55 protein-coding genes (1 of these 55 running past the window's edge) are annotated in these 56,516 nt (G+C 61.5%); 25 read left to right on the plus strand and 30 right to left on the minus strand.

Annotated elements, in window-relative coordinates:
• Positions 1–103, minus strand: a 103-nt coding sequence (locus tag ABSE61_RS05950) for a transposase (RefSeq protein WP_423870309.1), incomplete at its 3' end; no start/stop codon positions are given.
• Positions 104–939: 836 nt separating this feature from the next.
• Between ABSE61_RS05950 and ABSE61_RS05955 the strand changes: the two genes are divergently transcribed.
• The 5 genes from ABSE61_RS05955 to ABSE61_RS05975 all read left to right on the plus strand — a co-directional run bounded on the left by ABSE61_RS05955 (position 940) and on the right by ABSE61_RS05975 (position 4,140).
• A complete protein-coding gene (locus ABSE61_RS05955; RefSeq protein WP_423870162.1) occupies positions 940–1,206 on the plus strand; it encodes a hypothetical protein in 267 nt (88 codons plus the stop codon).
• A 472-nt stretch (positions 1,207–1,678) separates the two neighbouring features.
• On the plus strand, positions 1,679–2,623 hold the full coding sequence (locus ABSE61_RS05960) for a methyl-accepting chemotaxis protein (protein ID WP_423870163.1): 945 nt from the start codon (positions 1,679–1,681) through the stop codon (positions 2,621–2,623).
• 205 nt (positions 2,624–2,828) lie between these two features.
• Positions 2,829–3,251 carry an SH3 domain-containing protein gene (locus ABSE61_RS05965; protein ID WP_423870164.1) on the plus strand — a complete coding sequence of 141 codons (423 nt, stop codon included), beginning with the start codon at positions 2,829–2,831 and terminating at the stop codon, positions 3,249–3,251.
• A gap of 207 nt (positions 3,252–3,458) precedes the next feature.
• Positions 3,459–3,638: a hypothetical protein gene (locus ABSE61_RS05970; protein ID WP_423870165.1), complete on the plus strand. Its 180-nt coding sequence runs from the start codon at positions 3,459–3,461 to the stop codon at positions 3,636–3,638.
• 118 nt (positions 3,639–3,756) lie between these two features.
• The gene (locus ABSE61_RS05975) at positions 3,757–4,140 is read left to right on the plus strand and encodes a YidH family protein (protein WP_423870166.1); all 384 of its coding nucleotides are present in this window, start codon (positions 3,757–3,759) and stop codon (positions 4,138–4,140) included.
• A gap of 9 nt (positions 4,141–4,149) precedes the next feature.
• Here the strand turns inward: ABSE61_RS05975 and ABSE61_RS05980 are convergent, their stop codons facing one another.
• Complete coding sequence (locus ABSE61_RS05980; RefSeq protein ID WP_423870167.1) at positions 4,150–4,560, minus strand: flagellar basal body rod protein FlgC; 411 nt, start codon at positions 4,558–4,560, stop codon at positions 4,150–4,152.
• A 146-nt stretch (positions 4,561–4,706) separates the two neighbouring features.
• Here ABSE61_RS05980 and ABSE61_RS05985 point away from each other — a divergent pair, with 146 nt between their 5' ends.
• Together ABSE61_RS05985 and ABSE61_RS05990 are read left to right on the plus strand one after the other, a co-directional pair.
• Positions 4,707–5,321, plus strand: coding sequence for a TetR/AcrR family transcriptional regulator (locus ABSE61_RS05985; protein ID WP_423870168.1), 615 nt, complete (start codon positions 4,707–4,709; stop codon positions 5,319–5,321).
• Between the two features lie 72 nt (positions 5,322–5,393).
• Positions 5,394–6,254, plus strand: coding sequence for a DMT family transporter (locus ABSE61_RS05990; RefSeq protein WP_423870169.1), 861 nt, complete (start codon positions 5,394–5,396; stop codon positions 6,252–6,254).
• Between the two features lie 67 nt (positions 6,255–6,321).
• On the opposite strand, the gene ABSE61_RS05995 is transcribed toward ABSE61_RS05990, so the two are convergent.
• Entirely contained in the window at positions 6,322–6,690 is a 369-nt protein-coding gene (locus ABSE61_RS05995) for a cupin domain-containing protein (protein WP_423870170.1), read from the minus strand.
• A gap of 34 nt (positions 6,691–6,724) precedes the next feature.
• A complete protein-coding gene (locus ABSE61_RS06000) occupies positions 6,725–8,308 on the minus strand; it encodes a L,D-transpeptidase (RefSeq protein ID WP_423870171.1) in 1,584 nt (527 codons plus the stop codon).
• Positions 8,309–8,524: 216 nt separating this feature from the next.
• Here ABSE61_RS06000 and ABSE61_RS06005 point away from each other — a divergent pair, with 216 nt between their 5' ends.
• The 4 genes from ABSE61_RS06005 to ABSE61_RS06020 all read left to right on the plus strand — a co-directional run bounded on the left by ABSE61_RS06005 (position 8,525) and on the right by ABSE61_RS06020 (position 13,063).
• Complete coding sequence (locus ABSE61_RS06005; protein ID WP_423870172.1) at positions 8,525–9,496, plus strand: Dyp-type peroxidase; 972 nt, start codon at positions 8,525–8,527, stop codon at positions 9,494–9,496.
• 281 nt (positions 9,497–9,777) lie between these two features.
• A complete protein-coding gene (locus ABSE61_RS06010) occupies positions 9,778–11,148 on the plus strand; it encodes an ABC transporter substrate-binding protein (protein ID WP_423870173.1) in 1,371 nt (456 codons plus the stop codon).
• 191 nt (positions 11,149–11,339) lie between these two features.
• Entirely contained in the window at positions 11,340–12,215 is an 876-nt protein-coding gene (locus tag ABSE61_RS06015; protein WP_423870174.1) for a carbohydrate ABC transporter permease, read from the plus strand.
• Positions 12,212–13,063 carry a carbohydrate ABC transporter permease gene (locus tag ABSE61_RS06020; protein WP_423870175.1) on the plus strand — a complete coding sequence of 284 codons (852 nt, stop codon included), beginning with the start codon at positions 12,212–12,214 and terminating at the stop codon, positions 13,061–13,063. Before ABSE61_RS06015 ends, ABSE61_RS06020 begins: the two co-directional genes overlap by 4 nt.
• A 4-nt stretch (positions 13,064–13,067) precedes the next feature.
• On the opposite strand, the gene ABSE61_RS06025 is transcribed toward ABSE61_RS06020, so the two are convergent.
• From ABSE61_RS06025 to ABSE61_RS06045, 5 genes are all read right to left on the minus strand, one after another.
• Entirely contained in the window at positions 13,068–13,883 is an 816-nt protein-coding gene (locus ABSE61_RS06025; protein WP_423870176.1) for an ABC transporter permease, read from the minus strand.
• On the minus strand, positions 13,883–14,794 hold the full coding sequence (locus ABSE61_RS06030) for an ABC transporter permease (RefSeq protein ID WP_423870177.1): 912 nt from the start codon (positions 14,792–14,794) through the stop codon (positions 13,883–13,885). Before ABSE61_RS06030 ends, ABSE61_RS06025 begins: the two co-directional genes overlap by 1 nt.
• On the minus strand, positions 14,791–15,975 hold the full coding sequence (locus tag ABSE61_RS06035; protein ID WP_423870178.1) for an ABC transporter ATP-binding protein: 1,185 nt from the start codon (positions 15,973–15,975) through the stop codon (positions 14,791–14,793). Before ABSE61_RS06035 ends, ABSE61_RS06030 begins: the two co-directional genes overlap by 4 nt.
• A gap of 27 nt (positions 15,976–16,002) precedes the next feature.
• The gene (locus tag ABSE61_RS06040; protein ID WP_423870179.1) at positions 16,003–17,535 is read right to left on the minus strand and encodes a glycerol-3-phosphate dehydrogenase; all 1,533 of its coding nucleotides are present in this window, start codon (positions 17,533–17,535) and stop codon (positions 16,003–16,005) included.
• A 220-nt stretch (positions 17,536–17,755) separates the two neighbouring features.
• Complete coding sequence (locus ABSE61_RS06045; protein ID WP_423870180.1) at positions 17,756–20,440, minus strand: sensor domain-containing protein; 2,685 nt, start codon at positions 20,438–20,440, stop codon at positions 17,756–17,758.
• A 295-nt stretch (positions 20,441–20,735) separates the two neighbouring features.
• Here ABSE61_RS06045 and ABSE61_RS06050 point away from each other — a divergent pair, with 295 nt between their 5' ends.
• Positions 20,736–21,842, plus strand: coding sequence for an NAD(P)/FAD-dependent oxidoreductase (locus ABSE61_RS06050; RefSeq protein ID WP_423870181.1), 1,107 nt, complete (start codon positions 20,736–20,738; stop codon positions 21,840–21,842).
• A gap of 189 nt (positions 21,843–22,031) precedes the next feature.
• Here the strand turns inward: ABSE61_RS06050 and ABSE61_RS06055 are convergent, their stop codons facing one another.
• Positions 22,032–22,217, minus strand: a complete 186-nt coding sequence (locus tag ABSE61_RS06055; RefSeq protein ID WP_423870182.1) for a YdcH family protein — start codon at positions 22,215–22,217, stop codon at positions 22,032–22,034.
• A gap of 374 nt (positions 22,218–22,591) precedes the next feature.
• Here ABSE61_RS06055 and ABSE61_RS06060 point away from each other — a divergent pair, with 374 nt between their 5' ends.
• From ABSE61_RS06060 to ABSE61_RS06070, 3 genes are all read left to right on the plus strand, one after another.
• Positions 22,592–22,798: a YdcH family protein gene (locus ABSE61_RS06060; protein ID WP_072817426.1), complete on the plus strand. Its 207-nt coding sequence runs from the start codon at positions 22,592–22,594 to the stop codon at positions 22,796–22,798.
• A 102-nt stretch (positions 22,799–22,900) separates the two neighbouring features.
• Positions 22,901–23,113 carry a hypothetical protein gene (locus ABSE61_RS06065; RefSeq protein WP_423870183.1) on the plus strand — a complete coding sequence of 71 codons (213 nt, stop codon included), beginning with the start codon at positions 22,901–22,903 and terminating at the stop codon, positions 23,111–23,113.
• 26 nt (positions 23,114–23,139) lie between these two features.
• Complete coding sequence (locus ABSE61_RS06070) at positions 23,140–23,394, plus strand: hypothetical protein (RefSeq protein WP_423870184.1); 255 nt, start codon at positions 23,140–23,142, stop codon at positions 23,392–23,394.
• Between the two features lie 164 nt (positions 23,395–23,558).
• Here the strand turns inward: ABSE61_RS06070 and ABSE61_RS06075 are convergent, their stop codons facing one another.
• Positions 23,559–24,713 carry an epoxide hydrolase family protein gene (locus tag ABSE61_RS06075; RefSeq protein ID WP_423870185.1) on the minus strand — a complete coding sequence of 385 codons (1,155 nt, stop codon included), beginning with the start codon at positions 24,711–24,713 and terminating at the stop codon, positions 23,559–23,561.
• 55 nt (positions 24,714–24,768) lie between these two features.
• On the minus strand, positions 24,769–25,446 hold the full coding sequence (locus tag ABSE61_RS06080; RefSeq protein WP_423870186.1) for a GGDEF domain-containing protein: 678 nt from the start codon (positions 25,444–25,446) through the stop codon (positions 24,769–24,771).
• 376 nt (positions 25,447–25,822) lie between these two features.
• Between ABSE61_RS06080 and purE the strand changes: the two genes are divergently transcribed.
• The 4 genes from purE (at position 25,823) to ABSE61_RS06100 (ending at position 29,130) form a co-directional block, all read left to right on the plus strand.
• Positions 25,823–26,311 (plus strand): 5-(carboxyamino)imidazole ribonucleotide mutase, encoded by a 489-nt coding sequence (gene purE / locus ABSE61_RS06085; RefSeq protein WP_423870187.1) that lies wholly within the window; start codon positions 25,823–25,825, stop codon positions 26,309–26,311.
• Complete coding sequence (locus ABSE61_RS06090) at positions 26,308–27,423, plus strand: 5-(carboxyamino)imidazole ribonucleotide synthase (protein ID WP_423870188.1); 1,116 nt, start codon at positions 26,308–26,310, stop codon at positions 27,421–27,423. The genes purE and ABSE61_RS06090 overlap by 4 nt, the downstream gene beginning before the upstream one ends.
• A 175-nt stretch (positions 27,424–27,598) precedes the next feature.
• Positions 27,599–27,904 carry a 30S ribosomal protein S21 gene (gene rpsU, locus ABSE61_RS06095; RefSeq protein WP_423870189.1) on the plus strand — a complete coding sequence of 102 codons (306 nt, stop codon included), beginning with the start codon at positions 27,599–27,601 and terminating at the stop codon, positions 27,902–27,904.
• Positions 27,905–28,227: 323 nt separating this feature from the next.
• A complete protein-coding gene (locus ABSE61_RS06100) occupies positions 28,228–29,130 on the plus strand; it encodes a tetratricopeptide repeat protein (RefSeq protein ID WP_423870190.1) in 903 nt (300 codons plus the stop codon).
• Between the two features lie 140 nt (positions 29,131–29,270).
• Here ABSE61_RS06100 and ABSE61_RS06105 read toward each other — a convergent pair whose 3' ends face one another.
• The 9 genes from ABSE61_RS06105 to ABSE61_RS06145 form a co-directional block, all read right to left on the minus strand.
• On the minus strand, positions 29,271–30,215 hold the full coding sequence (locus tag ABSE61_RS06105; protein ID WP_423870191.1) for a hypothetical protein: 945 nt from the start codon (positions 30,213–30,215) through the stop codon (positions 29,271–29,273).
• 73 nt (positions 30,216–30,288) lie between these two features.
• The gene (locus tag ABSE61_RS06110) at positions 30,289–30,573 is read right to left on the minus strand and encodes a cupin domain-containing protein (RefSeq protein ID WP_423870192.1); all 285 of its coding nucleotides are present in this window, start codon (positions 30,571–30,573) and stop codon (positions 30,289–30,291) included.
• A gap of 18 nt (positions 30,574–30,591) precedes the next feature.
• Entirely contained in the window at positions 30,592–31,692 is a 1,101-nt protein-coding gene (locus ABSE61_RS06115) for a calcium:cation antiporter (RefSeq protein ID WP_423870193.1), read from the minus strand.
• Between the two features lie 27 nt (positions 31,693–31,719).
• Positions 31,720–32,526: an alpha/beta hydrolase gene (locus ABSE61_RS06120; RefSeq protein WP_423870194.1), complete on the minus strand. Its 807-nt coding sequence runs from the start codon at positions 32,524–32,526 to the stop codon at positions 31,720–31,722.
• A 19-nt stretch (positions 32,527–32,545) separates the two neighbouring features.
• On the minus strand, positions 32,546–33,943 hold the full coding sequence (locus ABSE61_RS06125) for an NAD(P)(+) transhydrogenase (Re/Si-specific) subunit beta (RefSeq protein ID WP_423870195.1): 1,398 nt from the start codon (positions 33,941–33,943) through the stop codon (positions 32,546–32,548).
• 43 nt (positions 33,944–33,986) lie between these two features.
• Positions 33,987–34,304: a proton-translocating transhydrogenase family protein gene (locus tag ABSE61_RS06130; protein ID WP_325170392.1), complete on the minus strand. Its 318-nt coding sequence runs from the start codon at positions 34,302–34,304 to the stop codon at positions 33,987–33,989.
• Between the two features lie 11 nt (positions 34,305–34,315).
• Positions 34,316–35,440 carry a Re/Si-specific NAD(P)(+) transhydrogenase subunit alpha gene (locus ABSE61_RS06135; protein ID WP_423870196.1) on the minus strand — a complete coding sequence of 375 codons (1,125 nt, stop codon included), beginning with the start codon at positions 35,438–35,440 and terminating at the stop codon, positions 34,316–34,318.
• Positions 35,441–35,585: 145 nt separating this feature from the next.
• Positions 35,586–35,738 (minus strand): aa3-type cytochrome c oxidase subunit IV, encoded by a 153-nt coding sequence (locus ABSE61_RS06140; protein WP_423870197.1) that lies wholly within the window; start codon positions 35,736–35,738, stop codon positions 35,586–35,588.
• Between the two features lie 147 nt (positions 35,739–35,885).
• Positions 35,886–37,745, minus strand: a complete 1,860-nt coding sequence (locus tag ABSE61_RS06145; RefSeq protein ID WP_423870198.1) for a M3 family oligoendopeptidase — start codon at positions 37,743–37,745, stop codon at positions 35,886–35,888.
• A gap of 116 nt (positions 37,746–37,861) precedes the next feature.
• Between ABSE61_RS06145 and ABSE61_RS06150 the strand changes: the two genes are divergently transcribed.
• The 3 genes from ABSE61_RS06150 (at position 37,862) to ABSE61_RS06160 (ending at position 43,812) form a co-directional block, all read left to right on the plus strand.
• Positions 37,862–39,364 (plus strand): sigma-54-dependent transcriptional regulator, encoded by a 1,503-nt coding sequence (locus ABSE61_RS06150; RefSeq protein ID WP_423870199.1) that lies wholly within the window; start codon positions 37,862–37,864, stop codon positions 39,362–39,364.
• A 367-nt stretch (positions 39,365–39,731) separates the two neighbouring features.
• Entirely contained in the window at positions 39,732–41,969 is a 2,238-nt protein-coding gene (locus ABSE61_RS06155; protein WP_423870200.1) for a L,D-transpeptidase family protein, read from the plus strand.
• 289 nt (positions 41,970–42,258) lie between these two features.
• Positions 42,259–43,812: a peptidoglycan L,D-endopeptidase MepK gene (locus ABSE61_RS06160; protein WP_423870201.1), complete on the plus strand. Its 1,554-nt coding sequence runs from the start codon at positions 42,259–42,261 to the stop codon at positions 43,810–43,812.
• Positions 43,813–43,842: 30 nt separating this feature from the next.
• Here the strand turns inward: ABSE61_RS06160 and ABSE61_RS06165 are convergent, their stop codons facing one another.
• Positions 43,843–44,118: a DUF2312 domain-containing protein gene (locus tag ABSE61_RS06165; protein WP_423870202.1), complete on the minus strand. Its 276-nt coding sequence runs from the start codon at positions 44,116–44,118 to the stop codon at positions 43,843–43,845.
• Positions 44,119–44,303: 185 nt separating this feature from the next.
• Positions 44,304–44,606, minus strand: coding sequence for a DUF1244 domain-containing protein (locus tag ABSE61_RS06170; RefSeq protein ID WP_423870203.1), 303 nt, complete (start codon positions 44,604–44,606; stop codon positions 44,304–44,306).
• Between the two features lie 225 nt (positions 44,607–44,831).
• Here ABSE61_RS06170 and ABSE61_RS06175 point away from each other — a divergent pair, with 225 nt between their 5' ends.
• Both ABSE61_RS06175 and pyk read left to right on the plus strand, forming a co-directional pair.
• On the plus strand, positions 44,832–45,437 hold the full coding sequence (locus ABSE61_RS06175) for a DUF1036 domain-containing protein (RefSeq protein ID WP_423870310.1): 606 nt from the start codon (positions 44,832–44,834) through the stop codon (positions 45,435–45,437).
• The gene (gene pyk / locus ABSE61_RS06180; RefSeq protein WP_423870204.1) at positions 45,434–46,870 is read left to right on the plus strand and encodes a pyruvate kinase; all 1,437 of its coding nucleotides are present in this window, start codon (positions 45,434–45,436) and stop codon (positions 46,868–46,870) included. The genes ABSE61_RS06175 and pyk overlap by 4 nt, the downstream gene beginning before the upstream one ends.
• A gap of 133 nt (positions 46,871–47,003) precedes the next feature.
• Here pyk and ABSE61_RS06185 read toward each other — a convergent pair whose 3' ends face one another.
• Positions 47,004–47,429, minus strand: a complete 426-nt coding sequence (locus ABSE61_RS06185; RefSeq protein WP_423870205.1) for an OsmC family protein — start codon at positions 47,427–47,429, stop codon at positions 47,004–47,006.
• 437 nt (positions 47,430–47,866) lie between these two features.
• Here ABSE61_RS06185 and ABSE61_RS06190 point away from each other — a divergent pair, with 437 nt between their 5' ends.
• Positions 47,867–49,174 carry a hypothetical protein gene (locus tag ABSE61_RS06190; protein WP_423870206.1) on the plus strand — a complete coding sequence of 436 codons (1,308 nt, stop codon included), beginning with the start codon at positions 47,867–47,869 and terminating at the stop codon, positions 49,172–49,174.
• 67 nt (positions 49,175–49,241) lie between these two features.
• Here the strand turns inward: ABSE61_RS06190 and ABSE61_RS06195 are convergent, their stop codons facing one another.
• The 6 genes from ABSE61_RS06195 to tilS all read right to left on the minus strand — a co-directional run.
• Positions 49,242–49,916, minus strand: a complete 675-nt coding sequence (locus ABSE61_RS06195) for a helix-turn-helix domain-containing protein (RefSeq protein ID WP_423870207.1) — start codon at positions 49,914–49,916, stop codon at positions 49,242–49,244.
• 139 nt (positions 49,917–50,055) lie between these two features.
• Entirely contained in the window at positions 50,056–51,312 is a 1,257-nt protein-coding gene (locus ABSE61_RS06200; RefSeq protein ID WP_423870208.1) for a glycosyltransferase family 87 protein, read from the minus strand.
• 258 nt (positions 51,313–51,570) lie between these two features.
• The gene (locus ABSE61_RS06205; RefSeq protein ID WP_423870209.1) at positions 51,571–53,052 is read right to left on the minus strand and encodes an NCS1 family nucleobase:cation symporter-1; all 1,482 of its coding nucleotides are present in this window, start codon (positions 53,050–53,052) and stop codon (positions 51,571–51,573) included.
• Between the two features lie 106 nt (positions 53,053–53,158).
• Positions 53,159–53,407 (minus strand): hypothetical protein, encoded by a 249-nt coding sequence (locus ABSE61_RS06210; RefSeq protein WP_423870210.1) that lies wholly within the window; start codon positions 53,405–53,407, stop codon positions 53,159–53,161.
• A 165-nt stretch (positions 53,408–53,572) separates the two neighbouring features.
• Positions 53,573–55,495 (minus strand): ATP-dependent zinc metalloprotease FtsH, encoded by a 1,923-nt coding sequence (gene ftsH / locus ABSE61_RS06215; RefSeq protein WP_423870211.1) that lies wholly within the window; start codon positions 55,493–55,495, stop codon positions 53,573–53,575.
• A gap of 237 nt (positions 55,496–55,732) precedes the next feature.
• A protein-coding gene (gene tilS, locus ABSE61_RS06220; protein WP_423870212.1) for a tRNA lysidine(34) synthetase TilS crosses the window boundary here: on the minus strand, positions 55,733–56,516 show its 3' portion. The gene runs 284 nt beyond the window's last position; only the last 784 of its 1,068 coding nucleotides appear in the window; its start codon lies off the right edge, out of view; it ends in the stop codon at positions 55,733–55,735.

Below are 56,516 nucleotides of genomic sequence, written 5' to 3' on the forward strand. Positions count from 1 at the left end.
CCGAGACCCCGTGCCTGCGCGCCAAATCAGCGGCCTTCGCGCCCGCCTCGTGCTCCCGCAACACGCCGATAATCTGCTCTTCCGTAAACCTGGCTCGCTTCATTGGTCCGTCCTTCAGAGGGGCCGGACTCTAACTTCATCTGGAGGAAATCGGCAGGGCCAGGTCACCCCGGCTCAATGCGTCAACAATATCCTGCCTTGGCACTCACCTTTAGATTGATCTTCTTCCGTCCCTCGCCCTTAGTCGTTTCGGGACTGGGGGAATTAAAAAATGCGTAAGTACGCTGTTTTGGCGTTCGCGATTATGCTTGCCAGCTGCGCGACAATTACCAAGGGGACGACTCAAACCATCGCAATCGATACCCCGGGAGTTCCTGGGGCAACTTGCACCATTCAAACTCAAAGCGGACCGCGTGGCTTAGTGACCCCCGGAACCGTCACGCTCGACAAGGGGTCCGCGCCATTGCCAATCCAGTGCACTAAGGATTGCTACGTTTTGGGATCGAGCATGATCCCCTCGAATACAGAAACGATGGCAGCAGGAAACGTTATCCTCGGAGGCGTCATCGGTCTCGGAGTCGATGCGGCAACCGGCGCCATGAATAAGTATCCGGATCTTGTCACGGTTGCGATGACACCCGATCCTCGTTGCGAACCGGAGCCACGGCGGCCGCGACGAGCAGCGCCGGCCCGAACGAATGCTCCCGCGGCCGTGGAGGATGAGAAGTAGGATTTGTTTGCGCGGCTTGGCGGGGCGCTCGCTAGGCTCCGACCATTGCCGACGGATTCTTGTGCGTTTGATGAAAAAGCTGGCATCGCGCGCAATAACCGTGACTCGACCGGGCGCTTCAAGCGGAGGTTGCGATCAGAGTTTCTTACGCAACTTTTTAATTTGTTTTCAGCACACTTCGCCTTGTCAATTCGAGTCGGGCCCCGGAAATGAATCGAATCACAATTTCTCGCGCCATTTTTGCGTTCGGCATGCTCACGCTCGCTGGTCTCATTGCGGTGATCGTTGCAAGCAACTATGCGCTTTCCCAACTCAAGGTCGGGGGACCGATATACGACAAGATCAAGCTAGGAAACGATCTTGTTGCGGACATTCTTCCTCCGCCGGAATACGTGATTGAAGCCTATCTCGAAGCGACCCTTGCGCTGCAAGATCGCTCATCGTTCTCCGCACACGGTGACCGGCGGTCCAGCTAAAAAAGGATTATGACGACCGCCACGACTTTTGGTCAAAGTCCGACCTCGACCCCTCGATCAAGACCAAGCTGGTGGAGAAATCGCACGGTGAGGTCAAACGATTCTGGGCCGCAATTGAACAGTCCTTTTTGCCTGCGCTGGCCAAGGCTGACACCGCCGCGGCAGCCAAATCATACGCGGAAATAACCGCGGCCTACTCGGCGCATCGCGCGGTGATCGACGAGATCGTCAAACAGACCAATGACGACAACGCTGCCGCCGAAGCAGACGCAACTGCCCGGGATAAATTCTTTACCCGGATTCTCTGGATCACTTCCGCGTTCGTCTTCTTCGTCGTCTGTGCTGGAATCGCTGGTGTCGCAAAGGGCGTCATTCAGCCGATCATCAAGATGACCGAGGTCATGAAGCGGCTCGCCGGCGGCGAATTGGCGAGCGAAATTCCTCGCTGGGTCGCAAGGACGAGGTCGGCGCCATGGCTGGCGCGGTGCAAGTCTTCAAGGAAAACGCCTTGCGTGTTCGGGCGATGGAAGCCGAACAAACCCTCTCCGCCGGGAAAGCCGAGGCGGACAGAAAAGCTGCGATGCTGGAGGTGGCCGAAGGTCTCGAGGAGGCCGTTGGAAATGTCGTTAGGATGGTCTCCTCTGCCTCCTCGGAAATCGAAACTGCAGCCGGCAGCCTGACCCGGACCGCTGAAACCACCCAGGAACTGTCCGCGACGGTCGCGGCTGCGTCCGCACAGTCTTCGTCGAACGTTCAGTCTGCCGCGGCGGCGTCAGAGGAAATGGCTTCCTCCGTCAACGAGATCGGCCGACAGGTTCAGCAATCTCAAACGATTGCTCACGCTGCCGTAGAGCAGGCGGAGCGAACCAATGCTCGAATATCCGAGCTGTCGCAGTCGGCGAACCGAATTGGCGAAGTCATCAAGATGATAACGGCGGTTGCCGAGCAGACAAATCTACTTGCCCTTAATGCCACGATTGAGGCCGCGCGAGCTGGCGAAGCGGGACGGAGTTTTGCCGTCGTGGCGTCCGAGGTCAAGGCGCTGTCAGCGCAAACCGCCAAGGCGACCGAAGAGATCGCCGCCCAGGTGGCGCAAATGCAGTCCGCAACCCAACACTCGGTCTCCGCCATAGCGGAGATAGGAAGCACCATCGCCCAGATTTCCGAAATTTCTGGTGCGATTGCCGCGGCTGTCGAAGAGCAGGGTGCGGCGACGCAGGAAATTGCCCGCAATGTGCAGCAGGCTGCGCGGGGAGCAACCCAGGTGACGGGCAGCATGACGGACGTCAATCGTGGCGCGGCCGACACGGGCAGCGCGGCCGAGCAGGTTCACGGCCTCGCCGTATCGCTTTCGGCGCAAAGCAACCACCTGAGCAGAGAAGTTGAAAGCTTCCTGTGCAAGATCAGGCCGGCCTGACAAACCCAGGCAACGTTTTGCTGAGAACCTTCAGCGCGGGTGGGTATCATCGCTGGCTTCCGTACGGGTAACCCCCTCTTTAGTGGCATTCAGCCTCATCGCATCGCCCTCAGCTCCGCCCCAACGCTTACAGAATTTTAACAAGACAAAGCCCGCTTCCCTCGGCATGTTTTGCAGGCATCATCACGAACAGGGGCATCGAGACATGACCTTTGTAAGAGCCGCGGCATCCGCCGCCATCATCACGCTGCTGTCTGCGGTCGGCGCGACCGCCAAGCCGGTCGCCACCACGGCCGAAACGAACCTGCGGAAATCGCCCGGCACCGACAGCGAGGTTGTCACGCTGATCCCGAAGGGCACGACCGTCGAGGTCGGCAAATGCACCAACGGCTGGTGCGAGGCCTCGGTGGACGGCAAGGACGGCTTCGTCATCGGCCGCAACGTCGGCATGGGCCCGCGGCCGGCGCCGCGCGGCGGACCCGGCCCGCAGGTGGTCGAAGAGGAAGAAGTCGTCGAGGGCCCGGTCTATGCCCGGCCGCCGGGCTATTACCGGCCCTATCCCTATTACGGGTATTACGGCTATTACCGGCCCTGGGGTTATGGCTGGGGATGGCGCGGCGGCTGGTAACAGCGCCACCTCATCACTCTTCCCGAGTTCCCCGGAACTCACCGCCATCCACAACAAGGCTGCCTCATCTGGCGGCCTTTTTTATTGCCCCTGATGAATCGCCTTTGATCCGACAAACTAACGGCTGTAACATCTCGGCAAAGATCGCGTTGCAAGCGACCGCTACAATCCGGGAAGCTAAAGCCCGGAAGTGAGTGGGAGGAACTGATGGACAACGCTCAACGGTGTCGGGCCATGGGGCTGCTCTGTCGCCAGCAGGCCTATCTGCATCCCGAAGAAAACTGGAAATGGCTCGCCCAGGCCGAACGCTGGGAACACCAGGCCGAGGCGTCGTTTACAAAGAAAAACGAACCACCGAGGCCAGAGCCGCAAGACGCCGCGGCCTGATTCCGGGCTCCGTTCAAAAGCGCGGGCTGAAAATCACTCTTCGAGTGTTGTTTTGTCTGACGAGATCGTCCTTCATCGGCGAGGATACGTCCCGTCTTCAACACTCAAAGAGGTTCCGATGATCGAGAAATATTCCGATCATGCGGCGAACGAACGGACCTTTCTGGCCTGGGTCAGGACCGGGATCGCCATCATTGCGTTTGGCTTCGTCGTCGAGAAGTTCAACCTGTTCGTCAGGACCATTGCCGAGGCCAACGCATCGGACGGTGCGAGCCGGCTACGGCTGGAACGTTTCTCAGGCTCGTTCAGCCACTATGACGGCTTCGCGCTGATCCTCATCGGGATGGCGATCATTGTGCTGTCGTTCGTGCGCTTCGTCAGGACCAGCCGAATGATCGACGACCAGCAAACTCACTCCGCCGGCGGCATCAAGGTCGAGTTTGCGCTCGCTATGGTGCTGGGGCTCGTTGTGCTGTCAATGACGGCTTATTTTGCGCTATGAGGCGCGGTCTCACACCGAGATGTCGAGCAGCGCCTTGTTGTTTTGATCGTCCGCCCTCAGCACCGCCGCATTGGCGGCAAAGCTATAGCTTGCCAGAAGCTGGCCGACGAATTCCTGGGCGAGGTCGACATTGGGCGCGGCGATGAGGCCGTCCTGGTTCGCAAAGGAAGCCTGCGGATCGTACACCGCGGTCGTGGGCGGCGACACCGTGGTGAGGGAGGTCTGGACGCCGCCACCGGCGCTCGCGGTCTGGACCAGCGCGAGCGGCGAATAGGCCTGCGGCGCCCCGGCCGGCACCGTGCCATCGGCATTCGGCAGCGCACCCGTCGTCTGCGAATTGGCGACGTTCGAGGCGGAAACCTGAAGGCGGCTCGCCGCCGCGTTAAGGCCGGACAGGGCAATGGTCGAGATGCTGCTCATCAGGGGCTCTTGCGTGTTGAGCTACACCTAACGCAGATGCCCGATAAGCAAGCTTTGAGGTCCAGGGTTGGATTCCGGCGGTCGGCGTAACGCGCCGTTTACCATTCGGCTTGCTATTTAAAGACCGATTGGTCTATATATCAACCATGAACCATCAAAACCCCGTGCAGTTGCCCCGTGGCCGGCCCCGTAGTTTCGACATGGAGGCCGCTGTCGAACGTGCGATGGGTGTGTTCTGGTCGCGCGGCTATCACGCCACGGCGCTCCCGGACCTGCTGCGTGCGACGAAGCTCTCGCGTGGCAGCCTTTACGCCGCTTTCGGCGACAAGCACTCGCTCTTCTTGCGTGCGCTCGATCGCTACATTGCCGATGCCGTGAGGCGGATGGATATCGAACTCACTCCTCCCAGAGAGCCGGTCGACGGCCTGCGGGCCTATCTTGCCGGCTACGTCGACCGCGCGAGCGGCGCCAATGGCCGGCGCGGCTGCCTGCTGGTGGCTACCGCCATGGAACTGGCTGGCCGGGATGCTGAAGTTGGCCGGCGCGTCGCGGGCTTCTTCAAAACCATGGAGGCCAGGGTGGCGGCTGCACTTTCCCGCGCGAAGACGGCGGGCCAATTGGCCGATGGCGTTGAGCCTTCAAGTGCCGCCCGAATTCTCGTCTGTTTCGTCGAGGGGCTGCGCGTGGTCGGCAAAACCGCACCGGCACGGACCACATCGCAAGCCACCGCTGACGCTCTGCTCGACCGTTTCATTAAATAGATAGCCCGTGGACGCCTCCGCGCTATCGGCGCGCCGATATTTGGACTGATCAGTCTTGAAAGGAAGAATGCCATGTCTGCCATCCAGATCATCTGCGCGGTGGCTGTGCCCTTGCTCTGGGGTTATCAGTTCGTGGCCATCAAGGTGGGTGTCACGGAGTTTCCGCCCCTGTTCTTCCTCGCGCTGCGCTTCCTCGCCATCGCGCTGCTGCTTGTTCCGTTCGTCAAAAGGCCCACGCGTCAACAGTTCGGCCCCATCGCCGCTATTTCGATCTTCCTGGGTGGACTGAACTTCGGGCTCTTTTATGTTGGCCTCGGGCTCGGCTCCGGCAGCATGTCGGCCGTCGCCTATCAACTCGCAACGCCCTTCACCGTCCTGTTAGCCTGGCCGCTGCTCGCGGAGAGGCCATCTCTCAGCACGTCCGCCGGAGTGGTGCTTGCATTCACAGGCGTGGTCGTGTTGGCAGCGGAGCCTGGCCTCTCGGCGAACGCGCTTCCGCTGCTGCTTGTGATTGGCGCTGCCTTCGCATTCGCGGTGTCCAACGTCTTGACGAAACGCTACGGCCCTTTTGATCCCCTGATGTTGATGGGGTGGTCGTCGCTGCTCACGGTGCCGCAGGTCTTGTTGATGTCGTTGCTCCTTGAGTATGGACAACTGGCGAGCCTCGTCACCGCGGATGAGCGTGGCTGGATGGCACTCGCCTACACCATTTTCATCGGAGGAATTGCAGGTTTTGGCCTTTGGTTCTGGCTGATCGGGCGTTGCTCCATGGGCCGCGTCGCTCCCTTCGGTCTGCTGCTTCCGGTGTTCGCCTTGATGTCGAGCGTGCTGTTTCTCGGCGACCACATGACCCCAAAGTTGATTGTCGGTGGGCTGCTCGCGATCTCCGGCGTCGCCATCACACAACTCAAACCGGGCGCTCGACCAATTTGAAATCCGGAAGTCGCGGATCAGCCTACATTGCTCAGAAGCGGCCTCAGGTCAGTTGATGACCCACACCTCACGGCTCCATGGTGTAGGCGCGCCCGGGTTCGAGCACGTAGATGGTCAGAAAGCGGAGCGGACGTTCGGGGTCGCAATTGCGAAACAGCGTGTGCGGAATATCGGGGCGATCCTGCAAGGTCTCGCCCGCCCGATATTGTCGCGGCTCGTCGCTGCCATAAGCGGACTCGGCAATACCCTCGACGATGTAGATCGCGCCGCCAACCGGATGCCGATGAAGCGGAGCACACCCCCCGGGTGGATAGGTTACTTCAACGACGACAAGTTCCCGATGATCTCCCGGCACGGAAAGACGTTCGAGGACCTTGCGCGTGACGCCGGCGAACCCGGTCTGCTGGGTGCCTTGGCCGCCGACAGGTTCAACCATGGGACACCTCCCTCACCCGCGCGTCGAACTGTACTTACCAGCCCCAGCCCGGCTGCGCCTGAGGCGGATAGGGTCGGCCGTCAGGATAACGCTGGCCGCGCAGACGGGTATTGGCCGCCTGGGGATTGCCAGGTTGCGGGTTGCCTTGCGGATCCCAACTGCGCTGGAAAAAGGAACCGAAGAGGTTGCCATCGTCCCCACTCGCAACGGGAAAGTCGGTCGTCGTCGGCTTGCGGGTGATGAAGCCCCCTTGCGGCTGGTTGCTCAGCACGGCGACGAACTCGGTGCGATAGTTGGTTTCCTTGCTCAAGGGCTCGTCCGAGATGACGATCGAGGATCGCGGCATGGCGGTCGGCGCGACGCGATCGAGTATATCCTGCGGGATGGTGATGCGGTCGAGCGCGTCCTTGGCGCTGTCAGAGTCGTCGATCGTGACCGCGCTCCAGCGCAGGCCCGAATCGTTGCGCGCCATCGCCGTGAAGATATGCGTGCCGATCCGCTGGTCGGGATTGCGGATCGTGACCGGAACCTCGATGCTGAAATCGAACACCTCGCCGCCGTCCGCCCACGCCTTGTGGGTGTTGCGCCGTACATAAAGTTTTTGTGTCGCGCGGCTGATGTAGATCGACACCGGCTCGAGCGCGAGCTTGGCTTCGAGCGCTGCCTTGGCGGTTTCGGCTTTTTTGGCCGCGGCCGCCTTGGCGGCGTCTTTCGCGCCAGCGGCGGCATCGAGCTTCGGCTTCACGTCGGCCTTGGCGGCGTCGAGCTGGGTCTGCGCTTCCGCAGCCTTAGGTTCGGCTTTCTGCTTTGCGTCCTCGGCCCGCGCCCTCGCCTGGTCGGTCTTGGCGTTGACGAGCGCCTTGTCGGCATAGGCGAGTTCGGCCTGGGCGCGGGTATTGAGAAATTCCAGTTTGCGTAGCGAGGCGTTAAGCGCTGCGGTGTCGCGCGCCGCTGACGCGGCGGCTACCTTGGTTTCCTCGGCCGTCCTGGCGGCATCCGCGGCCTCGAGGCTGAGTTTCTCGGCCCGCGCGGGAGCAGCCGCAAGGGCTTCCGCCTTCGGCGCGAACAGCGCCGGATGGGTAAAGTCGACCGGGGCTGCATCGTTCGGCGAGATGATCACCCGCATCCCGATCGAGGTCTTGTCGAACATCTTCTCCGCAAAGTCGTAGGGCATCCGCACGCAGCCGTGCGAGGCCGCATAGCCGGGCAGCGGCCCGCCGTGCAGCGCGATGCCGTTCCAGGTGATGCGCTGCATGTTCGGCATCCAGGCATCGTCATACATGGTCGAATGGTGGTCCTTGTCCTTCTCGACGAGGGCGAAGATACCGGCCGGCGTCTCGCGTCCGGTGGTGCCGGTTGAGACCGGCGCGCGGAAGATCCAGCCGTCGGCGTCGTAGAACGTGACCTGCTGGGACTTGATCGACACGATTGCCATGATCGGCTCGCCTGCCTCGCGCGGCGCCGTCGCCTCGGTCGGTGCTGCCGGCCGTCCCTGTCTTGCCGCGGCACCCGCCGTCAGCACCGTCAATGCGGCCATCGCCGCCAGTGTCACGACGGCGGAAGGCCGAAAGCACCGCGTTGCCAGGGTGGATTGCGCCGTCTCAAATCGAATTACCATGTCATGTCCCAGTTGAAATGCCTGTGTTCGCGCCTTCTTCAATCAAGCGCGAGATCGTGATTTTTGAATTAAAGTGTCGCCGCCATCCACACCGCCCCTCTGTAGACTATCCGACGACAAATCTCTCATATATGACAGCCCGCGCTGGAGAAAGGCCGGCCCGCGGCCGGTTCGTGATCATCTGAACCAAATTCGGCAGCAAACGGAAAGTTCGGAATGTCAGGGAAGAATTGGGACAGAGTACCGATCGACGCGCAGAGCATCGACGCTCCGCTGTCGCTTGCCGCGGTATTTCTCGTGGTCACCGTCGCACGCGAACAGGCTGCTCTCGCGAAGGTCACATCGGTGCTGGATGGGCTGGACGATCTCGTCAAGACGGTCGGATTCCGTGATCTTTCCGGCCGCCTGTCGTGCATTGCCGGGATCGGCCGCGATCTCTGGGATCGTCTGGATTCGGGCAAGCGGCCGAAGGAACTGAGACCGTTTGCCGCAATCAAGGGAACGGCCCATAACGCGCCGTCAACGCCGGGCGACCTCCTGTTCCACATCCGATCCGAACGTCCCGACCTGTGCTTTGAATTTGAACGAATCCTGCTCGACAACCTTGGCGATGACGTGGCCGTCGTCGACGAAGTTTCAGGCTTTCGATATTTCGATGCGCGCGACCTTCTCGGCTTTGTCGACGGCACGGCCAATCCGACCGGCCTCGATTTGCCGGCGTCGGCGCTGGTCGGCGGCGAAGATGCCGATTTTGCCGGCGGCAGCTATGTCGTCGTCCAGAAATATCTGCACGATCTCGGGGCGTGGACACGGACTCCAACGCCCCTCCAGGAGGAGATCATCGGCCGCACCAAGATCGACAACATCGAAATCGATGACGACGATGCGCCGCGCAAATCGCACAAGTCGCTGGCCACGATCGTGGACGCCGACGGCACCGAGCATGACATCCTGCGCGACAACATGCCCTTCGGCCGGCCCGGAAAACAGGAATTCGGAACCTATTTTATCGGTTATTCCCGGTATCTGTGGGTGATCGAAAAGATGCTGCAGCGAATGTATGTCGGCGATCCGCCGGGCGCTTACGACCGGCTGCTTGATTTTTCGACGCCGCTGACCGGAACGACGTTCTTCGCGCCGACCCGCTCCACGCTGCAAACGCTGGTGCAGGCGGCCCAGGGCGGATGACCTGCCCGACGCTTTGGTCATGGCCGGGCCTAGCCGTTCGAAGAACGGCGTCGCTTCCGTTCGCCTATGCCCGGCCATCCACGTCTTGCTTAGGTATATAGACGAAAGACGTGGATGCCCGACACAGGGCCGGGCATGACGAGTGGATAGAGGTCCGGCCACGACGAAGTATGTCCAGCTACCTTCGTCGGACAAGATGCCGCTAGATCGCGGCCCACCCCTGCGCTAGTCTTTCACCCGACCGGTTAAAATAAGACCGGCACACCAGAGGGAGGACAACGTTGAGAATTCGGGGAGGAATCCGGCTTTTTGCCGCTGCCGCATTATTGGCCGCCGCGCAGCCCGTCGCCGCGCAGGACACCATCACGGTCTGGTGGGGCAAGGGCTTTTACAAATCCGAAGACGACGCGCTGCTCAAGGTCGTCAAGAAATTCGAAGAGAAGACCGGCACCAAGGTCGAGCTGTCGCAATACGCGATCCAGGACATGATCCCGAAAACGGTCGCGGCGCTGGATTCCGGCACCGTGCCCGACGTTGCCTATTCCGACACATATGACGTGCAGGCCGGCGGCAAATGGGCCTTCGAGGGCAAGCTCGAAGACCTCTCCGACATTCTCGTACCGATGAAGGCGAAGTTCGCGCCGAACACGCTCGAGACAGCCTATCTCCTCAACGGCGAGACCAAGAAAAAAGGCTATTACGGCTTCCCGCTCAAGCAGCAGAGCATGCATGTGCAGATCTGGAAGGACATGCTGGAGAAAGCGGGCTTCAAGGAAAGCGACATTCCGACCAAATGGGAGGATTACTGGTCATTCTGGTGCGACAAGGTGCAGCCGGCAAGCCGCAAGGCCACCGGCCAGCGCGTCTACGGCATCGGCCAGCCGATGGGCGTGGAATCCACCGATTCACTTCAATCGTTCTACACCTTCATGGATGCCTACAATGTCCATCTGGTCGACGACGACGGCAAGCTCACGATCGACGACAAGGTGCGCGACGGGTTGATCCACGCGCTGAAGGATTATACCGACACTTATATCAAGGGCTGCACGCCACCCTCCTCCACCACCTGGAAAGATCCCGATAACAACGTCGCCTTCCACAACAAGACGACCGTGATGACCCACAACTTCACGATCTCGATCGCGGCGAAATGGTTCGAGGATTCCACCAATCCGGCGCTGACGCCGGAGCAGCGCGCCGCCGGCAAGAAGGCCTATGAGGAAGACATCATCACCGCGTCTTTCCCGAACAGGCCGGACGGCCAGCCGATCAAGTATCGCTCCGACGTCAAGACCGGCGTGATCTTCACCGCGGCCAAGAACAAGGCCAAGGCAAAGGAGTTCGTTGCGTTCCTGCTTCAGGAAGAAAACCTCGGCCCGTATGTCGAAGGCGCGCTCGGCCGCTGGTTTCCGGCGACCCTTGAAGGCCAGAAGAGCCCGTTCTGGCAGAACGACCGCCATCGCAAGGCGGTCTACAACCAGTTCACCGGCGGCACCCAGCCGTTCGATTTTACCAAGAACTACAAGTTCACGATTCTCAACAACGAGAATGTGTGGGCAAAGGCGATGAACCGCGTCGTCAGCGAGAAGGTGCCGGTGGAGAAGGCCGTCGATGAGCTGATCGCCCGCATCAAGGAGGTCGCGGGGTAGGATGGTCTAGCTGTCTTCCCCGCGAAAGCGGGGACCTATAACCACAGGCTTTGATTGTTGAGCGAAAGCCGACAAACACCTTCTCTCAACAAAACCGATACAGCGTATGGGTCCCGGCTCGCGCTTCGCTTGGCCGGGACGACAACCGGAATGAAAACTACGGCTGCAATATCCGTCCAAGAGTAACGCATATGGCGATCACGATCTCAGCCTCCGACCAAGCCGTATCTGGCGCGCCGCTCGCGCCGCGGCTGTCGACGACGCAGGTCTGGGGCATCGTGCTGATCGCCCCCTATCTGCTCGTGTTCGCCGCCTTCGTGGTCTATCCCGTGGCTTACGGCTTCTGGCTGGCGCGGGCGCCATCGAATTACGTCGCGCTCTATAATGATCCGATCTTCGCGCGCGCCGCGGTCAACACGCTGATCTTTCTTCTCATCGGCATCAACATCAAGATGCTGATCGCGCTGTTTCTGTCCGGCTTCTTCGTGCAGCAGCGCGGCTGGATCCGCTGGCTGTCCGTGATCTTCATCCTGCCCTGGGCGGTGCCGTCGATCCCGACGATTCTTTCGGTGCGCTTCATGCTCAATCCGGAATGGGGCATGGTGAACCAGCTGATCTTCAAGCTGACCGGCGAGGACGGGCCGAATTGGCTCAACGATCCCGCCGTGGCGCTTTCGATGGCGATCGGCGTGCACATCTGGAAATCGCTGCCGTTCTGGACACTGATCCTGATGACGGGGCGCTTAGCGATCTCGCAGGACCTGTTCGAAGCCGCCGACGTCGACGGCGCGAACTGGTGGCAGAAATTTCGCTTCATCACCTGGCCGTCGATGCAGGCGCTGTATCTGACCTGCACACTGCTTTCGATGCTCTGGACGCTGGGAGACTTCAACAGCGTGTATCTGTTGACCGGCGGCGGCCCGGCCGATCTGACCCACGTGCTGTCGACGCTCGGCATCCGGTACCTGCGCCTCGACCAGCTCAACCTCGCGATGGCCTCGATCGTCATCGCGATGCCGTTCGTGCTGCCACTGGTCTATTTCATGATGAAACGGTTGTCGCGATGAAGCTGCCATCTCTGCGCGACACCGCGACCGAAGCCCGGCTTCTTTTGATCGGCATTCCCGTGCTGATCTGGACGATGATTCCGATCTACCACATGTTCGTATTCGCGATCTCGCCCAGGGAAGACGCCTTCTCCGGCAAATTGTGGCCGGAGCATCCGACCCTGCACAATTTCGAGATCGTGTTTCTTCAGCAGCACTACTTCCTGCGCGATTTCTGGGTGCAGTTCGGCAATTCGGTCGTGATCGCAGCAGCCGTCGGCGCGCTGACGCTGGCGATCGCAACTGCGGCGGCGTTTTCGATCTCGCGGCTGCGCGTGCCGGGCGGACGCATCGTGCTCAATCTCGCGCTGTTCACCTACTTTATTCCGGCGGCGTTCCTTGCCGTGCCGATGTACCGCACCATGGGAAATTACGGCCTGCTCAACACCAGCTGGGCGCTGATCCTCGCCATGGTCACGATCGCTTCGCCCTATGCGATCTGGGTGCTGAAGCAAGCGTCCGACAAGCTGCCGGTCGAACTCGATGAAGCCGCCGTGATGGACGGCGCGACACCGTTGCAGATTTTCCGCCTGGTCTACGTGCCCTTGATGATGCCGTCGCTGGTCGCGATCGGCACCTATGCGGTGCTGCTCGCCTGGAACGAATATCTCTACGCGTTTCTGCTGCTCTCGAATGACCGCGCCATCACGCTGCCGGTCGCGCTCGGCAACTTCCTCGCCGCTGACGATTCGCCGTGGGAGTTATTGATGACGACCGGCTTCATCTATGCGCTGCCACCGGCGGCGATTTACTACGCCTTCCGCCGCTACATGGTCGGCGGCCTGACTGCGGGCGCGGTGAAGTCTTGAGCGATCACAATGGCGCCGCGCTCTTGCCGCGCGCGTCGGAGATTTTCGAGGCGAGCGAAGCGACGACGATCACGACCGCAATCAGCGCCACCACCAGCGTGCAGATCGCGTTGATTTCCGGTTTCACGCCGAGTCGCACTTCCGAATAGATCCGGATCGGCAGCGTCGCCGAGCCGGGGCCTGTGGTGAAGCTTGCGATCACGAGATCGTCGAGCGACAACGTAAAGGCCAGCATCCACCCGGCCGCGACGGATGGAACGATCAGCGGCAGGGTGACGGCCAGGAACGCGCGCGAGGGATCGCAGCCAAGATCCATCGCGGCTTCCTCGAGGCTGCGGTCAAGCGCGCCAAGCCGCGCCTGGACCACTACGGCAACAAAGCACATGGTCAGCGTGGTGTGGGCGATGACGACGGTCCAGAACCCGCGCTCGGCGTTGATGGCGACAAACAACAGCAGCAGAGAGAGACCCGTGATCACTTCGGGCATCACCAAGGGGGCATAGAGCATGCCGGAAAACAGCGTCCGCCCCTTGAAGTCCGCACCGCGCGAGAGCGCGATCGCCGCGAGGGTTCCCAATAACGTCGCGAGCGTCGCCGAGGTTGCTCCGACACGCAGGCTCATCCAGGCCGCGTCGATCATGGCGCTGTCATTGAAAAATTCGGTATACCACTGCAGCGACCAGCCGCCCCATACCGTGACCAGCCGCGAGGCGTTGAACGAATAGACGATGAGGATCACGATCGGCAGATAAAGAAAGCCGAATCCCAGCGCGAGCGCGGCGATGTTGAAGCGCGAGAGTTTGCTTGCAGCGCTTGCCATCACGCTTGCTCCAGTTGCCGGCGTTGCAGGCGATCGTACAGCAACAAGGGCGCGATCAGCAGAAGCAGAAGCACGACCGCGGTGGCGGAGGCCACCGGCCAGTCCTTGTTGGTGAAGAATTCAAGCCACAGCGTCTGGCCGATCATCAGCGCATCGGACCCCGCCAGCAAATCGGGAATCACGAACTCGCCGACAATCGGAATGAAACAAAGCAGAGCGCCGGCGCCGATGCCGGGCAACGAAAGCGGGAACGTCACCCGCCAGAAGGCTGCGCGCGGCGAAGCACCGAGATCATTGGCGGCTTCCAGCAGCGCCGGGTCCATTTTGGACAGTGTCGCATACAGCGGCAGGATCATGAACGGCAGATACGAATAGACGATGCCAAGATACATCGCACCATCCGTCGACAACCAGACCACGGGCGTAGAAACCAGATGCAGCGCGAGCAAAATCTGATTGAGCAAACCATCATGCTGCAGGATGTTGATCCAGGCATAGATGCGGATCAGAAACGAGGTCCAGAACGGAACGATCACCAGCATCATCGCGACCGCTTGCCAACGCTGCGGCAGACGCGCCATGCCGTAGGCGATGGGGTAGCCGATCAGGAGCAGGATCGAGGTCGAAATCGCGGCGACCGTGAGGCTGCGCACATACGACAGTAGATAGAGATCGTCGGAAACCAGCAGCCGGAAGTTATCGAATGACAACGCGGCAAAGGCGGCTTTGATCGCTTCCCATCCCTCGCCCACGTCGAACACCGGCGTATAAGGCGGCTGCGCGATCGCGGTCTGCGACAGGCTGATCTTCAGGACGAACAGGAACGGCACCAGAAAGAACAGCGCCATCCACAGATAGGGCGCGAAGGCCGCGAGCCGCGCCGGACGCGTAAAGATTGATGATGCGCTCATTGCTCCAGCACCACGCAATCTTCCGGCGAGAACCACGCCACCACGCGCTGGCTCGGACTATAAGCATCGAGGTCGAGCCGCGCGGTATTGGCCATCGAGGAGCGCAGCACCGCGCCGCTGTCGAGTTTGACCTTGTAGCTCGTCATGCCGCCGAGGTAACTGACATCGGTCACCACCCCTTCCAGGCGATTGATGGCGCGCGCGTCGTCGGACGCAGGCGCACGGCGCGACAGCTTGACCTTCTCGGGACGGATCGCGACGCAAAGATTGGACTTTATCAGCGGCTCGCGCGGTTCGGCGACATAGATCGTTCCGGCCTCGCCGGTTGCGATGGCGATCCGCCGCGCCATCATCGGATAAGCTCCATCGCTCGTCTCGATCTGGCCCTCGAGCAAATTGATGTCGCCGACGAATTCGGCGATCCAGCGCGAGCGCGGCCCCTCATAGAGTTCGCGCGGGGTCGCGACCTGTTCGAGACGGCCGGCATCCATCACGCCGATCCGGCCCGCCATCGTCATGGCCTCTTGCTGGTCGTGGGTCACGATGATGAAGGTCAGACCGAGCCGCCGCTGCAATTCCATCAGTTCGAGTTGGGTGCTTTCGCGCAGCTTTTTGTCGAGCGCGGCGAGCGGCTCATCGAGCAGCAGGAGTTGCGGGCGGCGCGCCAGTGACCGCGCCAAGGCCACGCGTTGCCGCTGGCCGCCGGAGAGCTGATCGGGTTTGCGCTTTTCCAGTCCATCGAGCTTGACCAGCGCAACCATTTCACTGACGCGGGCCTTGATGTCGGATTTCGACATTTCAGCGCGCTTCAATCCGAACGCGATATTGTCCCGCACGTTCAAATGGGGAAACAGCGCATAGTTCTGGAACATCATGTTGATTGGGCGCTGATGTGGCGGGACCTGCGCGATATCCTTGCCATCGAGCAGGATGCGGCCTGAGTCAGGCGTCTCGAAGCCGGCCAGCATGCGCAACAGCGTGGTCTTTCCGCAGCCGCTCGGGCCGAGCAGCGCGAAAAACTCGCCGGCTTGAATGTCGAGCGACAGGGCATCGACCGCGCGATATTGACCGAACGTCTTGACCACGGCATCGATGCGCAGGAGCGGCATGCCGGATGCCACCTGCGGAATGGATCGTGGCGAATCCGCCTCGCGCGCGGTCTTCGCGGGTTCTTCGGTCATGCTGCCAGCCTACCCCAAAGGGGCAAGCTAACCCTGCTGTGGCCCCGGCTCAACCGCAGCGCTGTGGACAGCTTTCGGAGAATCGACCCGTTGCAGCGCCATCGACATGAAGGCCGCGAGTTGTTCGCGCTCCGCGGACCCCATGGTCAGGCCGAGCTTCGTGCGCCGCCAGAGGATATCGTCCGCAAAGCGCGCCCATTCTTTTGTCATGAGATAGCGGACCTCCGCTTCCATCAGATCCGGCCCGAAGCTTTGGCCGAGATCGGCCTTTTCTCGGGCCTCGCCGAGTACCTGATGAAGCCGCGAACCGTAGGCCGAAACCAGGCGCAACCCCTGGTCGGAGCTCAAAAACCTCCACCGTTCCCGCGCAGCTTCGACCTCTGCCTCGAATCGCTCGGCTTGAAATTCGCCACCGGGCAGCGGCGCCTCGGCGCTCCAGCGCGGTGACATCGGATAGAACGGCAGGAGATAGGAGACGGCGCGCTCGGCGCGCAGCCGCGCCGTTGTGATGTCACCGCCGAAAATGGTCAGAAGCGGCGCCTTGCGCCGTCGCGCCTCGAACGTCACGGTTCCCTCGCGGGCAAATCGTTTGCCGGGACGACCGATGACGAGATTGACGCCGGCGACCGACCTGATCACGTCGGAGGTATCAATCCGCTCACGAAAATACCGGTTGGCCGCATCGCAGAGATAGGCGACCTCATCCGCGGCCATCGCGACCGCCGCCGGGTCGCCCCTGAAATTTCGCGCGACGGTGCCGATCATGGTGAAGTCGCGCTGATAGGGGCTGGCGAAAACCAGCCGCCGGTCCGAGTTCTGCAAGACGTAGACGTTATCCGTCTCAAACAAGCGCCTGACGATGATCTGGCCCAGTTTGACCGCGGACGTACGCGGTGGCGGCACCCGCAGCACGGTCTCCGCAACGGTCGCAATCCAGGCGCCCGAGGCATTGACCAGCGACCTTGTCGTGATGACCTGACGATGCCCACGATCGATCACCACCAGCCGCCAGATGTCGGTCCGGTCGGCGCGGACGCAACGGGCTCCGGTGCGGATCACCGCGCCGCGTTCGGCAGCGTCGATGGCGGTCGTCACCACCAGCCGCGTATCGTCCACCAGACAATCCGAATATCCGAAGGCGGTGCCGAATGGCCGTTGCAACGCATCGCCGATCGGATGATGGGTGATGTCGATCGTGGCGGAGCGCGGCAGGCTGCCGGGCGGACCCAGGCGGTCATAAAGATACAACCCCAGGCGCAGCAACCATGGCGGACGCTCGTCGGAATGCGCGGGAATCACGAAATGCGCCGGCCGCACCAGATGCGGCGCGATCCGCATCCAGACCTCGCGCTCGGCGAGTGCCGTGCGCGTCCGCCGGAACGCCCTTCGCTCGAGCACCGAAAGATCGCCCTGGACCAGTCGGCCGCTAGCCGCGGACGCCGCGCCGCCAAGATCCCCCTGCTCGATCAGAATGACCCTCAAGCCACGTCCGGCGGCATCCCGCGCCACGCTGACGCCATTCAACCCGCCGCCGATGATCGCAAGATCGTAATCCGCCATACTAGTGTCCCGGTTCTGACATTCGTATCTTGTCGCAGCGGGTTCGTTTACGAATGTCAGAACCAAAGGGACACTAGCAAATATCAGTTGTTAGGGCGGCTTTGGATTTGACATTCGCCCTTCGAGGACTCGCGGCCACTCTGTAGCGAATGTCAAATCCGCCGCACTAGTAGCTATAGCGTCTTCACTTGTTCATCGCTTGACAGAAATGGCGCAAGAGTTAGCCGATCTTGCGCGCGGGCTCGATGGCCGCGCCACTGGCCACACGGCCAACCAACGCGTCGTATTGCTCGATCGGGAACGGTTTGCCGATGAAGTAACCCTGCACGGCGTCGCAGCCCTGCTCAGCGAGGAACGTGAGCTGTTCCTGGGTTTCCACGCCTTCGGCGACGATCGACATTTCGAGGCCGTGACCGAGGCCGATCACCGCGCGCACGATCGCAGCCGATTGCGGGGTGCGCCCCAAATTCATGACAAATGTACGGTCAATCTTGATCTTGTCGAACGGGAACGCCTGCAGATAGCTCAGCGAGGAGTAGCCGCTGCCGAAATCGTCCATCGAAATTCGCACGCCCAGTCCCTTGAGGCGGCGCAATAGCGCCAGACCGCGATCGAAATCCTCGATGAGCACGCCCTCGGTGATTTCAAGTTCCAGCCGCCCCGGCGCGAGCCCGGTTTCGAGCAGGATCGAATGCACGAGACTGACGACATCGCCGTGCATGAATTGCGCCGGCGACAGGTTGACCGCGACCTGCAGCGGTACCGGCCATGAGGCGGCCTCGCGGCACGCTTCACGGAGAATCCACTGGCCCATCTCGAAGATCAGGCCGCTTTCTTCCGCCAGCGGAATGAAATCGGACGGCGGCACGAAACCGCGCGCGGGGTGACGCCAGCGCGCCAGCGCCTCGAAGCCGATGATCTTGCTGCTGCCCGCCGGATGCGACGATGCCTGCGGCTGGTAATAAAGCAAGATTTCTCCGTTCTTGATGGCAGTCGAGAGATCCTGGTGCAGCACGCGCCGATCGCGGATATGCTGATCCATCTCCGGTTCATAGATGCTGATCGTGCCGCGCGATTTCGCCTTGGCGCGCGACAGCGCTGCGCCGGCATTGGCAAGCAAGGACGCCGCATCGGTCCCGTTATGCGGAAATATCGAAATGCCCGTGGTCACGCCGGTGCGAACTGATTTGCCGTCGATCAGGATTTCCTTGGCCATGATCTCGGCCAGTTGCTCTGCCAGCAACATGCCGGCGATCGGCTGCTTGCCGTCGATGATCAATCCGAACTCGTCACCGGAAAGCCGCGCCACCACGCCGCCGCGCGCGGATGCTTGCAGCCGCTGCGCCACTTCGATCAAGAGCTTGTCGCCGGTGTCATGACCGAACACGTCGTTGACTTCCGTCAGACCGTCGAGGTCGATCGACAGGACGGCGAATTCTTCTTCCGCTTCGCTACAGGCCTCGATCATCTGCGTCAGCGCCTGCAGGAAGGCGGCGCGGTTCGGCAGATCGGTCAGGCCGTCGTGATAGGCCATGTGCGCCATGCGCGACTCGGTCTGGCGGCGGTCGGTGACATCTTCGTGGGTCTTGATCAGATATTGCGGCTCGCCGGTATCGTTGAGCACGGTCACCCGGCGCGTCAGGAACAGCCGCAGGCCATCCTTGGTGCTGATCGGGTGCTCTTCGGTGAGAGGCCGGCGCTTTTTGATTGCCGCCTCGTCGCGCGCCTTGATGAGCTTGGCTTCACGCTCGTTGAAGATTTCAGCCGCCGTCAGTCCTGCGACCTCTTCACGACGGCGGTTGAGAATGGTTTCCGCGCTGCGGTTTGCTAGAAGGTATCGACCGTCGCTCGCCCGTTCGACCGTCAGCGAGACCGGAATGTTGTCGACGACCAATTCGAGGAACTTCTTGGTGTTCTCCAGCTCGTGGGAAAGCACTTGGCGGTCGGTCACATCGTCAAACAGCGCGATCAGGAATTTTGGCTCGCCTTTGTCGTCGCGGGCAATCACGCGGCTGGAGGCGAGGACCCGCTTCTGCGAACCACGCTCGACGACGAATTCGTTTTTGTACTGGCCCCCTGTCGCGCTCAGCGCGGCGCGATCGGCCGCCTCGATGCCGGCCGCCGTATCGGGCGTGAAAATCTCGTCGGCGCGCTTGCCGACGATGAATTCCCTCGGGAAGCGCGAGAAGCGCTCGAACGCACGGTTGGCGAAGATGTAGCGGCCGTCCTCGATGCTTTTGACAGCCACGCAGACCGGAATGTTTTCCAGCACCGATTCGAGAAACTGCTTGGTGGAAGCGAGTTGCCGCGAAAGCTCGCGCTGCTCGCTGCAATCCTCATGCGTCGCAATCGATCCGCCATTCGACAGCGGGAAATATCTGACGTGAACCGATTGCCCGCTCGCCAATTCGGTGACAAGGCCCTCTGGATCGCCGGCGTGGGCATAGAAATCCTCGACGCTGATGTCGAGCATGCCGCGCACCTGCCGCAGTTCGAGCAGTTCCTTGCCGGTCATGGTCGGCGTGATGGCGGAACGCGAAAGGCCGTAAATCTCGAGGTAACGGTCGTTAAGGAAAACAATCCGTTGCTGCGCGTTGGTGATCACAACGCCCTGCTTGAGATTATTCAGGGCGGAGCTGACGAACGCGTTCCGGCGCAGTTTCGATTGCTTGACCCGGCGCAGCGTGGACATGACCCACAATCCGACAGCGACCAGAAAGCAGCAGACGACCAGACCGCCGAGCACGGCATCCGAGACAACCTCCGGATCGACCGTATTGAAATAACTGACAAAGGAGGATTCCGCGCCCGACGCAACGGCAGCCCAAACGGACGCAACCAGACAGACCACGATTCCTGCCGGAATCATGATCCCGCTGCCTGCCTGCCAGCTCTTGTCAGCCATCGGTCACCCGCGGATTTCTGCGGCCGACTTTCTGGCGTCACGGGTTTGGATCAGGTAAACGCGTACCCCGACCTGGCTGATTTGCTGTGCGAAATTGCACCAATTGCCGGGACATGATTAATGGATCACTAATGACTCGAGTTGACCAAGTTCCGGAACAAATCCAAAGAGTTGCTTAAATAGGCAGACCACAACCAAAGCCCCCGGCCAGGCAGGACACTTAACGCGAGAGTTGTATCAGCCAACTCGTCCGCCGCCGCCATGAGCCAGGCAAACCCGGATCAGAATTTCTTCCATGGAAAAGGTCGAATGCGTCGTCATCGGTGCGGGAGTGATCGGCCTTGCCGTGGCGCGGCGGCTGGCCCAAAGCGGCCGCGAGGTGATCGTGCTGGAGGCAGCCGAGGGAATCGGCACCGTCACCTCCTCGCGCAACAGCGAGGTGATCCACGCCGGCATCTACTACCGCGCGGATAGCCTGATGGCGCGGATGTGCGTCAGCGGCAAGCAGGCGCTCTACCGCTACTGCCGCGACCAGGGCATCGCGCATCGCAATTGCGGTAAGCTGATCGTCGCGACGACGCCCAAGGAGAGCGAAAAGCTGCAATCGATCAGGGCGCATGCCGAGGCCAACGGCGTCGCCGACTTGCAAGTCCTCACGGGCGACGCTGCGCGCGCGCTGGAGCCGGCGCTTCATTGCGAGGCGGCGTTGCTGTCGCCCTCCACCGGCATCATCGACAGCCACGCCTATATGCTGGCGCTGCGCGGCAACGCCGAAGACGCGGGCGCTGCCTTTGCGTTCCACACCCCGCTACTCGGCGCACGCGCACGTTCCGGCCGCATCGAGATTGACGCCGGCGGAGCCACTCCGATGTCGCTGGAGTGCCGGCTTCTGGTCAATGCCGCAGGACTTGGCGCCACGTCGGTTGCGCGCAGCATCGGCGGCATGCCGGTCGAAATGATTCCGCCGGCCTATCTTGCCAAGGGCAATTATTTCAGTTGCTCGGCGCGGGCGCCGTTTTCGCACCTGATCTACCCGGTGCCTGAGCCCGGCGGCCTCGGCGTGCATCTCACGCTCGATATGGCCGGACAGGCGCGGTTCGGCCCCGACGTGGAATGGGTCGATCACATCGACTATGCGGTCGATCCGGCGCGGGCCGAGCGGTTCTATCCAGCCATCCGCCGCTACTGGCCGGCCCTGCCGGATGGCGCGCTGTTGCCGAGTTATTCCGGCATGCGTCCGAAGATCGTGCCACCGGCGGTTGCCGTGCAGGATTTCCTGATCCAGGGGCCGAGAGACCACGGCATCGACGGGCTGATCAACCTGTTCGGCATTGAATCGCCAGGCCTGACGTCGTCATTGGCGATCGCGGATTATGTCGGCGAGCTAGTGTCCCGGTTCTGACGTTCGTATCATGTCGGGGCAGGTTCGCTTACGAATGTCAGAACCAAAGGGATACCAGCAAATATCGTATTCCAGTGTGGTGGAGGCGCAAGAACGTTTATCTCAACCGCAAGACCGCAACTGCTCGGCATAGACAATGCCGAGCGACCGCCGCGATCAAAGCGAATGTCAGGTCTCTGCTGCGACTGATTAGTGCAACGTGGCGCTGGCGGAATGCCTCAAGCGCTCAATCTCGTCCTTGACCATCAATTTCCGGCGCTTGAGTTCGACAATCTGCAAATCATCTGTTGAAAGGTGTAGAAGAGCATCGTGCAATTCGTGTTCGAGAACCTTGTGTTTCCGTTCCAGTTCAACGAGATGAGCCTGAATTGCCATTCGAAACCTCCTCGGTTGGATTAAGACCTCAGATTCGATCCGGACGCTGGACTCTACACCAAGGCTTGAATCTGTCGATGGCTTTGGCAGACGCCATCCTCATATTTCACCGGCATCTGTAACGAATCGTGAGCAGCGAGCCTGTAGTCTCGCCCCGCGCCGGCGCCCTTGCACGGGAACCCGAAGGCAAGGACTGGCGCGGAGATGGCAACACCCGGCCGGACCAGGCGGTTCTGTCGCTCGCTTGGCTTTACGCGCTTTCACCCGTTCTAGGCCGCCCTCGAAGCTGCTTGCGGAGCAGCTTGCCCCGGAGGATATTCGTGTTCGGCTTGAACTTTTCGCAAATCTCATCCGCGTTTTCGATTAAATAAACCATGACCGACGAAGATGAGCGCGAACTCCAATCCGAGCTCGCAAGGTTGCAACAGGAACACCGCGATCTCGACGCGGCGATTGATGCGCTGCACCAGTCGCCGGCGCCGGACTTGCTGCGGCTGCAACGGCTAAAGAAACGCAAGCTGCAGTTGCGCGACCGGATCGCCTTCATCGAAGACCAGATCACGCCCGACATCATTGCCTGAGACGAAGGCGGAGGCATTCGGCGCAAAAACAGCGCTTGACTTTTTGAGAACAAAATAGGAACATTTGTGCGGTGTCGACGTCGCGCTTTGAGGAATTACGCCATGCCCGAACCTGCTTCGTTTCCCTATAGCCCGAGCTACGAACAGGCCTGCGACCGGCTCATCGCAATGTGCAATGGCGATGCGCGCAGCACCATCAAGGCCCTGATCCTGGCGAATGAATATCTGGAAATCGAATTGAGCGAACTACGAACGAAAGCATCACACCTGGGCGTCTCGGCCCGACAGGCCCGCGCCAGAAGAGACAGAGCCTGATCCATCAGAAGGTGGGAGACGCGTAAATGGCCAACGTCACTTATTACGTCGCGATGCCGTTTTTGCAGGATGACACCGGCATGCCGGTCGCAGGTGCTGCGGAAGAGTGTCAGCATTCAAGCGCCGCATTGCGGCGCGCCGAAGCGATGTCGCGCGCTGTCGGCAGCATCGGCGCGGTAGCCTTCTGCCGCAGCGGCGACCCGATGGTCGGCGAATTTAGCGATGCGCGCGTGCTCCAGAAATTCGGACAGGTGCCGGACGATCTGGTGTCCTGTTTCTGACATTCGTACCGTGTTGCGGCGGACTGGTTTACGAATGTCAGAAACAAAAGACGCCAGCAAATATAAGATTCCAGTGCGGTTTTGGATTTGACGTTCGCTCTACCGAACCCGCGGCCACGCTGGAGCGAATATCAAATCCACCGCACTATCGGGGCTATGGAATTTCAGCGCAATTCGCGAAAGAACGCGCGCACCTCACGGGCAAGAGCTTCGGGTTGTTCGAGCGCGGCAAAGTGGCCGCCTTTGTCCATGACGCTCCAGCGCCGGATGTCCTTGAACATCCGTTCGGCGGTGCTGCGCGGGGGTCTCAGGATTTCACGCGGGAATTGCGCATAGCCGGTCGGAACCGTGATGACCTCGCCGGGCGGCAGGATGGCGGAGCCATGCAGCCTGGCGTAATAGGGCCAGAATGAAGATCCGATCGCGCCGGTGAACCAATAGAGCGCGATATCGGCGAGCATGCGGTCGCGGCTGATCGCGCGCTCGACGTCGCCATCGCAATCCGACCAGGCACGGAATTTCTCGACAATCCAGGCCGCCAGTCCTGCCGGCGAATCCGTGAGCGCAAAGGAAAGCGTCTGCGGACGTGTTCCCTGAATCCATTGATAGCCGGTTTCCTCGCGCGTCCAGTGCGCCAGCTCGCGAAGATAGCCGTTCTCCTCCTCGGTCGGATTTTGAACCGCATTGGGATCGCGGCCTGCCGCCATCATGAAATTGAGGTGGATGCCGATCATTTTCTCTGCATGGGCGTAGCCGAGCCGGCTGGCGACGCCGGCTCCCCAATCGCCGCCTTGCGCGGCGAAACGCGAGAAGCCCAGCACATCGTGCATCAGCGCGGCGACGCAGTCCGCCATTTCAGGGACGCCGTATCTTTTTTGACCGGGTTTGAACGAAAGCCCGTAACCCGGCAAGGAAGGTGCGATCACCGTAAAGGCGTCGCGCGAATGGCCTCCGAAGCGCGCCGGGTCGGTCAGGCGCGGAATGATGTCGAGAAATTCGAATACCGAACCCGGCCAGCCATGCAACAGCAGCAGCGGCATCGGGTTTTCGCCGACGCCGGGCACATGCAGATAATGCAGATCGATACCGTCGAGAGATACGCGAAATTGCGGAAATGCGTTCAGCGCCGCCTCTTCCGCGCGCCAGTCAAACCCGCTGCGCCAATATTCCACGAGGCTGCGCAAATAGGCGACGTCGGTGCCATATGACCAGGTCTCGCCGGGCGCGGAATCAGGAAAGCGCGAACGGGCGAGACGGTCTTTCAGATCGGCGATATCGGCGTCAGCCACGTGAAGCGTAAACGGCTCAGGCTTGGTCATGGTGCGGCTCCGCTCGCTATAAAGGGATGAAGGGACTTTTTCCGAAAGGTTCGTGTCAGATTTCGTGGCGCCGCTGCGCCTTGCGCACATACATCGCGCGGTCGGCGTCCGCGAGCGCCTTGGCGCCGTCCGAATGCGGTCCGAGAATAGCGACGCCCGCGGAAACGCCGGTCGCAACCATGTGGCCTTCGAAGATGAAACTAAGGCGGTCGATGTCCTCCTCAAATGCCGCCGCCTTGGCGTGGGCATCGGTTTCGCTGAGATTCCACAACAGCAACGCAAACTCGTCGCCGCCGAGCCGCCCAATGACGTCAGAGGAACGGATCTGTTGCGATAGCATGGCGACGATCGCCTTCAGCACCTCGTCTCCGGCCGCGTGGCCGAAATTGTCGTTGATCGGTTTGAGCCGATCAACGTCGAGCACGATCAGCGCGCCGCCGGCCTGATAGCGCTGGATATAGGAGATGGCGCGGCCGAGCTCGCGTTCGAAACCGCGCCGATTGGGAATCCCGAGCAGGAAATCCGTCTCGGCCGCCGCCTGCAACGTCTCGATGTGCGCATTAGCCCTGGCAATCTGCATTTTGAGCCGGCGCATTTCGGCCTTGGCATCACCACTTGCCGCCGGTGGCTGCACGACCGGCGCGGCGCGACGCACGAGCGCTTGACCGGCTGCCGGCGCGCCCTTGCGCCGTTTCGCAGTTCGCGTGGCGCTCGCCCTGGCTTTTTTCTTCATCGCTTTTCCTAAAAGGCGCGGGTTTCGGCTTCGAAAACCCCTGCAACCCGCCTTAATCTTAACCCCACCGGCCAGTTCTGCGCCAAGAAGACTTGCTCGTTCGCACCAAGACAGGATAGTCCATTGTCGATCCCTTACCAGCGCGGTGGATTTGACATTCGCTCCAGCGGAGCCGCGAGTCGTCAGATGCGAACGTCAAATCCAAAACCGCACTGGAATTTATAGATCTGCTAGTGTCCCTCTGGTTCTGCCATTCGTAAACGAACTCGCCTCGGCGGCATACGAATGGCAGAACCGGACACCAGCCTTGCCGAACGGAGGGCCGATCCTATAATCCGGCTATGAGTTTTGGATTCTGTTGCGAAGAATTAACGACATGCCTGCGCCGATCGCCATCATCATGGGAAGCCAGTCGGACTGGGACACCATGCGCCACGCCGCCGAAACACTCGGTGCGCTGGTCGTTGCCTGCGAGAAACGCATCGTCTCCGCCCATCGCACGCCGGAGCGGCTCTATGCTTTTGCCAAGGGCGCGAAGGCGGCCGGCTTCAAGATCATCATTGCAGGTGCAGGCGGCGCCGCGCATCTGCCGGGCATGACCGCGTCGCTGACGGAACTTCCGGTCCTCGGCGTGCCGATCGAATCGAAGGCGCTGTCCGGCATCGATTCGCTCTATTCCATCGTCCAGATGCCCGCCGGCGTTCCCGTCGGAACGTTGGCGATCGGCAAAGCCGGTGCGATCAATGCGGCGCTGTTGGCTGCGAGCATGCTGGCGCTGAACGACAAGCCGCTGGCGGAACGGCTCTCCGCCTGGCGCAAGCAGCAGACGGACGCAGTCGCGGAGCGCCCGGAGGGCTCGGCGTGACGGCGCTATTGCCGGTGAAGCTGAAACCGGGCGATACCATCGGAATTGTCGGCGGCGGACAGCTCGGCCGGATGCTGGCAATGGCCGCTGCGCGGCTTGGCCTGCGCTGCCGGGTGTTTTCGCCGGATCCGGATTCGCCGGCCTTCGACGTCGTGGCCAACGCGACCTGCGCCGAATATGCCGATGTCGAGGCGCTTGAGCTGTTCGCAAGCGACGTCGACGTCATCACCTATGAATTCGAAAATGTGCCGGCAGCGTCCGCGATGATTCTGGCGGCGCGGCGGCCGGTGCTGCCCGATCGCAAGATTCTTGAAACCACGCAAGACCGCCTGGTCGAGAAGGATTTCGTCAAACGTCTGGGCATCAAGACCGCCGACTATGCCGACGTTTCATCGCCGCAGACGTTGCACGCCGCGATCGCGAGAATCGGCCTCCCCGCCGTGCTCAAAACCCGCCGCTTCGGCTATGACGGCAAGGGCCAGACGATGATCCGCGCCGACGACGATCCGGATCGCGCCTGGGACGACCTCGGCACCAAATCGGCGATCCTCGAGGCCTTCGTTCCGTTCGAGCGCGAAATTTCTGTCATCGCCGCCCGCTCCGCCGACGGTCACGTCGAGTGTTTTGACGTCACCGAAAACGAGCACAGGGATCACATCCTCAAGGTCTCGCGCGTGCCCGCGGCCATATCAGATGCGCTCGCGGCACAAGCCCGCGACACCGCGCAGCGGATTGCGGACGCGCTCGACTATGTCGGCGTGCTGGCGGTCGAGATGTTCGTGGTGCCAGGCGACCAGGGACCGCAGATTTTGGTCAATGAGATTGCGCCGCGCGTGCATAATTCAGGACACTGGACACTGGACGGTGCGTCGATTTCGCAGTTCGAACAGCACATCCGCGCCATTGCCGGGTGGCCGCTCGGCAAGCCGCTCCGCCATGGCGAGGTCACCATGACCAACCTGATCGGCGACGAGATCAACGGCTATGGGGAATGGCTCGCCGTTCCCGGCGCGACAGTCCACCTCTATGGCAAGGGTACCCCTCGGCCCGGGCGCAAAATGGGACATGTCACCCGCGTGATCCCACCTGAAAGGCCTCCGAAAACCGCGTGAGCGGTACCCCGGGGAGCTGGTTTCGGCACGATCGCCTCCTCTATTTTTGCTTGTGGCGGTGGACATTAGCACCTTTGTCTGATACATCCGCGCGCTCAAAGGTCAGGTGCTTGGCTTTTTGCTGGCCCTTTGACCTTACCAGAATCCAAACCGATCAATTGAAAGAGGATGCCGCGTGCAGGTTCTCGTTCGCGATAACAATGTCGACCAAGCCCTCAAGGCGCTGAAGAAGAAGATGCAGCGTGAGGGTATTTTCCGCGAGATGAAACTCCGCGGTCATTACGAAAAGCCCTCCGAGAAAAAGGCCCGTGAAAAGGCCGAAGCTGTGCGCCGCGCGCGCAAGCTGGCCCGCAAGAAGTTGCAGCGTGAAGGCCTGTTGCCGATGAAGCCGAAGCCGGTGTTTGGCGCTGGTCCTGGCGCCGAGCGCAGTGGTCCGGGCGGCGGCCGTGGCGGTGCGGGCGGACCTCGCGGACCGCGCTGATCTATCAACATTCGGACACGATCTCATCGACGCGGGCCGTTGGTGGCGTGGATTTGACATTCGCCACTCGCCCAGCCGCGAACTCGCAAAGCGAATGTCAAATCCTAAACTCCGCTAACAATTTATAATTGCTAGTGGTCCTTTGATTCTAAGATTCGCTAAGGCGCCTGCTGAAACGGGAGGCGAATGTTAGAATCGGACCACTAGGCCCCCCGCGTTGTTGTTTATATACCTTCGTCCGTAAACCTACTGGCGATTTGACCGATGCATTTCGCAACGGAGCGCGTTACCACTAAGTAGTGAGCGCGTGAGTATCCCGTTCGATGACTGTACCGGTGCCCTTTTCCGGAAATTTGCGCCACGTACCGCGCGCATCGGCTGCGATTGCGCTGGCGGCGATCACCTCGGCTGCGATCGCGCTCGGCGGCTGTTCGATGACGCTGGGATCGCTGACGAACGCCCCGGAACCAAAGGAAGAGCCGGCGCAGCTTACCTCTTCGGCCAACATCTCCTCGCTCGGTGAGACCATCAAGAACAACCCCGACAATCCGCAGGCCTATAATATGCGGGGATCGGTGCTGGCGCAGGCCGGAAAGACCGAGGAAGCGCTGGCTGATTTCAACAAGGCGATCAGCCTCGACCCCAATTACGGACAGGCCTTCGCCAACCGCGGCCAGATCTTCCGCAAGACCAAACGTCTTGACCAGGCGATGTCCGATTATGAACGGGCGCTGGCGCTCGATGCCAATTACGCACCGGCCTGGCTTGGCCGAGGCCTGGTTCACAAGGCGCGCGGCGAAGCGACCCAGGCGCTCGAGGACTTCAACAAGGCGATCGCGCTGCGCCCCGACGATGCCGAGGCTTATTACAATCGCGGCCTGCTCTATCAGAGCGAGAAGCAACACCTCTTCGCGATCGAGGACTTCACCGCGGCGAACGGCCTGGTGCCACAGCAGCTTGAGCCCTTGCTCGGCCGCGCACTGAGTTATCTGGCTCTCGGCAAAGCCAAGGAGGCAGCCAGCGATCTCGACGAGGCCGTGCAAGACGATCCGCAAAACGTGCAAGCCTGGATGACCCGTGGGCTCGCCTACGAACGTCTGGGCGACAAGACCAAGGCCGCCGGCTCCTACGGCCGCGCCATTAACCTGCGTCCGAAGGACGAAGCTGCGCGGTCCGCCTTCGCCCGCGTCGGCGGCAGACCCGGCCAGAGCTACGAAACGTTCTGAAATGGTTTGCTAAAGCGTGATCCGGAAAAGTGTGAAGCGGTTTTCCCTCGCGACAAACGCAAAGCGTTTGCGCGGAGATCATGCGAAAACAAGCTGAGCCGGGCCAGCCAGTTCGACGCCGCGGCCGGTTGGCGTGCGAATCACTGTTGCTGCTGCTTCGGCAACACCGAGTTGAACAGCTTCTTGGTGGCCGAGAGCACATCGTCGGCAACAGATGGCCGTTTCATCGGCTGATCTGTGGTGGCATCGGCCCGCAAATCCAGCGGGGCATGGGGATCGGGAATATCAGCCGGCGGTGTCGGTCGGAGCGGATCGTCGACCCGCGCCGCGGACGGCTTGTTCTCAACCTGCGGCGTCGACACCATGATCGGCGGCGGCAACGGCTGGAGCGACGGCGCAGTTGCAACTGGTACCGGGGCAGGTGCGGGCACGGCCGGCGTTGCCACAACGCGCGGCGGTTCAGTCGTTTTGGGCGGTTCCGGCACTCGGGGTTCCGGCACTCGGGCGCTTTCCTGCACGCGGGGAGCAGGTTCAGTGCCGCGCAGGCGCTCGATCGCGGCCCGCGCCAGATCGTTGGCGTCCGGGGTAACGGTAGCATCAGCGGGCGGAGCGGTAACCGGCGCGGCAACCACAGGCTCGGCAGCGGGAGCCGGCGGAGCCTTCGAGGCTGCTTTCTCACGCGGCGGCTGGTGGCGGCGCGTATCTGCAGGCGCGGTCGGGGGGATGCTGGCGGTTTCCGAGGGCCGATCAGCCTTGTCGACGGGCTTTTCGGCCGCCTTATCAACGGGCTTTTCGATCACGGCTTTGTCAGTGGCCGATTTGTCGATAATGGACTTTTCCGAAATGCCCCTGGCCCGGACACCCGGTTCGGGAAGGTTTCCGAGATCGGCCGATCGTTCGGCCGGCTTCGAATCAGCCTTTGAGGCCGCCTTTTTCGGGTCGGCCGAAGACACCGCGGCCGCTGTCGCGGCAGCATCGGCGGGTGGCTTGGCGTTGATGTAATGATTGACGATATAGGCGCCGAGGATGGTCGCAATCACCGACGGAAAGATGTCCATCGCAAATTTTGAAGCCAATTTCAGCATGCCGACAACTCCCGCGCGGGCCCAGATGCCCGAGCTTTGAGGCATATCGGTGGCAATTCGGTAAACATCGGGTTTATGGTTTCAACTCCACTTCCAGAAAGACGATCTCGGACGCACTCTCGTTGAGCACATCGTGTTCAACGCCAGCTTTACGGAAATATGACTGCCCCACCCCAAGCTGGGCCTTGGAGCGCTCGCCATTGGGCGCAACAATCGTCATTTCGCCGGCGGTCACGGGAACGATAACATAATCCATCCCGTGAATGTGGGGTCCCGTGGCGGTTCCAGGGGCTAGGCGCCACCGGGTGACGCGCACCTCCGCCGTATCGACCTGAACATCGGACGTGGCGCTGATCATTTTCAGCTCTTCTTCCACTTAAGGGACGAAAACCAGGAACACAAATACCGCAAATACCACAAGGTGGACCAGCCCGAAAAGGATGTTGGTTCGGCCGCTGCCGAGCGTCAGCAGGCTGAGCAGCAGCGTCAGCGCCAACAGCACCATGTCCTGAGCTGAAAGTCCCAGCACCAGTTGCTTGTCGAGTTCATAGGCGGCCACCGCCACGGCCGGAATCGTCAGGCCGATGGTGGCGAGCGATGAGCCGAGCGCGAGGTTGATGCTTTTTTGCAAATCGTTCCTGCGCGCCGCCACGATCGCGGCAAGCCCCTCCGGCATCAGGATCAACAGCGCCACCAGAATGCCGGCAAAGGCCGGTGGCGCGCCGATCAAGGCGGCGCCGGCATCGACCACTTGCGAGAATTTCTTCGCCAGCAACACCACGGCCAACAGCGAGATCAGCAACAGGATGGCGCTGACAACGATTGTCCGGTTCGAGGCTTGCGGACCGTCATGCGCCGTATCGCCCGCTTGCGCGACGAAATAATCCCGGTGCCGAACGGTCTGCGTATAGAGAAAGACGCCGTAGAGCAGGATGGTGACGGCACTGACAAAGCCGAGTTGCACGGTTGAATAAACCGGTCCGGGCGTCGTCAGCGTGTAATTGGGCATGATGAGGGTGATGGTGGCGAGCACCGAGAGAACGCTGAGATAGAGGCTCGATCCGCTCACCTGGATATCCTGCTCGCGGTACCGCAAACCACCGGCCAGGATGCAAATGCCGACCAGCCCGTTGCAGACGATCATCACCACTGCAAACACCGTATCGCGCGCCAGCGTGGTGACGGCGGCTTTCTCGCCGAGCATGATAGTCGCGATCAGCGCGACCTCGATGATGGTGACGGAGAGCGTCAGCAACAACGTACCGAAGGGCTCACCGATGCGCTCCGCCACGACTTCGGCGTGATGCACGGCCGCAAATACCGTTCCGAACAGGATCAGGAGCAGCACGCCGGCGAACACAAATCCGGCCGGCGATGGCGTAAAACTGTAGCCGGCCGCGGTCACGGCCGCGAACAAGAAAACCGCAAGCGCCGGGAATATCCATGCCGATTTCGGCATCGGTCCGTGCAAGCTCACCTCACCCCCTCCGCAACCTCGAAGCCGTCAACCACCTGAAGCTCCTATAAATCGCCGCACGGTCTCGATAGCACCGAATTCGTCCAGATTTTCGTGACCGCCACCGGGAAAACGGACGAATTGTTTCGGCTCATGGGCCATCGCAAATAAGCGTTCGCCAAACCTGATATTAATGGCGGGATCGGCCTCACCATGCATGATGAGAAGCGGCACTGTCACGCGGCCAATGCGCTGGTCGGAATGAAATTGATCGCGCATCAGTAGGCGGACAGGAACGATGGGCAACAATGAGGCGGCAACATCGACCGTAGACGTGTAGGGCGCCTCCAGGATCAGTTTTGCGACCGGGTGTTCGGACGCGATCGCTACCGCAACGCCGCTGCCGAGCGAAAATCCCCAGATCACGATCCGGCCAGCTTCGTAGCGGGCGGCTGTAAAAGCGTAGGCCGCCGCGCCATCCTTCAAGAGGCCCTCCTCGCTCGGCGATCCCGTCGATCCGGCGTAGCCGCGGAACGAGAGCGCAACGAGACCGGTCCCATCTGAAACCAAATTGTGAAAGCGGCTGACGCGGCCGGCCAGAAAATCGCCATTGCCATGGAAGAACAGGGTGACGGGTCGGCCCGGTTTTGCCGGCACGTGCCAGACAATGACTTTTTCGCCGTCGTCGGTCGTCAGCACCTGTTCTTCGGCTTCGGGGAGACCGGCTGCGGCCGGCGCCGTGCGCCCGACCGGCGGAATTGGAAATAACATCGACCGCTGTTTGAAAAACACGACGGCGACCCCGCCGACGTAGAGAACACCTACGAGAACGAGGATCCATTTCAGGATGGTCATGAGTTCTCGTCGGGGCGGATTACATCGCCTTGACGATGTTCTCGGTGACCTTCTTGGCGTCGCCGAGCAGCATCATGGTATTGTCGCGATAGAACAAGGGATTGTCGATGCCGGCATAACCCGATGCCAGCGAGCGCTTGATGAACATCACGGTGCCGGCCTTCCACACCTGAAGCACCGGCATGCCGTAGATCGGCGATGTCTTGTCGTCCTCGGCGGCCGGGTTGGTGACGTCGTTGGCCCCGATCACGAAGGCGATGTCGGCCTGTGCGAACTCCGAATTGATATCCTCAAGCTCGAACACCTCGTCATAGGGCACGTTGGCCTCGGCGAGCAGCACGTTCATGTGGCCGGGCATGCGGCCTGCGACCGGGTGAATGGCGTATTTCACCTCGACGCCCTCTTTCTTGAGGATGTCGGCCATTTCACGCAACGCGTGCTGTGCCTGCGCTACCGCCATGCCGTAGCCCGGCACGATGATGACCTTGGAAGCGTTCTTCATGATGAAAGCGGCATCATCCGCCGAGCCGAGCTTGGCCGGCTTCTGCTCGCCGCTGCCGCCGCCAGCCGCCACGGTCTCGCCGCCGAAGCCGCCGAGGATCACCGAGATGAACGAGCGGTTCATCGCGTGGCACATGATGTAGGACAGGATCGCGCCCGATGAGCCGACCAGCGCGCCGGTGATGATCAGCGCCGAATTGCCAAGCGTGAAGCCGATGCCGGCCGCCGCCCAGCCGGAGTACGAATTCAGCATCGAGATCACGACCGGCATGTCGGCGCCGCCGATCGGAACGATCATGAGCACGCCGAGCGCAAGCGCGAGGATCGTGATCAACCAGAAGTCGAGCGCGCTGCCGCTCATCACGAGGCCGACGATGAAGAACACCAGCGCTAAGGCCAGCACGATGTTGATGACGTGCCGGAACGGCAGAATGATCGGTGCACCGCTCATCCGCGCCGACAACTTCAGAAACGCAATCACCGAGCCGGTGAAGGTCAGAGCGCCGATCGCAACCCCGAGCGACATCTCGACCAGGCTTTGTGCATGGATGTGGCCGGGCGTGCCGATATCGAAGGCTTCAGGCGCATAGAACGCACCGGCGGCGACCAGCACGGCCGCCATGCCGACCAGCGAGTGAAACGCCGCGACCAGTTCCGGCATCGAGGTCATCGGTACGCGGCGTGCAATCACCGCGCCGATGCCGCCGCCGATCGCAACACCGAGGATCACCAGAAGCCAGGCAATACCGTCAGCCGGCGGATGAGCGGCAAGCGTGGTCGCCACCGCGATCGCCATGCCGGTCATGCCGAAGAAATTGCCCTGCCGCGAGCTTGCCGGGCTCGACAGCCCCCGGAGCGACAGGATGAACAGCACGCCTGCCACGAGATACAATACTGCAGAGAGATTGGCGCTCATCTCAGGTCCCCCGTTTGCCTGTTCAGCCCGAGTTGATTGCCGCTCATTTCGATTTCTTCTTGTACATCGCGAGCATGCGCTGGGTGACCAGGAAGCCGCCGAAAATATTCACGCACGCAAAGATCAGCGCGACGAAACCGAAACCGCGCGCCCAGCCCGAGCCCGAGGAAATCATGCCGACGCCGACGGCGAGCAGCGCACCGACCACGATCACCGAGGAGATCGCGTTGGTCACGCTCATCAGCGGCGTATGCAGCGCGGGCGTCACCGACCACACCACGAAGTAGCCGACGAACACGGCAAGCACGAAAATCGACAGCCGGAACACGAAGGGATCAACGGCCTGCGCGAGATGCTCCATGGCTTCTCCTCCTATTTCGGCTGGAAGTTCGGATGGATGACGGCGCCGTCTTTGGTCAGCGCGGTCGCCTTGACCAGTTCATCGTCCCAGTTAACGGCCAGCGCCTTGTTGGCCTTGTCAATCATGGTCTCGATGAAGTTGAACAGGTTGCGCGCATAAAGACTCGAAGCCGAGGCTGCAACGCGGCCCGCAACATTGGTGTAGCCGACGATCTTGATGCCATCGATCTCGGCAACTTCGCCTGCTCTGGCGCCTTCGACATTGCCGCCGCGCTCGACCGCGAGATCGACCAGCACGGAGCCTGGTTTCATCGATTTGACCATTTCGGCTGAAACCAGCTTTGGCGCCGGGCGGCCCGGGATCAGCGCGGTCGTGATCACGATGTCCTGCTTCTTGATATGCTCGGCCGTGAGCGCAGCCTGCTTGGCCTGATACTCCTTCGACATCTCCTTGGCGTAACCGCCGGCGGTCTGCGCGTTCTTGAATTCCTCGTCCTCGACCGCAAGGAATTTCGCGCCGAGACTTTCAACCTGTTCCTTGGTGGCCGGGCGCACGTCGGTCGCCGTGACAATGGCGCCGAGACGCCGCGCGGTCGCGATCGCCTGCAGGCCGGCGACGCCGACGCCCATCACGAAGACTTTCGCCGCCGGCACGGTGCCGGCCGCCGTCATCATCATCGGGAAAGCGCGGCCAAAGGCTTCGGCGCCCTCGATCACCGCGCGGTAACCGGCAAGGTTGGCCTGCGAGGACAACACGTCCATCGCCTGGGCACGGGTGATGCGCGGCATCAATTCCATCGCAAAGGCCGAGACGCCCGCATCCGCCATCACCTTCAGCGCGGCGTCATTGCCGTAAGGGTCCATGATGGCGACCACCAGCGCACCGCGCTTGTAGTTGGCGAGTTCGGAAGCTTCCGGCCGCTTCACCTTGATGACGATGTCGGCGTCCTTGAGCGCACCCGCGGCCACCGTGGCGCCGACGGCGGTGAACTCCGAATCCGGCAGGCCGGACTTGATCCCGGCGCCCGGCTCGACGAAGACCTCGGCCCCCAGCGCCTTGAATTTTTTTATCGTGTCGGGCGAAGCGGCGACCCGCGGCTCAGCGGGATCGATTTCCTTGGCGACGGCAATCTTCATGGGGCCTCCGGCGGCGCGGAAAACTCGCAGGCGTCATTTGCCGCGCTAGCTTTGCAAATCCGACACCGGCCCTGCAACCACCAACGTCGGTTCACGGCGAGCTCCGTCTCAAAATCGCGCCTCCCTTTGGCGGCGCGAGCAGGCGTCAGGTCAGGAAGATCGCCATCATGGCGACGATGAAGATGACGGCGGCAGAGCCATACTTCACCAGCTTGATGAAGCCCTCATAGGTCTGCTCATGGGCCACGTAGTCGTTGCCGTCGGCGGTCGTGTAGGCCACTTCGCTATGGTCTGCCATCTCTGTCCCCAGTGAATCTCAGCGCCAGTCAATTAGCCGTCGAATTACCGCAAACCGCAAGGCAGGGCAACGCCGCATGGACAGCTTTTGTCGGCTTATCGGGTCATTGGAGGGGTCGATCGCCACGATTTGGGTTCAAAGAGCCGGCTAGCCCATCGCCTCCAGCTCATCGATCATGCCGGAGATGACCGATAACCCCCCGTTCCAGAATTGGGGGTCCTTGGCGTCGAGCCCGAAGGGCTCGAGCAACTCGGAATAGTGCTTGGTGCCGCCGGCCGACAGCATGGCGAGGTAACGTTCGGCAAAGCCGCTTTGCGCGTTTTCATAGGCGCCATAGAGCGAGTTCACGAGGCAGTCGCCGAAGGCGTAGGCGTACACGTAGAACGGCGAATGGATGAAGTGCGGGATGTACATCCAGAAATTTTCATAGCCGGGGCGGATATCGATCGCTGGCCCCAGGCTCTCGCCCTGCACGCTGAGCCAGATTTGACCGATCCGCTCGGCCGTCAATTCGCCGCCTCTGCGCTCGGTGTGGATGGCGCGCTCGAAGGTATAGAACGCGATCTGCCGCACCACGGTATTGATCATGTCCTCGACCTTGCCGGCGAGCAGCGCCTGGCGCTGTTTGGCGCTCTTGGTCTCGCCGAGCAGCCGGCGGAAGGTCAGCATTTCGCCGAACACACTTGCGGTTTCCGCCAGGGTCAGCGGCGTCGGCGCCATCAGCGCGCCGTTCTTGGCCGCGAGCACCTGGTGCACGCCGTGGCCGAGCTCATGCGCGAGCGTCATCACATCCCGCGGCTTGCCCTGATAGTTCATCAGCACATAGGGATGCGCCGATGGCGTCGTCGGATGCGAGAAAGCGCCCGGCGCCTTGCCCGGCCGCACCGGCGCATCGATCCAGCGATCGGTGAAAAAACGCTCGGCAATGCCGGCCATTTCCGGCGAGAAGCCACGATAGGCCGACAGCACCATGTTCTTGGCGTCGAGCCAGCCAATCGCGCCTGAGGCGGCAAACGGCAGCGGCGCATTGCGATCCCAATGCGGCAGCTTCTTCTTTTTGAACCAGCCGGCCTTGAGCCGATAATAACGGTGCGAGAGCGTCGGATAGGCCGCACGGACCGCGCTGACTAACGCATCGACCACCTCGCGTTCGACGCGGTTATTCAAATGGCGCGAATCTGCGACATCCTTGAAGCCACGCCAGCGGTCGGAAATTTCCTTGTCTTTGGACAAGGTATTGGTGATCAGGGCAAACGTCCGCTCATTGGCCTTGAAGGTTTTGGCCAAAGCTTCGGCCGCGGCCTTGCGCTTCGCACCATCGCGGTCCTGCAACAGGCTGAGCGTCGGCTCGATCGCAAGCTCCTTGGCCGAAACCTTGAAGCGCAAGGAAGAGATGGTCTGGTCGAACAACCGGTTCCAGGCGGCATATCCGCTTTGGGCCTTTTCGTGAAACAGCTGCTCGACGCGGTCCTCCAGCTGATACGGCTTGTCCTTGCGCAGATCCTCGATCCAGGGACGATAATGCGCCAACTCCGATGCGCGCATCGCATTCTCGATCACCGCGTCGTCGATCCGGTTGAGTTCGAGCGCAAAGAACAACAGATGCACCGAGGCATTGGTCAGCCGTTCGGAGACGTCACCGTAGAATTTCGAGATCACGGCATCGACGCTGTCGCCGGCATGCGCCAGTCCAGCATAGGAAGAGAGACGGCCGGCAAGATCGTCGATCGCCTCATAGCGCTTCACGGCTCCGGCGAGCCTGCGTCCGCCGCCCTCCCCTGCCGTGCGCTCGGCAAGCTTGCCTTTGTAGTCGTTCTCGAACGCGACACATTCGGCATCCAACCTGTCGAGATCGCGCGTCACTTCCGGCGCGTCGATCGCGGAATAGAGATCGGAAAGATTCCATTCCGGCAGCTTGTCGACCCTCGATGAGGAGGAGGCTTTCCTGGAATTCGTCTTGCGTGGGGCGGTCGATTTGCGAAGGGCTGAGGCGGTGCGCGAGGTCATCTTGTTCGAAACCTGTATTCGATCAGAACGGCGAGGCAAGGTTTAAGCAGTCGTTAATCGACGTCGGCCAGAGTGCCCCGATTCGAGACAGATAGTTGTTGCGTATGAGGAACACCATGCCTGCCACCATTTTGATCGCCGACGACGATTCCGTGCAACGCCGCCTGGTAGAGAATATGGTGCAAAAATGCGGGTATGAAACCGTCGTGGTCGATTCCGGCGACGCCGCGATCGCGCTATTGACCGCTCCCGACGCGCCCGTGATCGATGCCCTCGTGCTCGACCTTGTGATGCCCGGCCTCGACGGGATGGGCGTTCTCGCCAAAATTCGTGAAGCCGGCCTTTCCATCCCCGTCGTGGTGCAGACCGCCCATGGCGGGATCGACAATGTGGTGTCGGCGATGCGCTCGGGCGCCCAGGACTTTGTCGTCAAGCCGGTCGGCATGGAACGGCTGCAAGTGAGCCTGCACAATGCACTCACGACCAGCGCGCTGAAGGGCGAGTTGCAGCGCATCCGGCACAGCCGCGAAGGCCGGCTGACCTTCGCCGACATCGTCACCCGCAGCGAGGCGATGGCCGGCGTGATGCGCACGGCGAAGAAGGCGGCGGCCTCGACCATTCCGGTGCTGATCGAGGGCGAGTCCGGGGTCGGCAAGGAATTATTCGCGCGCGCCATCCACGGCAGCGGTGAGCGCAAATCGCGACCGTTCGTCGCCGTCAACTGCGGCGCAATCCCCGACAACCTCGTCGAGTCGATTCTGTTCGGTCACGAAAAGGGAGCTTTCACCGGCGCGACTGAACGTCACACCGGAAAGTTCGTCGAAGCCTCCGGCGGCACGCTGTTCCTCGACGAGGTCTCCGAGCTTCCGCTCGCAGCCCAGGTCAAACTGTTGCGCGCATTGCAGGAAGGTCTGGTCGAGGCGGTCGGCGCGCGCAAGCCGGTGAAGGTTGACGTGCGGATCGTGTCCGCGACCAACCGCAAATTGCTCGAGCGGGTCAAAAGCGGGCACTTCCGCGAGGACCTGTTCTACCGGCTTCACGTATTGCCGCTCACCGTTCCACCGCTGCGGACGCGCTCGGAGGATATTCCGCATCTGGTGCGGCATTTCCTCGCCCGGTTCTGCGCCGAGGAAAACCGTCACATCACCGGCGTCAGCGGCGAAGCGATGGCGCATCTGTCGCAACTGGATTGGCCGGGCAATATCCGCCAGCTTGAGAACGCGGTTTACCGCGCCGTCGTGATGAGCGAGGGCGATCAGCTTGTCCTGTCGGACTTCCCGCAAACTGCGGGAATGCCGTCGCCGCCAACGGCAGCCCACGGCGAGCCCCTGAGCGTCGAGCAGGGCTTCCACTCAACGGCAGCCGCCGCGGTAAATGGTAATGAAATACCAATCGCGCCGCTTCCGGCGTCGGGCACACTCTCGATGCTGACCAATAGCGGCGAAGTCCGGCCGCTGGAAGAACTGGAAAGCGAGATCATTCGCTTCGCGATTGCGCATTACCGCGGGCAAATGTCGGAAGTGGCGCGCCGCCTCAAAATCGGCCGCTCGACGCTTTATCGCAAGCTTGACGAAGAGGCGGCAGACTCCGCGGACGGCGCAACGGATCAAGCAGGATAGCGCTTGATTAGGAATACGCCTCCCGTAACGCACGGATGAAGCGGCCGAAATCCCAGCAGCGGATCGTTTTGAACCGTTGCCCGCAAGTGACAGACAAATGGCAGCTCGCGTGGCAAGAATCTTGTTGAAGGCGATGCCACAGGACACGATGAAGTCAGTTTGTCGTGAGTTGCCATAGGGCGGCTGGCCGCATGAGGGGCCCGCGTGTATCGTTTGTATGAATCGTTACGGCAGCCATGCTTGGAACTCTGGAGCAATTTTCACTTGCACAAGCTTCAGATCCGACCAGGCCGGCGCTTTCGCGAAAGCTTTGACGGACAAACCAAGGCTGCTCCAGAGCGGGGCAGCTCACCCAAGGGGTGTGAAGATGCGTGAATGTTGGAAGAACCGTGCGGGATATGACCGCGTCTTGATGACGGTCGCGGCGACCTTCCTCACGGTGTCGGCGAGTTCGGCATTCGCGCAAAATGTTGCCCCGCGCAACTCCGCCGCTGAGCTCGCGATCGATGCGGCGGTTCCCCGCCCCGAGCCCGCCAACGTCCCGCCGCCGACCGCAGCTGATTTCAAGCTCGACACCCCATCCGTCGACGCGACCAAGACAGAGGCGACCAAGACAGAGGCGACCAAGGCAGACGCGAACAAGGCAGCCGAGCAAGCGACCCCGGCTTCCAAGCCCGCCGATGTCGCCACGGCTCCGATTTCCGAACCCACCAAGATCGAGGCCGCCAAGCCGGAAGCTGCGAAGCAAGAAGCGACCAAGACCGAACCCGGCAAGAACGACGCCCCCCAAAATGACACGGCAGCCGTCGCCCCGGCTCAGTCGCCGGCGCCCGCTGCCACCGCGTCCTCGCCGGAGCCCGTCAAAGCCGCCAGCAATGTCGCGACCGAGGATCAGCCGGTTGCCGACAAGTTGCGCGAGGCGTTCGGCGCCAAGGCGCAGCGCTATTTCGACCGCAAGGCAGAACGGACGACAGTCGAAAAATTCTACACTGCGCGCGATTTCGCGCCGATGTGGACGCAAGGCGGCAAGCTGACCGACAGCGCCAAGGGCGTCGTCGCCCGGTTAAAGGACGCCGCTTCCGACGGCTTGAATCCGTCGGACTATCCCATTCCCGATTTTACTGCTGCGACCTCGCCCGATGCGCTGGCCGATTCAGACCTGAAGCTGACCGCCAGCATGCTCGACTATGCGCGCCATGCCCAGAGCGGCCGGATGCACTGGTCGCAGGTGTCGGGCGATATCCAATATCCGGAGCATCCGACCGACCCGGCCGAAGTGCTTGCCAACGTGGCTTCGGCGAAGGACGCCTCGCTTGCCCTCGACGGCTATAACCCGCCGCACAAGCTCTATCGCGCCCTGAAGAAGAAGCTCGCCGAACTGCGTGGCCAGGGCGATGGACCGGTGATTCAGATCGCCGATGGTCCAATGCTCAAGTTCACGCCCGCGCGGGCCAAGAACCAGTCCGCGGTTGAAGTGGAAGATGACCGCGTGCCGCAACTGCGCGCCAAGCTCGGCATCACCGAGAACGCCGACGACCGCCATTACGACGCCAAGGTCGCGGAAGCCGTCCGCAAGTTCCAGGCTTCGGTGGAGCTCAAGCCGACCGGCGTGCTCGACGACAGGACCGTCAAGGCGATCAACAGCCCGAAGCGCGACCGCCAGATCGATACGGTGATTGTGAACATGGAGCGTTGGCGCTGGCTGCCGCGCGACCTCGGCGCGCCCGCAATCGGCAACGCCTATGTCATTCTCAACATCCCCGACTATACGCTCAAGGTGATGCAGAACGGCGCGCAGGTCTGGACCACGCGGGTGGTGACCGGCCAGCCCGGCATTCATGCCACGCCGCTCCTGACGGAGACGATGAAGTTCATCACCGTCAACCCAACCTGGAACGTGCCGCCGTCGATCATCTACAACGAATATCTGCCGGCCCTTCAGCAGGACCCGACGGTGCTTGAGCGCATGGGGCTGAAGCTCGAGCACAACCGCGACGGCAGCATCCACATTTCGCAGCCGCCCGGTGAACGAAACGCGCTCGGCCGCATCCGCTTCAATTTCCCGAACAAGTTCCTGGTGTATCAGCACGACACCCCGGACAAGAACCTGTTCGCGAGGGAAGACCGCGCCTTCAGCCATGGCTGCATGCGGGTCCAGAATCCGGACCAGTACGCCTCGGTCCTGCTCAACATCACCGAGCCGAACGCGCACTACACCCCGGAAAAAATCAAGAGCATGTACGGGCAGAGCGAGATCGACCTGAAATTCCCGACGCCGATCCCGGTCAACATCACCTACCAGACCGCCTTCGTGGATGACGAGGGTAACCTGCAGTTCCGCAAGGACGTCTATGGCCGCGACGCGAACATGCTGTCGCTGCTGCGTTCGGGCAAGAACAAGGATCTGGAGAATGTGATCGCCCATTCCCAGCCGAACTATGTGCGCCCGGCCGGCGATTTGCGGATCGCCAGCGACAATTCGTTCTCGTCGTCGTCAGGACCATCGTTCTTCGAGCGGCTGTTCGGCGGTCCCAGCCAGCCCTACCCGGCCCCTCCCGGTCGTCGGCGGCAGCCGCAGCAGGGGCAGTCGTACTATCAACGCTGAGAAGTCCGGCCCCGCCACGCGCGGTTTAAGACTGGCCAGCCAGATTTACCAAGTAAAATCAAAGGCCTCGCCCTTCGGCGGAGCATTTTAACGTTAACCATCCTCCATCCAGGCTTAACCAATGGCTCTTTTTCGCCACACTAAAAGGGTTAGTTCCCAGTGGATTTGGGGGGGAAAGGGTTAAATCCTGCTTAACCCTCCCGCGTTAAGCGTGCATTTACCCTCTTTCGCCACACGGGGTCGCGAAAGAATTCAACGTTCGGTCGTCAATTGGGGTGGGCTCATTAACTTGCTGACCGGTTTCGCGCGCCAATTCAATCTGTCGTCTCTGCCAAAGGCCGGATACCAGCTCGGGTTAACCTCGGTGCTGCTCCTGGCAGGGATTGGCTCGGTCCACGATGCGACCGCGCTGAACGAAACCCGCACGCTGTCGTTCCACCACAGCCATTCGGGCGAAGACCTCACCGTGACCTTCAAGCGCGACGGCCGCTTCGATGAAGAGGCCTTGAAGCAGATCAACCATTTCCTGCGCGACTGGCGTACCCAGGAACAGACGACGATGGATCGCCATCTGTTCGATATCATCTGGGAAGTCTATCGCGACGTTGACGGCAAGAAGCCGATCCAGATCATCTCCGCCTACCGCTCCCCCGAGACCAACGCCATGCTCCGCCGCCGCTCCGCCCATACCGGCGTGGCGCGCTTCAGCCAGCACATGCTCGGCCATGCGATGGATTTTTACATCCCGGATGTGCCGCTCGAGCAGATCCGGTACGCCGGCCTGCGCTTGCAGCGCGGCGGCGTCGGCTTCTACCCGACCTCGGGATCGCCGTTCGTGCACCTCGATACCGGCAACATCCGCCACTGGCCGCGCATGACCCACGACCAGCTCGCGCGCGTCTTCCCCGACGGACGTACCGTCCATGTCCCCTCCGATGGTACGCCGCTGAAGGGATATGAACTCGCCCGCGCCGAGATCGAGCGGCGCGGCGAGGATGATGGCCCGGCTACGGTGAGCAAGCCCAATTTGTTGACCCGTCTGTTCGGCGGCAAGTCGAACGACGATGATGAGGAAGCTTCTGCTCCCGTCCAGGACAAGACCGCCACCCAAGTGGCCGCAGCGAAGCCCGCCGACGCGGTGCCCATGCCGCGTGGGAAGCCTGCCGCCGCGACGCTGCAACTGGCCTCGGCCGACATGCAGATCGTACAGCCCGCCAAACCGAAACAGCCCGCCGCCTCCGATAAGTCTGACGCAAAGCCGGAAACGCCGGCTGATATCATCAATGCGCGCGGTTTCTGGGACGACATGCCGGCGGCGCCGAAGCAGGCCACGCCCGCGCAGGTCGCAGCTATCGGCGCCCGCCAGGCGTTGGCATCCACCGATCCGCAATCGACCTCGAGCGTTCCGGCCGCCTATCGGGCACTGGCTTACGCTCCCACGGAGTCGCCGGTTGATCGCGCCAGCGCACCGGCTCCCCGCAACGCGCGCGCCGCTTCAGCCAACCGCAACCCAACGGCCGCGAACGACCCCGCGCCCGCCGCCAAGGGCCAGGACGGCGTGGTGGCCACCTCCACGCGGATCGTCGCGTCAAAGGGCGCCGGCGATACCTGGATGCGCATCATGATGCTGGCGCCGAGCGCGAGCACGTCGATGTCGGTCACCGTGCTCGGCGATGCCAACATGACGCTGCTGAGCGCGATGTTCGTCAAGCCGCAAGCCGTGGTCGTGATGGACTTCTCGGAAGATCCGCAAGCGGGCCTGACCGCTAACCGCTTTAGCGGCTCGGCCACTGCGACGCTTGCGACGCAGTCCTTCGTGTTGCGGACGGCGTCGCTGCACTAAGCATTATCTCCTCAGGATTGAGGAGCAGCGCTACAGCATTCCCAACGCCTGCATATAGGTTTCCAGGATCGTTTCGGCTTCAGCCCGCTCGTTGGCATCCTGCTTGCGCAACCGCACGATGGTGCGCAGCGCCTTGACGTCGAAACCATTGCCCTTGGCTTCGGCATAGACATCGCGGATGTCGTCGGAGATGGTCTTCTTTTCCTCCTCCAGCCGCTCGATGCGTTCGATGATGGCCTTGAGCTGATCCTTGGCGAATTTCGTCGCGGGGGCTTCGTCTTCCTTGACGGCAGCAGAGGTGGCCATCGATTGGGTACTCCTGAAATAAACTGGCGGTTGGATGAAAAAGAAAGCGCCGCACGTCTCAAGCGCCAAGCGCAACTCTCAAAATGACCCTCAAGAGTAAGGCTGCTCGCGTCAAGGCGACTTGCATGCTCATCCACAGCGCGCCCACAGGAAGGCGCCCAATCGTCCCGCTTCGATGCACCTCATCAATGGCCGGGATTGACTTTGTTCATTGCAGCCAGTTGCTCGGACGTTGCGGTTCCCTGAAATTTTTCCTTCCAGGTCTCATAGGGCATGCCGTAGACAACCTCGCGGCTCTCGTCCTTGCTCATCGTGACGCCCTTGGCGTCAGCTTCTTCCTTGAGCCAGTTGGACAGGCAGTTGCGACAGAAGCCGGCCAGGTTCATCAGATCGATGTTCTGAACGTCGGTACGACCGCGCAGATGCTCTACAAGCCGCCGAAACGCAGCGGCTTCAAGTTCTGTTCTGGTTTTGTCGTCGATCGCCATGCCAATTCCACCCTTCCATGCATGACCCAGAAAGGTCATGCTCTCACCGTAGGTAAGAAACTGTCACATATTTTTCCACATCGCGACGCAAACATTCAGACGGCTTTTATGGGGCTTGTATGGGACTTGGGCCGATCCGAAGGGCTGAAAACGCAGTGAAATTCCGCTTAACCGTCGATGGCCGCCCACGCGAAACCGTCAATATCTTGATATAACTTGGCCTTGATGATCGCAAGAGATTCGCTTCCCCTGGCCCTGACAGCAAAACGCTTCCGCGCCGCGCTGGCACCAGCTCTGCTGTTTGTGCTGGTCTGCCTGTGGAACGGATCGGCAGCGGCGGACTTTCGTCTGTGCAATAACACCTCTAGCCGGGTTGGGATCGCCCTCGGTTACAAGGATGCCGAGGGCTGGACCACGGAAGGCTGGTGGAACGTGTCCTCGCGAAGCTGTGAGACACTGCTGCGCGGCACGCTTGTGGCGCGATTCTATTACATCTATGCGCTCGATTACGATCGCGGCGGCGAATGGTCGGGACAGGCTTTCATGTGCTCGCGCGACAAGGAATTCACCATCCGCGGTGCGGATAATTGTTTGGCGCGCGGCTTCGACCGGACTGGCTTCTTTGAAGTCGATACCGGCGATCAGCGGGCCTGGACGGTGCAGCTCACCGAATCCAACGAGCAGCAACCCGCGCAGCGCGTGCCGGGGATTCCCGGCACGATCGGCCCGGGTGGCCCCGGAAATATTCCCGGCCTCCCCAACCAGCCGGGCGGATTGTCTCCGGGCGGGACAGGCCTGCCGCCAGCCGCAGCACCCGGGACCAAGCCATGAGGCGTATGCGCCGCATCAAGATCCTCGCAACGCTGGGCCCCGTCTCTTCCGACAGCTCCGCCATCCGGAAGCTGTTCGAGGCCGGCGCCGATGTTTTCCGGATCAATATGAGCCACACCACGCACGACAAGATGCGGGAACTGGTCGCAACCATTCGCAGTGTCGAGAGCAGCTATGGCCGGCCGATCGGCATTCTGGTCGACCTGCAAGGCCCGAAGCTGCGGCTCGGCTCTTTTGCCGAAGGCTCCATTCAGCTCAACAACGGCCAGAGTTTTACGCTCGATTCCGACAAGGCGCCGGGCGACAATACGCGCGTTCATCTGCCCCATCCGGAAATTCTCGCCGCGCTCAAGCCGGGCCACGCCCTTCTGCTCGACGACGGCAAGGTGCGGCTGATCGCCGAGGAGACCTCTCCCGATCACGCCGTCACTCGCGTGGTGATCGGCGGCCGGATGTCGGACCGCAAGGGCGTCAGCCTGCCCGACACTGATCTTCCGGTTTCCGCGATGACGCCAAAGGACCGGGCTGATCTCGAAGCAGCGCTGGTGACCGGCGTCGACTGGATCGCGCTTTCCTTCGTGCAGCGCGCTGACGATGTCATCGAAGCCAAGAAACTGATCCGCGGCCGCGCCGCCGTGATGGCCAAGATCGAAAAGCCGCAGGCGATCGATCGCCTGGGCGAAATCCTCGAGGTATCCGACGCGCTGATGGTGGCGCGCGGCGATCTCGGCGTCGAACTGCCGCTGGAGCGCGTGCCGAGCCTGCAGAAGCAGATGACGCGGATGGCACGGCGCGCCGGCAAACCGGTGGTGGTCGCAACCCAGATGCTGGAATCGATGATCCAGTCCCCGGTGCCGACGCGCGCCGAGGTCTCCGACGTCGCCACCGCGGTCTATGAAGGCGCCGACGCCATCATGCTGTCGGCGGAATCGGCGGCCGGCAAATTCCCGGTCGAGGCGGTCTCGACCATGAATCGCATCGGCGAGGAAGTCGAGCGCGATCCGACCTATCGTGGCGTCGTCAACGCGCAACGCGCCGAACCCGAACCGACCGTCGGCGATGCCATCGCAGATGCGGCGCGGCAGATTGCCGAGACGCTCGATCTTTCCGCGATCATTTGCTGGACCAGTTCAGGATCGACGGCGCTGCGCGTCGCACGCGAACGGCCCAAACCGCCGGTGGTGGCGATCACGCCGAATCTTGTCACCGGCCGCAAGCTGTCGGTGGTGTGGGGCGTGCACTGCGTCGTCGCCGAGGATGCACAAAATCTCGACGACATGGTGAACCGCGCCGGCAGCATTGCGTTTCGCGACGGTTTTTCGCGGGCCGGCCAACGCATCATCATCGTGGCCGGCGTACCGCTTCGCGCGCCCGGCACCACCAATATGTTACGCATCGCCTCGGTGGGTCCGGACGAAGACGCAGATATCTAAAGCGGGAACCGGTTTTCCCTCGCGACAAACGCGGAACGCGTTTGCACGGAGATCACGCCTAAGCAACAAACCAACGCGCGATGGTGATTTGGTTTAGTACCAATCGCGCATCGGGAGCGTGGGTCGCCTCTCCTCAGAGCAGCTTTGCGTCGAACGAAATCTTGGTGTTGAGAAGTTTCGACACCGGACATCCGGCCTTGGCCATGCCAGCCAGTTCCTGAAACTTCGCGTTGTCGGCGCCGGGGATTTTCGCTTGAAGCGAAAGATGGACCGAGGTGATGGCAAAGCCGTCGCCGACCTTTTCGAGCGTCACGTCTGCCTTGGTTTCCATCTGCTCGGCAGTGAGCTTGGCTTCGCCGAGGATCAGCGACAGCGCCATCGTGAAACAAGCTGCGTGTGCGGCTCCGATCAGTTCCTCCGGATTAGAACCCGGTTTGCCTTCGAAGCGGCTGGCGAAGCCGTAAGGGTAATCTTTCAAGGCGCCGCTCTTGGTCGAAATCGCGCCCTTGCCGTCCTTGATACCGCCCTGCCATTTGGCAGATCCCGATGTGGTCGTCATGTGAGCTCCCTGATACTCGAGGTGAACACCAACCATACCCTGGACCATCAATGCGGCGAAATTTTTCGAGGTTGGTCTTGCTGCAGGGCCGGCCGCAAGTTCCACGCAAGCCTTCGTTAACCAGAAGAACGTTCAGCCGGCGATAACGAAAATGCTTCGATGGCCTTTACTCAACTTTAGATGGATCACCTTAAAGCGACTGATGTTTGCAACTTGCAAACCCAAAAGCATGCAGAGCCCCTAAGGCGGCTCGCGTCGATTGTCAGGGAGCCCGCTATGCACGCGCTGGAGGTCTGGGCCGGCTCCAAGTTTGGTCAAGGGCCAAGGACGATCGGGACTTATTTCCAGACGTCCGGAATTTACATCTTCCTGATCTCATTCGGGTGCGTGTATTACCTTTCGAACGCGTCGCTCCTGCTTGGCCACTATGATTTGGGATGGCACTTGGCCGCCGGAGACCTGATCAGGGAAAGAGAGGCAGTGTTCCTCTCCAGGATCCATGGGCGTTCACCCTTGCCGACAAGCAGTGGTACAATCTTTCCTGGCTCTGGGACGTCATCGCCAGCGTCCTGTTTCAGTACACGGGTTTTAGCGGTCTCACACTGCTTGTCGTTGCCTGTGGCGCCGTCATCGTCGGATATCTGACGTATGCCTGCCTAGACCGCGGAGCCTCGGCACTGGCCGTTTGTATTTCCGTTTTCTCCGCGTGCCTGCTTTATCCTGCCTTTGCCACGGCGCCAAATATCTATCTCGCTGCTTCGCCGAACACATTTACGATGTTGTTTTGCGTAATTTTCTATGCGGAGTGCCTGACAGCAACGCGCCGCTTTTTGCTGCCGTTGATGATGGTCCTTTGGGTCAACCTGCACGGCGGCTTTGTGCTGGGTATTCTTGTTCTCGGTATTTTTTGTGGCGCGGCTTTGCTTAGGCGAGATTGGGCCAATTTCAAAATCCACAGTTTCGTAGGCGCAGGCTGCCTCGTCGCGATCCTCTGCAATCCTCTCGGCTGGCACATCTCGGACGGCGTAACGGCAACGTTAGGCCACTTTGTGCAAGCCTCCATTACCGAGTGGATGTCTTACTCCCAAAACATGACGATGCCCGGAAGCATTCCCGGCATCATCTATATTCTCGCATTTGTGGCGCTCGAACTGCGTTACGGCGGTTCCAGTCCCGTTCCCCTTGAGTCACGGCTGTTATCCTGGCTCTTTCTGGTCCTGGGACTTTATCAATTCAGGTACATGTCTTTCTTTTTTCTGTTCTCGACCGTCCCGTTGGCTCTTCACATCCACCGGATGCTGCCTAAGCGGCTGAATAATCTTGAGGTCCAAAAGTCGTTGTTGGCCGCGGGCATCATCGGCCTGTGCGCGCTGCCGGTGACCTTTATGCGAATGGAACCGGCTCTCGGACTTCCCGAGATGCTTTCGCAGCAGGATGCCCTTTATCTCCAGAAGCATTTTTCGCATCGGCGGATTCTGAACCACTGGAATGTTGGCGGACTCTTGATTTTCCGCACCCACGGCTCCGTGCCTGTGTTCGTCGACGGCCGGGCGGCGACCGCTTACCCGGATGCTTTGCTGCGTGACTATTTCGAGCTAGCCGAATGGGAGATCGACGAGAGCGCTTGGGACACCGTGCTTGAGAAATACAACATTGATGCGGTGCTTTGGGTGAAAGCACATGACGGGCTCAGGCGATTTCTCGTGGATGAGAGGCTGGAAGGAAGCATATACGGGCTCCTATGAGAGCCTTTACGTCAAACCCTAGCCGCACTTTTCCTGCACGGCTAGAGGGTCGAGTTGCGCCGATAGCTTACGCGCCGACCAGTGTCTTGGCGGGCAAGACCGCCTGCACCACGAGGCCACGGGCGCGAGCATCCAACACACCGACCGCGCGCAGCACAAGCAGCGTCACGGTCTGAACGGCATCGCGGAGCTTTCCCGGATCGTCCATGTTCTCCGCCGCGAGTGGCCCGACCAACGCCTCGTTCAAGGCACCGAGCAGCGCGGTCGCAGCCAGGCTCGTGTCCTGCGCCGGCAAATGTCCGGCACGGACCGCCGCATCGATCCGGCCCGCGATTTCGCCAACGACCGCGCGGCGGCTGGCGAGCCGCGATGCCGTGACATCGACATCGACGGGTTCGGCCAGAATGCCCCAGGTGAGCTTGCGCTGCGACAACGCATGCACCGCGACCGTGGTGACCGCTGCCGCCAGCGCCGATGACGGACCAGGGGCTGCGTCCGCGGCTCGACGAATAGCCGTCAGCTCGTCGCGCGAAACATCGGCGATCAGTTCGGAAATCAGGTCGGCCTTGGACGGGAAGTAGCGGTAGACGGTGCCGGCGGCGACATTGGCTCGGACCGCGACCGGCGCGATCTGTACGGCGGCCATACCGCCATCGGCGGCGGCGTTTCTCGCCGCGGTCAGGATGGCGCTGCGGCGCGCCGCGAGGCGTTTCACGACCTGATGGGTCCGCCGATAAACCATGATGCGTTTCCCGTTCCCACGCACTTCAGAGGGAAAGAACCCGCCGCAGCACGCATTAGTTTTTGGCGATCGACGATTGATCGCTCCAAGAAGTGAACAATAATTCAGACGCAAAGACAAGCCGGTTTTGGATGCAGGCCTATTCGGCGGGCGCCATGGAAGGCGACTTGGCAGGCGACTGGGCGGCGGGCAACGGCGCGACCGGCTCGCGCCACCACGGCCCTACGCGCCAGCCGATCAGGGCGGTGACGACAAGCGTTGCCCCGAACCCGGTCGGCGCGCCCAAGAGCGGGTAGAACATCAGGAGCGCGGCGACGAGGCCGAGCGCCGGCAGTTCGTGGCGCGCAAACCCCTCATCCAGTCCGATGCGGACGAGAAATGCGACCGCAATCGCCAGCACCATCTCATCATAGAGAAACAGATAAGGCGTCACCAACAGCGTACCGGCCGCGAGCGCGGCGGCCTTCAACGGATACTCGACCTTGCGGCTGCGCCATAGAAGCGCAAGCACAACAGCCACCGTGGCGCTCATGATCCACTGCAACATCCAGGCGAATGACTCAGGCCCGCCGAAATAGCGGGTCAGCGCGAAAATGCTTTGCATCTTGCCCCATGGCGCGCGTCCCTCGACAAGGAAGGCCTTGTTGAACATCGGCATCCAGTGGACGAACGCCTGCCAGCTCTCGGTGCCGAAGGCGAGCCACGACAGCATCGCCATCAAAACCGCAACCGCGCCTGCTGTAAAAAATACCCGCCATTGCGCGGCCGCGATCAGCACGAGCGGAAACAGCAATCCATATTGCGGCTTGTAGCTCAAAAGCCCGAGGCAGATGCCGGAAAGCACCGGCCACCTCGGCAGCAGAACGAGCGTACCGCCGATCAGCGAGGCCGTAAGAAATCCGTTCTGTCCGACCAGCGTATTGGTAAACACCACCGGAAAAGCAGCCGCGAGCAAAAATCCAAACGAGCGGCCGACGATGGCGCGCATCGCGGCCAGATAAGGCATGAAGCTCACAAGCGCCCAGCCGGCATAGGCCGCGGGGTAAGGAAAATGCGCCAGCACTGCGGCGACGAACAGAAACGGCGGCGGATAATGCCAGGCGAAATTGCCTTCGTAGCTCTGGCCGAGGACCGCGACCTGAACCGCTTTCTGAATGTCCCAGTCGTAAGCAAGTTCCGGATGACCATCGAGCACCAGGCGGCCGGCGGACCAGACATTGACGAAATCGGTTGGAATGCCGAGGCCGTTTTCGTCGTAGATCCACCAATGCGCGGTAACCCCGTTATGCAGCATCGCGATGTTGATGAAGCAGAGCACAACGCAGGCGATCAGGAGCGCGGGCGGGATCGCGCTTCTCGCTGAGGGCATAGTGATGTCGGATGTCAGCACAGCCATGCGGGCTCCCGGCGCTCAAAGGACACGCGCCACCCTTAAAGCTTTAGGCTGGCCGGCTTGCCGAAATCTTAAGACTTGGCCGGTCTGTTGCGGGATTTGGCCGTGCAGGCGACGGCCCGCGATGGCGGCAGTGGTCCGATCCTAACATTCGCACCCCTTCTCAGCGGCCACTTTTGCGAATGTTAGGATCCAAGGACCACTGGCAAATGGATGTTCTAGTGGAGTCTTGGATTTTGCATTCGCCTGACGAACTCGCGGCTAGGTGGATCGCGAATGCAAGATCCGCTCCACTGGTGCCTCGCGGCCGCGCATCAGCGCCATGTAGAACAAGGCGCCGAGGGCCGCACCGATCAGCCAGCCCCAGTCCCCGAGGTTCGTCATCAGGCCATAGGCGCCGGCGAGCGACAGCCCGATCGCGATGAAGGCCGAGCCGGCAAGCGCCAGCAGCGCCATTCGGTTCCAGCCGCCATCGAAATGCAGCGAGCCATTCGGCGACATCGTGTAGAGATCGTTGAGGACGATCTGCTGGCGCTTCACGAGATAATAGTCGGCCACCATAATTCCGAACATCGGACCCAATGCGGCACCGAAGATGCTGACGAAGATCGTGATCGCCTGCGGGCTCGAGACGAAAATCCACGGACACACCATGACCGAGAGAATCGAGGTGATCAGTCCGCCGCGGCGGAAATCGATCTTGCCGGGATAGAGGTTGGAGATGTCGTAGGCTGGCGACACGAAGTTGGCGACAATGTTGATGCCCATGGTCGCCACGATAAAGGTGATCGAGCCGATCGCGACCACGATCGGATTGCCGATGCGTTCGACAATGGCGACGGGATCCATGATCGCTTCGCCGAATACCTTGACGGTGCCCGCGGTGACGATCACCGTGATGATCGCAAAGACGATGAAGTTGACGGGAAGGCCGAGGAAATTACCCACCTTCATCGACCGTTCGTCTTTGGCGAAGCGAGAGAAGTCGCCGAAGTTGAGCAGCAACGCGGCGAAGTAGGCAACGATCAACATGGTTGCATTCGCCATATGGCCGATCGCGGATCCCTCGGCCCGCGGGCTGAGCTGCAGCGACAGGCTGGAAGCACCGGTTTGCGTCACGATCCAGATCGCGAGCGCGAACATCACGATGTAGACCACGGGTCCGCAGAAATCGATGAACTTGCGGATCGTCTCCATGCCGTTGAGAAAGATCAGAAGCTGGAACAGCCACATGAACAGGAAGCTGGCCCAGCCCAGTGCTGTGAGGCCTGCAAAGCCGGAATGCGTCCACGCTTCCGCGCTCGGGTAGAACGTCAACACCAGCGCCTGGACGGCCTTGGAAGCAAAATAGGTCTGCACGCCGTACCAGACGATGCCGACGATGCCACGCAAGCCGGCGGCAATGTTGGCGCCCATCACGCCGAACGCCATCCGCGCCACGACGGGAAATGGCGTGCCGTACTTCAATGACGGACGTCCGATCAGGTTCATCAGAAAATAGACGATGGTAATGCCGACCACCATCGCCAGCAGCACCTCCCACCCGGTCAGGCCGAGGAAGAAAAGGCTCGCCGCAAAGGTATAGCCGCCGACCGAATGCACATCCGACATCCACATCGCGAAGATGCTGAAGACGCCCCAGGTGCGTCCCGCGGGTGCAATCGGCGCGAGGTCGTGATTGTAGAGCCTGGCGTTGGCGTTGGGCACGGCGATGACGGGAGAGGCGCTCGTGTTACCTGACATCGGCAGCTCCTGTACGCGGCAGCGAAGATGACAGGTTAATTAAAGCAAGTCCCGCGCCAAGGAACTAGCCCTGCGTCATCCTGTCCCTCTAAGAACTCAAGCGCGGTTATCGCTGGTCTTTCGGAATCACGAACTTCAGGCCGGACCACGTATCGTCGATGGCGCACACCTTGGTGTCGACGAGGCCCAGCGGAAGCGCGGTGTCGCGCACGACAATATCCGTCAGATCGCTGGCAACCCCTGAGGATTTTTTCGGCCACGAAACCCAGATCATGCCGTCAGGCGCGATGGTTCCGCGGTAACGACGTAGCTTTGCGGCAAGCCCCTTCGACTGCTTGGCGAACAGGTGCACCATGTCGAGAGATGGTTCTGGCTCGGCTTTGATCGGGACGCCGGCGGGCAATGGGCCGACGACGGCGCCATAGGCTGACGGCGCACCGTCGACAAAAATGCAAAAGCCCGGCTTGATGCCGAGCTTCTGCGCAACTTATCGAAGACCACAGCGACGGTCGCGAGTGACTTAGGCCTGCGGCTGCGGCTCCAGTCCGGGATCCGGATCGGGACGCGGACGCGGCTTGCCGGCGGGCGGCACGGCGGAAGCGCGCGGGGTTGTCGGCTCGAGCACCGACTCGCGGTTCGGCTTCTTGCCCTTCAAGAGATCCATGATCTCATCGCCGGTGAGCGTTTCGTATTCCAGAAGACCCTTGGCGAGAGCTTCCAGATCGGCGCGCTTCTCGGTCAGAATCTTGGTCGCCTGCTGATAGCCTTCTTCAACCAGGCGCTTGATCTCGCTATCGATCTTCTGAACGGTGGCTTCCGACGCATTCTGGGTGCGCGACACCGACATGCCCAAGAACACCTCGTCCTGGTTCTCGCCATAGGACACGGTGCCGAGTTCTTGGGACAGACCCCAGCGGGTCACCATCATTCGAGCCAGCCGCGTCGCCTGCTCGATATCGGAAGAAGCACCCGAGGTCACCTTCTCACGGCCGAACACCAGTTCTTCGGCGACCCGGCCGCCCATCATGATGGCGAGCCGCGAGGTCATCTGCTCCAGCGACATCGACAGCTTGTCGCGCTCCGGCAGCTGCATCACCATGCCGAGCGCGCGGCCGCGCGGAATGATCGTCGCCTTGTGGATCGGGTCGGTGGCAATCACGTTGAGGCCGACGATGGCATGGCCGCCTTCGTGATAGGCGGTCAGCATCTTCTCTTCCTCGGTCATGACCAGCGACTTGCGCTCGGCGCCCATCATGACCTTGTCCTTGGCCTCTTCGAACTCGGCCTGCGTCACCATGCGCTTGTTGCGCCGCGCGGCGGTCAACGCCGCTTCGTTGACGAGGTTCATCAGGTCGGCGCCGGAAAAACCGGGCGTGCCGCGCGCGATGGTCTTGAGGTTGATATCGGGCGCCAGCGGCACCTTGCGGACGTGAACCTTGAGTATCTGCTCGCGGCCGACGACGTCGGGATTGGGCACCACGACCTGACGGTCGAAGCGGCCGGGCCGCAGCAGCGCCGGGTCGAGCACGTCGGGACGGTTGGTGGCTGCAATGAGGATCACGCCCTCGTTGGCTTCAAAGCCGTCCATCTCAACCAGCAACTGGTTCAGCGTCTGCTCGCGCTCGTCATTGCCGCCGCCGAGGCCCGCACCGCGATGCCGGCCGACGGCGTCGATTTCGTCGATGAAGATGATGCACGGCGCATTCTTCTTGGCCTGTTCGAACATGTCGCGGACGCGGCTTGCGCCGACGCCGACGAACATCTCGACGAAGTCCGAACCGGAAATGGTGAAGAAGGGAACGTTGGCTTCGCCGGCGACGGCGCGCGCGATCAGCGTCTTGCCGGTGCCGGGAGGGCCGACCAAAAGCACGCCGCGCGGAATCCGCCCGCCGAGCCGCTGATACTTGCCGGGATCGCGCAGGAATTCGACGATCTCCTGCAGGTCCTGCTTGGCCTCGTCAACGCCGGCGACATCCTCGAACGTCACGCGGCCATGCGCTTCGGTCAGCATCTTGGCGCGCGACTTGCCAAAGCCCATCGCCTTGCCGGCGCCGCCCTGCATCTGCCGCGACAGGAAAATCCACACGCCGATCAGTGCAATGAAAGGCAGCCACGACACCAGCAGCGAGACGAACCACGGCACGTTGTCACCCGGCGGCTTCGCGGTGATCGAAACCTTGCCGTTATACAGGCGCGACACCAGCGTCGGATCGTTCGGCGCATAGGTCTGGAAGCTCGAGCCATTGGTGAAGGTGCCGTGAATCTCCGGCCCCTGGATCACGACGTCGCGCACATGATTGGCGTCGACCTCGGTCAGAAGCTGGGAGAAGGAGATGTCTTGAGAGGAAGCGCGCTGACCAGGATTCTGGAAGAGCGTGAACAAGGCCAACAACAGCAGGACAATAATGACCCACAGAGCGAAATTGCGCAGATTGGCGTTCATCGATTTTCCTTCGTGGTCGCGCGGATCGCGGCCTTGGTCCTTGGGTGAGCGCCAGGGAATCCCTTAAGGCGACTGCGCGTTACAATCTAGGTGCCAAGGTGGTCGCTGCCAAGGGAACCGCATGGGACTATTTAGCCTATCCCGATACTATTACGGTTCAAATCGTTACCCGAAAATGAGGTCATTTCGGGGGTGGTTAAGAGGCGCAAAACACGGCAGTTCGTCTCAAGCCCCGTTTCAACTGCCCCGACTGCGGCGCGGAGGAGCCGGTCCGATGACGATTCGCCCTCCGTTGAGGCTGACGACGGCCCCGGCGAGGGTCTGTTTCAGCCGCGCTTGACACTTTTCGGTGGCCATTCGCAGCGCCTGGTCGAAAACCGCAAGCAGGGCTTCTACCTTGCCAAGTTCCGCCGGCCCCTCATGGCCGGCCCGGTCGATCGCACGCAGCAAGAGCCGCAACCGGATCTCCTCCGGCATGCGGGCGAAAGCCGCAGCCTCGAAGGCGGTAGTTGGGGATTGGGCGCCGGATGTCGCAGGCGATTGGGCCTCGCGATCCCGAAGCGCCAGATAGCGCGCGGCCCCATCGACCAAAACTTCGATCGCCGCATTGGCCCGCGCCAGCCGCGAGGCCAGCCTCGCCAGGTTGCGCACATCGCCGCCCTCCGCGGCCAGCCCCTCGATGACGGAACGGATCCGCGGCCGGGTAAAGCTGATGTCGCGGTTGGTCGGGTCGTCGGCATAGCCGATGTTGGCTTTTGCCAGCGTCGCGATCAGCCGCGATTTCGAAATGTTCAGAAACGGCCGGGCAATGAACACCCCTTCCCGCTCGCTCTCGCGCGCCATTGCCGCGAGACCGCTGATGCCGCTGCCGCGAACGAGCCGCATCAATATCGTTTCGGCCTGATCGTCGCGGGTATGGGCAGTGAAGATATGGCTGGCGCCACTCTGGCGCGCGGCACCGGCAAGCAAGCGATAACGTGCCGTCCTGGCTGCGGCCGGCAAGCCCGATTTCGGTTTTTCG

The sequence above is a fragment of the Bradyrhizobium sp. genome (assembly GCF_049519115.1).
Lineage (GTDB): Bacteria > Pseudomonadota > Alphaproteobacteria > Rhizobiales > Xanthobacteraceae > Bradyrhizobium.

Coding starts and splice junctions, on each gene's coding strand:
- ftsH (WP_423870211.1), bottom strand. CDS start 55,495: ATGAACGCCAATCTGCGCAATTTCGCTCTGTGGGTCATTATTGTCCTG.
- ABSE61_RS06035 (WP_423870178.1), bottom strand. CDS start 15,975: ATGACCGAAGAACCCGCGAAGACCGCGCGCGAGGCGGATTCGCCACGA.
- ABSE61_RS06015 (WP_423870174.1), top strand. CDS start 11,340: ATGGCGATCACGATCTCAGCCTCCGACCAAGCCGTATCTGGCGCGCCG.
- pyk (WP_423870204.1), top strand. CDS start 45,434: ATGAGGCGTATGCGCCGCATCAAGATCCTCGCAACGCTGGGCCCCGTC.
- ABSE61_RS05990 (WP_423870169.1), top strand. CDS start 5,394: ATGTCTGCCATCCAGATCATCTGCGCGGTGGCTGTGCCCTTGCTCTGG.
- ABSE61_RS06025 (WP_423870176.1), bottom strand. CDS start 13,883: ATGGCAAGCGCTGCAAGCAAACTCTCGCGCTTCAACATCGCCGCGCTC.
- ABSE61_RS06110 (WP_423870192.1), bottom strand. CDS start 30,573: ATGATCAGCGCCACGTCCGATGTTCAGGTCGATACGGCGGAGGTGCGC.
- ABSE61_RS05970 (WP_423870165.1), top strand. CDS start 3,459: ATGGACAACGCTCAACGGTGTCGGGCCATGGGGCTGCTCTGTCGCCAG.
- ABSE61_RS06125 (WP_423870195.1), bottom strand. CDS start 33,943: ATGAGCGCCAATCTCTCTGCAGTATTGTATCTCGTGGCAGGCGTGCTG.
- ABSE61_RS06070 (WP_423870184.1), top strand. CDS start 23,140: ATGGCCAACGTCACTTATTACGTCGCGATGCCGTTTTTGCAGGATGAC.
- ABSE61_RS06120 (WP_423870194.1), bottom strand. CDS start 32,526: ATGACCATCCTGAAATGGATCCTCGTTCTCGTAGGTGTTCTCTACGTC.
- ABSE61_RS06055 (WP_423870182.1), bottom strand. CDS start 22,217: ATGGCAATTCAGGCTCATCTCGTTGAACTGGAACGGAAACACAAGGTT.
- ABSE61_RS06140 (WP_423870197.1), bottom strand. CDS start 35,738: ATGGCAGACCATAGCGAAGTGGCCTACACGACCGCCGACGGCAACGAC.
- ABSE61_RS06020 (WP_423870175.1), top strand. CDS start 12,212: ATGAAGCTGCCATCTCTGCGCGACACCGCGACCGAAGCCCGGCTTCTT.
- ABSE61_RS06030 (WP_423870177.1), bottom strand. CDS start 14,794: ATGAGCGCATCATCAATCTTTACGCGTCCGGCGCGGCTCGCGGCCTTC.
- ABSE61_RS06005 (WP_423870172.1), top strand. CDS start 8,525: ATGTCAGGGAAGAATTGGGACAGAGTACCGATCGACGCGCAGAGCATC.
- ABSE61_RS06200 (WP_423870208.1), bottom strand. CDS start 51,312: ATGGCTGTGCTGACATCCGACATCACTATGCCCTCAGCGAGAAGCGCG.
- ABSE61_RS05995 (WP_423870170.1), bottom strand. CDS start 6,690: ATGGTTGAACCTGTCGGCGGCCAAGGCACCCAGCAGACCGGGTTCGCC.
- ABSE61_RS06210 (WP_423870210.1), bottom strand. CDS start 53,407: ATGGTGCACCTGTTCGCCAAGCAGTCGAAGGGGCTTGCCGCAAAGCTA.
- ABSE61_RS06045 (WP_423870180.1), bottom strand. CDS start 20,440: ATGGCTGACAAGAGCTGGCAGGCAGGCAGCGGGATCATGATTCCGGCA.
- ABSE61_RS06170 (WP_423870203.1), bottom strand. CDS start 44,606: ATGGCGATCGACGACAAAACCAGAACAGAACTTGAAGCCGCTGCGTTT.
- ABSE61_RS06145 (WP_423870198.1), bottom strand. CDS start 37,745: ATGACCTCGCGCACCGCCTCAGCCCTTCGCAAATCGACCGCCCCACGC.
- ABSE61_RS06105 (WP_423870191.1), bottom strand. CDS start 30,215: ATGCTGAAATTGGCTTCAAAATTTGCGATGGACATCTTTCCGTCGGTG.
- ABSE61_RS06185 (WP_423870205.1), bottom strand. CDS start 47,429: ATGACGACCACATCGGGATCTGCCAAATGGCAGGGCGGTATCAAGGAC.
- ABSE61_RS05975 (WP_423870166.1), top strand. CDS start 3,757: ATGATCGAGAAATATTCCGATCATGCGGCGAACGAACGGACCTTTCTG.
- purE (WP_423870187.1), top strand. CDS start 25,823: ATGCCTGCGCCGATCGCCATCATCATGGGAAGCCAGTCGGACTGGGAC.
- ABSE61_RS06080 (WP_423870186.1), bottom strand. CDS start 25,446: ATGAAGAAAAAAGCCAGGGCGAGCGCCACGCGAACTGCGAAACGGCGC.
- ABSE61_RS06000 (WP_423870171.1), bottom strand. CDS start 8,308: ATGGTAATTCGATTTGAGACGGCGCAATCCACCCTGGCAACGCGGTGC.
- ABSE61_RS05985 (WP_423870168.1), top strand. CDS start 4,707: ATGAACCATCAAAACCCCGTGCAGTTGCCCCGTGGCCGGCCCCGTAGT.
- ABSE61_RS06155 (WP_423870200.1), top strand. CDS start 39,732: ATGCGTGAATGTTGGAAGAACCGTGCGGGATATGACCGCGTCTTGATG.
- ABSE61_RS05965 (WP_423870164.1), top strand. CDS start 2,829: ATGACCTTTGTAAGAGCCGCGGCATCCGCCGCCATCATCACGCTGCTG.
- ABSE61_RS06050 (WP_423870181.1), top strand. CDS start 20,736: ATGGAAAAGGTCGAATGCGTCGTCATCGGTGCGGGAGTGATCGGCCTT.
- ABSE61_RS05980 (WP_423870167.1), bottom strand. CDS start 4,560: ATGAGCAGCATCTCGACCATTGCCCTGTCCGGCCTTAACGCGGCGGCG.
- ABSE61_RS06065 (WP_423870183.1), top strand. CDS start 22,901: ATGCCCGAACCTGCTTCGTTTCCCTATAGCCCGAGCTACGAACAGGCC.
- ABSE61_RS05955 (WP_423870162.1), top strand. CDS start 940: ATGAATCGAATCACAATTTCTCGCGCCATTTTTGCGTTCGGCATGCTC.
- ABSE61_RS06075 (WP_423870185.1), bottom strand. CDS start 24,713: ATGACCAAGCCTGAGCCGTTTACGCTTCACGTGGCTGACGCCGATATC.
- ABSE61_RS06130 (WP_325170392.1), bottom strand. CDS start 34,304: ATGGAGCATCTCGCGCAGGCCGTTGATCCCTTCGTGTTCCGGCTGTCG.
- ABSE61_RS06205 (WP_423870209.1), bottom strand. CDS start 53,052: ATGTCAGGTAACACGAGCGCCTCTCCCGTCATCGCCGTGCCCAACGCC.
- ABSE61_RS06135 (WP_423870196.1), bottom strand. CDS start 35,440: ATGAAGATTGCCGTCGCCAAGGAAATCGATCCCGCTGAGCCGCGGGTC.
- ABSE61_RS06060 (WP_072817426.1), top strand. CDS start 22,592: ATGACCGACGAAGATGAGCGCGAACTCCAATCCGAGCTCGCAAGGTTG.
- ABSE61_RS06100 (WP_423870190.1), top strand. CDS start 28,228: ATGACTGTACCGGTGCCCTTTTCCGGAAATTTGCGCCACGTACCGCGC.
- ABSE61_RS05960 (WP_423870163.1), top strand. CDS start 1,679: ATGGCTGGCGCGGTGCAAGTCTTCAAGGAAAACGCCTTGCGTGTTCGG.
- ABSE61_RS06040 (WP_423870179.1), bottom strand. CDS start 17,535: ATGGCGGATTACGATCTTGCGATCATCGGCGGCGGGTTGAATGGCGTC.
- ABSE61_RS06195 (WP_423870207.1), bottom strand. CDS start 49,916: ATGGTTTATCGGCGGACCCATCAGGTCGTGAAACGCCTCGCGGCGCGC.
- ABSE61_RS06150 (WP_423870199.1), top strand. CDS start 37,862: ATGCCTGCCACCATTTTGATCGCCGACGACGATTCCGTGCAACGCCGC.
- ABSE61_RS06190 (WP_423870206.1), top strand. CDS start 47,867: ATGGCACTTGGCCGCCGGAGACCTGATCAGGGAAAGAGAGGCAGTGTT.
- ABSE61_RS06175 (WP_423870310.1), top strand. CDS start 44,832: ATGATCGCAAGAGATTCGCTTCCCCTGGCCCTGACAGCAAAACGCTTC.
- ABSE61_RS06165 (WP_423870202.1), bottom strand. CDS start 44,118: ATGGCCACCTCTGCTGCCGTCAAGGAAGACGAAGCCCCCGCGACGAAA.